51 protein-coding genes and 2 pseudogenes (2 of these 53 cut by a window edge) are annotated in these 57,671 nt (G+C 69.3%); 43 read left to right on the forward strand and 10 right to left on the reverse strand.

Going from position 1 to position 57,671, the window contains the following annotated elements:
• From aroC to aroB, 3 genes and pseudogenes are all read left to right on the forward strand, one after another.
• Positions 1–687 carry the 3' portion of a chorismate synthase gene (gene aroC, locus ACQI46_RS10735; protein WP_427094202.1) on the forward strand. It extends 528 nt beyond the left edge of the window, so only the last 687 of its 1,215 coding nucleotides appear in the window; its start codon lies off the left edge, out of view; it ends in the stop codon at positions 685–687.
• A pseudogene (locus tag ACQI46_RS10740) lies at positions 687–1,193 on the forward strand (shikimate kinase); the annotation flags it as partial. The gene aroC and the pseudogene ACQI46_RS10740, both read left to right, overlap by 1 nt.
• A gap of 146 nt (positions 1,194–1,339) precedes the next feature.
• Positions 1,340–2,419: a 3-dehydroquinate synthase gene (aroB, locus tag ACQI46_RS10745; RefSeq protein WP_427093982.1), complete on the forward strand. Its 1,080-nt coding sequence runs from the start codon at positions 1,340–1,342 to the stop codon at positions 2,417–2,419.
• On the opposite strand, the gene ACQI46_RS10750 is transcribed toward aroB, so the two are convergent.
• A complete protein-coding gene (locus ACQI46_RS10750) occupies positions 2,416–2,937 on the reverse strand; it encodes a B-4DMT family transporter (protein ID WP_427093983.1) in 522 nt (173 codons plus the stop codon). The genes aroB and ACQI46_RS10750 overlap by 4 nt on opposite strands.
• Before the next feature lie 33 nt (positions 2,938–2,970).
• Between ACQI46_RS10750 and ACQI46_RS10755 the strand changes: the two genes are divergently transcribed.
• The 4 genes from ACQI46_RS10755 to ACQI46_RS10770 are packed head-to-tail and all read left to right on the forward strand — an operon-like array spanning position 2,971 to position 5,655.
• Complete coding sequence (locus tag ACQI46_RS10755; RefSeq protein WP_427093984.1) at positions 2,971–4,056, forward strand: M24 family metallopeptidase; 1,086 nt, start codon at positions 2,971–2,973, stop codon at positions 4,054–4,056.
• Positions 4,057–4,077: 21 nt separating this feature from the next.
• Positions 4,078–4,641, forward strand: coding sequence for an elongation factor P (gene efp, locus ACQI46_RS10760; RefSeq protein WP_427093985.1), 564 nt, complete (start codon positions 4,078–4,080; stop codon positions 4,639–4,641).
• Positions 4,634–5,110, forward strand: a complete 477-nt coding sequence (gene nusB / locus ACQI46_RS10765) for a transcription antitermination factor NusB (protein WP_427093986.1) — start codon at positions 4,634–4,636, stop codon at positions 5,108–5,110. Before efp ends, nusB begins: the two co-directional genes overlap by 8 nt.
• The gene (locus ACQI46_RS10770; protein WP_427093987.1) at positions 5,110–5,655 is read left to right on the forward strand and encodes a hypothetical protein; all 546 of its coding nucleotides are present in this window, start codon (positions 5,110–5,112) and stop codon (positions 5,653–5,655) included. The genes nusB and ACQI46_RS10770 overlap by 1 nt, the downstream gene beginning before the upstream one ends.
• A gap of 2 nt (positions 5,656–5,657) precedes the next feature.
• Here the strand turns inward: ACQI46_RS10770 and ACQI46_RS10775 are convergent.
• Both ACQI46_RS10775 and ACQI46_RS10780 read right to left on the reverse strand, forming a co-directional pair.
• Positions 5,658–6,941: pseudogene (locus ACQI46_RS10775) on the reverse strand (HNH endonuclease).
• A gap of 36 nt (positions 6,942–6,977) precedes the next feature.
• Entirely contained in the window at positions 6,978–8,183 is a 1,206-nt protein-coding gene (locus tag ACQI46_RS10780; protein WP_427093988.1) for a serine hydrolase domain-containing protein, read from the reverse strand.
• Between the two features lie 119 nt (positions 8,184–8,302).
• Between ACQI46_RS10780 and pyrR the strand changes: the two genes are divergently transcribed.
• The 12 genes from pyrR to metK all read left to right on the forward strand — a co-directional run bounded on the left by pyrR (position 8,303) and on the right by metK (position 21,183).
• On the forward strand, positions 8,303–8,884 hold the full coding sequence (gene pyrR, locus ACQI46_RS10785) for a bifunctional pyr operon transcriptional regulator/uracil phosphoribosyltransferase PyrR (protein ID WP_427093989.1): 582 nt from the start codon (positions 8,303–8,305) through the stop codon (positions 8,882–8,884).
• Entirely contained in the window at positions 8,881–9,828 is a 948-nt protein-coding gene (locus tag ACQI46_RS10790) for an aspartate carbamoyltransferase catalytic subunit (RefSeq protein WP_427093990.1), read from the forward strand. Before pyrR ends, ACQI46_RS10790 begins: the two co-directional genes overlap by 4 nt.
• Positions 9,825–11,114 carry a dihydroorotase gene (locus tag ACQI46_RS10795; RefSeq protein ID WP_427093991.1) on the forward strand — a complete coding sequence of 430 codons (1,290 nt, stop codon included), beginning with the start codon at positions 9,825–9,827 and terminating at the stop codon, positions 11,112–11,114. Before ACQI46_RS10790 ends, ACQI46_RS10795 begins: the two co-directional genes overlap by 4 nt.
• Positions 11,111–11,614 (forward strand): transporter, encoded by a 504-nt coding sequence (locus tag ACQI46_RS10800; protein WP_427093992.1) that lies wholly within the window; start codon positions 11,111–11,113, stop codon positions 11,612–11,614. Before ACQI46_RS10795 ends, ACQI46_RS10800 begins: the two co-directional genes overlap by 4 nt.
• Positions 11,615–11,616: 2 nt before the next feature.
• Entirely contained in the window at positions 11,617–12,753 is a 1,137-nt protein-coding gene (carA, locus tag ACQI46_RS10805) for a glutamine-hydrolyzing carbamoyl-phosphate synthase small subunit (RefSeq protein WP_427094203.1), read from the forward strand.
• Positions 12,754–16,095 (forward strand): carbamoyl-phosphate synthase large subunit, encoded by a 3,342-nt coding sequence (carB, locus tag ACQI46_RS10810; protein WP_427093993.1) that lies wholly within the window; start codon positions 12,754–12,756, stop codon positions 16,093–16,095. It begins immediately after the preceding gene.
• Between the two features lie 3 nt (positions 16,096–16,098).
• On the forward strand, positions 16,099–16,908 hold the full coding sequence (gene pyrF / locus ACQI46_RS10815) for an orotidine-5'-phosphate decarboxylase (RefSeq protein WP_427093994.1): 810 nt from the start codon (positions 16,099–16,101) through the stop codon (positions 16,906–16,908).
• Positions 16,909–17,269: 361 nt separating this feature from the next.
• Positions 17,270–17,584, forward strand: coding sequence for an integration host factor, actinobacterial type (gene mihF / locus ACQI46_RS10820; protein WP_014815655.1), 315 nt, complete (start codon positions 17,270–17,272; stop codon positions 17,582–17,584).
• A gap of 7 nt (positions 17,585–17,591) precedes the next feature.
• Positions 17,592–18,209, forward strand: coding sequence for a guanylate kinase (gene gmk, locus ACQI46_RS10825; protein ID WP_427093995.1), 618 nt, complete (start codon positions 17,592–17,594; stop codon positions 18,207–18,209).
• 22 nt (positions 18,210–18,231) lie between these two features.
• Entirely contained in the window at positions 18,232–18,558 is a 327-nt protein-coding gene (rpoZ, locus tag ACQI46_RS10830; protein WP_427094204.1) for a DNA-directed RNA polymerase subunit omega, read from the forward strand.
• Between the two features lie 47 nt (positions 18,559–18,605).
• The gene (gene coaBC / locus ACQI46_RS10835) at positions 18,606–19,856 is read left to right on the forward strand and encodes a bifunctional phosphopantothenoylcysteine decarboxylase/phosphopantothenate--cysteine ligase CoaBC (RefSeq protein ID WP_427093996.1); all 1,251 of its coding nucleotides are present in this window, start codon (positions 18,606–18,608) and stop codon (positions 19,854–19,856) included.
• Positions 19,857–19,974: 118 nt separating this feature from the next.
• Complete coding sequence (gene metK, locus ACQI46_RS10840) at positions 19,975–21,183, forward strand: methionine adenosyltransferase (RefSeq protein WP_427093997.1); 1,209 nt, start codon at positions 19,975–19,977, stop codon at positions 21,181–21,183.
• Between the two features lie 68 nt (positions 21,184–21,251).
• Here the strand turns inward: metK and ACQI46_RS10845 are convergent, their stop codons facing one another.
• Both ACQI46_RS10845 and ACQI46_RS10850 read right to left on the reverse strand, forming a co-directional pair.
• Positions 21,252–22,736 (reverse strand): flavin-containing monooxygenase, encoded by a 1,485-nt coding sequence (locus tag ACQI46_RS10845; RefSeq protein WP_427093998.1) that lies wholly within the window; start codon positions 22,734–22,736, stop codon positions 21,252–21,254.
• A 13-nt stretch (positions 22,737–22,749) separates the two neighbouring features.
• The gene (locus ACQI46_RS10850) at positions 22,750–23,670 is read right to left on the reverse strand and encodes an alpha/beta hydrolase (protein ID WP_427093999.1); all 921 of its coding nucleotides are present in this window, start codon (positions 23,668–23,670) and stop codon (positions 22,750–22,752) included.
• A 78-nt stretch (positions 23,671–23,748) separates the two neighbouring features.
• On the opposite strand from ACQI46_RS10850, the gene ACQI46_RS10855 reads away from it, so the two are divergent.
• Positions 23,749–24,612, forward strand: a complete 864-nt coding sequence (locus ACQI46_RS10855; protein ID WP_427094000.1) for a sugar phosphate isomerase/epimerase family protein — start codon at positions 23,749–23,751, stop codon at positions 24,610–24,612.
• Between the two features lie 10 nt (positions 24,613–24,622).
• Here ACQI46_RS10855 and ACQI46_RS10860 read toward each other — a convergent pair whose 3' ends face one another.
• Positions 24,623–28,498: an AMP-binding protein gene (locus ACQI46_RS10860; protein WP_427094001.1), complete on the reverse strand. Its 3,876-nt coding sequence runs from the start codon at positions 28,496–28,498 to the stop codon at positions 24,623–24,625.
• 322 nt (positions 28,499–28,820) lie between these two features.
• On the opposite strand from ACQI46_RS10860, the gene ACQI46_RS10865 reads away from it, so the two are divergent.
• The 6 genes from ACQI46_RS10865 to ACQI46_RS10890 are packed head-to-tail and all read left to right on the forward strand — an operon-like array spanning position 28,821 to position 35,483.
• Positions 28,821–29,594, forward strand: coding sequence for a glycosyltransferase family 2 protein (locus ACQI46_RS10865; protein WP_427094205.1), 774 nt, complete (start codon positions 28,821–28,823; stop codon positions 29,592–29,594).
• Positions 29,595–29,631: 37 nt separating this feature from the next.
• Positions 29,632–30,573, forward strand: coding sequence for a glycosyltransferase family 2 protein (locus ACQI46_RS10870; protein ID WP_427094002.1), 942 nt, complete (start codon positions 29,632–29,634; stop codon positions 30,571–30,573).
• A gap of 2 nt (positions 30,574–30,575) precedes the next feature.
• Positions 30,576–31,211 carry a hypothetical protein gene (locus ACQI46_RS10875; RefSeq protein WP_427094206.1) on the forward strand — a complete coding sequence of 212 codons (636 nt, stop codon included), beginning with the start codon at positions 30,576–30,578 and terminating at the stop codon, positions 31,209–31,211.
• Positions 31,208–32,029: a glycoside hydrolase family 16 protein gene (locus ACQI46_RS10880; protein WP_427094003.1), complete on the forward strand. Its 822-nt coding sequence runs from the start codon at positions 31,208–31,210 to the stop codon at positions 32,027–32,029. The genes ACQI46_RS10875 and ACQI46_RS10880 overlap by 4 nt, the downstream gene beginning before the upstream one ends.
• The gene (locus ACQI46_RS10885; protein ID WP_427094004.1) at positions 32,026–33,291 is read left to right on the forward strand and encodes a glycosyltransferase family 2 protein; all 1,266 of its coding nucleotides are present in this window, start codon (positions 32,026–32,028) and stop codon (positions 33,289–33,291) included. The genes ACQI46_RS10880 and ACQI46_RS10885 overlap by 4 nt, the downstream gene beginning before the upstream one ends.
• On the forward strand, positions 33,288–35,483 hold the full coding sequence (locus ACQI46_RS10890; protein ID WP_427094005.1) for a hypothetical protein: 2,196 nt from the start codon (positions 33,288–33,290) through the stop codon (positions 35,481–35,483). Before ACQI46_RS10885 ends, ACQI46_RS10890 begins: the two co-directional genes overlap by 4 nt.
• A 2-nt stretch (positions 35,484–35,485) precedes the next feature.
• Here the strand turns inward: ACQI46_RS10890 and ACQI46_RS10895 are convergent, their stop codons facing one another.
• On the reverse strand, positions 35,486–36,739 hold the full coding sequence (locus ACQI46_RS10895) for a hypothetical protein (RefSeq protein WP_427094006.1): 1,254 nt from the start codon (positions 36,737–36,739) through the stop codon (positions 35,486–35,488).
• 32 nt (positions 36,740–36,771) lie between these two features.
• On the opposite strand from ACQI46_RS10895, the gene ACQI46_RS10900 reads away from it, so the two are divergent.
• The 9 genes from ACQI46_RS10900 (at position 36,772) to ACQI46_RS10940 (ending at position 46,114) form a co-directional block, all read left to right on the forward strand.
• The gene (locus tag ACQI46_RS10900) at positions 36,772–37,494 is read left to right on the forward strand and encodes a lysoplasmalogenase (protein ID WP_427094007.1); all 723 of its coding nucleotides are present in this window, start codon (positions 36,772–36,774) and stop codon (positions 37,492–37,494) included.
• Positions 37,491–39,491 carry a primosomal protein N' gene (locus ACQI46_RS10905; RefSeq protein ID WP_427094008.1) on the forward strand — a complete coding sequence of 667 codons (2,001 nt, stop codon included), beginning with the start codon at positions 37,491–37,493 and terminating at the stop codon, positions 39,489–39,491. The genes ACQI46_RS10900 and ACQI46_RS10905 overlap by 4 nt, the downstream gene beginning before the upstream one ends.
• Positions 39,492–39,496: 5 nt before the next feature.
• Positions 39,497–41,266, forward strand: coding sequence for a DUF2207 domain-containing protein (locus ACQI46_RS10910; protein ID WP_427094009.1), 1,770 nt, complete (start codon positions 39,497–39,499; stop codon positions 41,264–41,266).
• A complete protein-coding gene (locus ACQI46_RS10915) occupies positions 41,260–41,796 on the forward strand; it encodes a LemA family protein (protein WP_427094010.1) in 537 nt (178 codons plus the stop codon). Before ACQI46_RS10910 ends, ACQI46_RS10915 begins: the two co-directional genes overlap by 7 nt.
• Positions 41,797–41,823: 27 nt before the next feature.
• Entirely contained in the window at positions 41,824–42,756 is a 933-nt protein-coding gene (gene fmt, locus ACQI46_RS10920) for a methionyl-tRNA formyltransferase (protein WP_427094011.1), read from the forward strand.
• Positions 42,753–44,138 carry an RsmB/NOP family class I SAM-dependent RNA methyltransferase gene (locus ACQI46_RS10925; RefSeq protein WP_427094207.1) on the forward strand — a complete coding sequence of 462 codons (1,386 nt, stop codon included), beginning with the start codon at positions 42,753–42,755 and terminating at the stop codon, positions 44,136–44,138. The genes fmt and ACQI46_RS10925 overlap by 4 nt, the downstream gene beginning before the upstream one ends.
• A 10-nt stretch (positions 44,139–44,148) precedes the next feature.
• Positions 44,149–44,844, forward strand: coding sequence for a ribulose-phosphate 3-epimerase (rpe, locus tag ACQI46_RS10930; RefSeq protein ID WP_427094012.1), 696 nt, complete (start codon positions 44,149–44,151; stop codon positions 44,842–44,844).
• Positions 44,841–45,845 (forward strand): bifunctional diaminohydroxyphosphoribosylaminopyrimidine deaminase/5-amino-6-(5-phosphoribosylamino)uracil reductase RibD, encoded by a 1,005-nt coding sequence (gene ribD / locus ACQI46_RS10935; protein ID WP_427094013.1) that lies wholly within the window; start codon positions 44,841–44,843, stop codon positions 45,843–45,845. Before rpe ends, ribD begins: the two co-directional genes overlap by 4 nt.
• Positions 45,846–45,952: 107 nt before the next feature.
• The gene (locus ACQI46_RS10940; protein WP_427094014.1) at positions 45,953–46,114 is read left to right on the forward strand and encodes a hypothetical protein; all 162 of its coding nucleotides are present in this window, start codon (positions 45,953–45,955) and stop codon (positions 46,112–46,114) included.
• On the opposite strand, the gene ACQI46_RS10945 is transcribed toward ACQI46_RS10940, so the two are convergent.
• The gene (locus ACQI46_RS10945) at positions 46,081–47,649 is read right to left on the reverse strand and encodes an MFS transporter (RefSeq protein WP_427094015.1); all 1,569 of its coding nucleotides are present in this window, start codon (positions 47,647–47,649) and stop codon (positions 46,081–46,083) included. The two genes, ACQI46_RS10940 and ACQI46_RS10945, sit on opposite strands and share 34 nt — an antisense overlap.
• Complete coding sequence (locus ACQI46_RS10950; RefSeq protein WP_427094016.1) at positions 47,649–48,353, reverse strand: LppX_LprAFG lipoprotein; 705 nt, start codon at positions 48,351–48,353, stop codon at positions 47,649–47,651. Before ACQI46_RS10950 ends, ACQI46_RS10945 begins: the two co-directional genes overlap by 1 nt.
• A gap of 68 nt (positions 48,354–48,421) precedes the next feature.
• On the opposite strand from ACQI46_RS10950, the gene ACQI46_RS10955 reads away from it, so the two are divergent.
• The 5 genes from ACQI46_RS10955 to ACQI46_RS10975 all read left to right on the forward strand — a co-directional run bounded on the left by ACQI46_RS10955 (position 48,422) and on the right by ACQI46_RS10975 (position 52,237).
• Positions 48,422–49,033, forward strand: coding sequence for a riboflavin synthase (locus ACQI46_RS10955; protein ID WP_427094017.1), 612 nt, complete (start codon positions 48,422–48,424; stop codon positions 49,031–49,033).
• A gap of 73 nt (positions 49,034–49,106) precedes the next feature.
• Positions 49,107–49,919 carry an FkbM family methyltransferase gene (locus ACQI46_RS10960; protein WP_427094018.1) on the forward strand — a complete coding sequence of 271 codons (813 nt, stop codon included), beginning with the start codon at positions 49,107–49,109 and terminating at the stop codon, positions 49,917–49,919.
• A gap of 103 nt (positions 49,920–50,022) precedes the next feature.
• Positions 50,023–51,294, forward strand: a complete 1,272-nt coding sequence (locus ACQI46_RS10965) for a bifunctional 3,4-dihydroxy-2-butanone-4-phosphate synthase/GTP cyclohydrolase II (RefSeq protein ID WP_427094019.1) — start codon at positions 50,023–50,025, stop codon at positions 51,292–51,294.
• Positions 51,291–51,773 carry a 6,7-dimethyl-8-ribityllumazine synthase gene (gene ribH / locus ACQI46_RS10970; RefSeq protein ID WP_427094020.1) on the forward strand — a complete coding sequence of 161 codons (483 nt, stop codon included), beginning with the start codon at positions 51,291–51,293 and terminating at the stop codon, positions 51,771–51,773. Before ACQI46_RS10965 ends, ribH begins: the two co-directional genes overlap by 4 nt.
• Positions 51,770–52,237, forward strand: coding sequence for a PH domain-containing protein (locus tag ACQI46_RS10975; RefSeq protein WP_427094021.1), 468 nt, complete (start codon positions 51,770–51,772; stop codon positions 52,235–52,237). The genes ribH and ACQI46_RS10975 overlap by 4 nt, the downstream gene beginning before the upstream one ends.
• On the opposite strand, the gene ACQI46_RS10980 is transcribed toward ACQI46_RS10975, so the two are convergent.
• A complete protein-coding gene (locus ACQI46_RS10980) occupies positions 52,218–54,131 on the reverse strand; it encodes a gamma-glutamyltransferase family protein (RefSeq protein WP_427094022.1) in 1,914 nt (637 codons plus the stop codon). The two genes, ACQI46_RS10975 and ACQI46_RS10980, sit on opposite strands and share 20 nt — an antisense overlap.
• Positions 54,132–54,183: 52 nt before the next feature.
• Between ACQI46_RS10980 and uvrC the strand changes: the two genes are divergently transcribed.
• The 3 genes in view from uvrC to yvcK are tightly spaced (each overlapping or abutting the next) and all read left to right on the forward strand, a layout consistent with a single transcriptional unit that may run on beyond the window.
• A complete protein-coding gene (gene uvrC, locus ACQI46_RS10985; protein ID WP_427094023.1) occupies positions 54,184–56,175 on the forward strand; it encodes an excinuclease ABC subunit UvrC in 1,992 nt (663 codons plus the stop codon).
• Positions 56,172–57,113, forward strand: coding sequence for an RNase adapter RapZ (gene rapZ / locus ACQI46_RS10990; protein WP_427094024.1), 942 nt, complete (start codon positions 56,172–56,174; stop codon positions 57,111–57,113). The genes uvrC and rapZ overlap by 4 nt, the downstream gene beginning before the upstream one ends.
• On the forward strand, positions 57,110–57,671 hold the 5' portion of the coding sequence (yvcK, locus tag ACQI46_RS10995) for a uridine diphosphate-N-acetylglucosamine-binding protein YvcK (RefSeq protein WP_427094025.1). 464 nt of this gene lie beyond the right edge of the window; only the first 562 of its 1,026 coding nucleotides appear in the window; the start codon lies at positions 57,110–57,112; its stop codon lies off the right edge, out of view. The genes rapZ and yvcK overlap by 4 nt, the downstream gene beginning before the upstream one ends.

Here is a 57,671-nt window from a genome sequence, read left to right on the forward strand (position 1 = left end):
TACGACGGCCCGGTGCCGCAGCCCGCCGACCTGGACGCGATCGACGCCAGCCCGGTGCGGGCGTTCGACCAGGCCGCAGAGCGATCGATGATCGAGGAGATCGACGCCGCCAAACGTGATGGCGACACCCTCGGCGGGGTCGTCGAGGTGGTGGCCCACAACCTGCCCGTCGGCCTCGGGTCGTTCACCAGCGGTGACAACCGTCTGGACAGTCAACTCGCCGCGGCAGTCATGGGCATCCAAGCCATCAAGGGCGTCGAGATCGGCGATGGGTTCGAGACCGCGCGCCGGCGCGGCAGCGTCGCGCACGACGAGATGTACCCCGGCGCCGACGGCGTCACCCGCTCCACCAACCGCGCCGGCGGCCTGGAGGGCGGGATGACCAACGGCCTGCCGGTGCGGGTGCGCGCGGCGATGAAGCCGATCTCCACAGTGCCGCGCGCACTGGCCACAGTCGACATGACCACCGGTGACGAAGCGGTGGCCATCCACCAGCGCTCCGATGTGTGCGCGGTGCCGGCGGCGGGCGTCGTGGTGGAGACCATGGTGGCGCTGGTGCTCGCGCGCGCCGCCCTGCAGAAGTTCGGCGGCGACTCACTGACCGAGACACGGACCAACATCGAGGGCTATCTGCGCGCGGTCGCGCAGCGCGAGCCCCATCGCGGCGCGGCAAGGGCCTCGGGCTGATGGCCCCCAAGGCGGTGCTGATCGGACTGCCCGGCTCGGGCAAGTCCACGATCGGACGCCGGCTGGCCAAGGCGCTCGAGGTGCCGCTCCTCGACACCGACGCCGAGATCGAGAAGCGCACCGGCCGCGTCATCGCCGACATCTTCGCCGTCGACGGCGAACCCGAATTCCGCCGCATCGAGGAAGAAGTCATCCGCGACGCGCTGCAGACCCACGACGGCGTGTTGTCGCTCGGCGGCGGCGCGGTGACCACCGAGGGTGTGCGGGAAGCGCTGGCCGGGAACACCGTCATCTACCTCGAGATCAGCGCCGCCGAAGGAGTGCGTCGCACCGGGGGCTCCACCGCCCGCCCCCTGCTCGCCGGGCCCGACCGAGGTGAGAAGTTCAAAAAACTGATGGCGCAACGCGTTCCGTTGTACCGGCAGGTTGCCACGATGCGGGTCAACACCAACCACCGCAACCCGGGCGCCGTCGTGCGCTACATCACCGCGCGCCTGGAGAACCCCGAGGGGCACAAGCCCCGCCGCCGCCGGACATCCTGGCGACGGGCACCCTTGTCGCTGACGGCCTCTCCGTCTACCGACGCGCCGCCCAGCCCCGCCGCGATGGCGGCCAAGAAGGCCGGCGCCCCCTGCACACGAAAGGACACCCCGTGACCGAGCCGGTGACAGTCGAAGTGCGGACCAACCCGCCCTACCCGGTGATCATCGGCACCGGCCTGCTCGGTGACCTCGGCCGCGTGCTCGAGGGCCGGCACAAAGTGGCAGTCCTGCACCAGCCGGTGCTCGCCCAGACCGCAGAGGCGATCCGTGCACACCTGGCCGAGAGCGGCACCGACGCCCATCGCATAGAGATCCCCGACGCCGAGGCCGGCAAAGAGCTTCCGGTCGTCGGGTTCATCTGGGAAGTGTTGGGACGCATCGGCATCGGGCGCAAAGACGCGATCGTGAGCCTGGGCGGGGGAGCAGCCACCGACGTCGCCGGCTTCGCCGCGGCGACCTGGCTGCGCGGCGTGGACATCGTGCACGTCCCCACGACGCTGCTGGGCATGGTCGACGCCGCTGTGGGCGGAAAGACCGGCATCAACACCGACGCGGGCAAGAACCTCGTCGGGGCCTTCCACCAGCCGGCCGCCGTCCTGATCGACCTCGCCACGCTGGAGACACTGCCGCGCAACGAGATCATCGCCGGGATGGCCGAGATCGTGAAGGCCGGTTTCATCGCCGACCCGGTGATCCTCGACATGATCGAGGCCGATCCGCAGGCGTCGCTGGACCCCAGAGGTGACGTGCTGCCGGAACTGATCCGGCGCGCGGTGGCGGTCAAAGCCGAGGTGGTGGCCGCCGACGAGAGAGAATCACAGCTCCGCGAAATCCTGAACTACGGGCACACGTTGGCCCATGCCATCGAGCGCCGGGAGCGCTATCAGTGGCGCCACGGTGCCGCGGTGTCGGTCGGCTTGGTGTTCGCCGCCGAGCTGGGGCGCCTGGCGGGCCGGTTGGACGACGAGACCACAGAGCGGCACCGCCGCATCCTCAGCGCGCTCGGCCTGCCGGTGACCTACGACGCCGATGCGTTGCCGCAGTTGATGGAATCGATGGTGGGCGACAAGAAGACCCGGGCCGGGGTACTGCGGTTCGTGGTGCTCGACGGGCTGGCCAAGCCGGGACGCCTCGAAGGGCCTGACCCGTCGCTGCTGGCCGCCGCGTACGCCGAAGTGGCCCGCGTCTAACGGTTTTCGACCGGCTGGGTCTGGTCGTCGCGCACCGCGGCGAACACGTCGGTGTCGGCGCGGTCGTCGTCGGTCTCGCGGCGGCGCGGCTCGTCGGGCCGTTTCCGGTCGACCAACCAGCGGCCGAGCGCCACGCCGATGATGGCGCTGAGGAACACCAGCAGCGCGGTGAACGCCGCGAAGGTGGTGATCTCGTTGATCAGCCCCTCGACGTAGAGGTTCTTGTAGAACAGGCCGATCACCCAGGCCACGAGGCCGCTGACGACACCGGCGAACAGCCCGGCCAGCAGCCAGGTCATCGCGTAGTCGGCGCGGCGCTCCGGATCAGGGTTGCGGCGCGCGTCGCCGCGGCCGTCGACGTAGCCCCACACCAACGCGACCACCGCGTACAACGCCACCAGGATCGCGCTGATCAGTGCCGCTTTGGTTTCCCACGCGTTGATCATCGCCCCCTGGAGTAACCGGACGATCACCATCAGGGCGGCGAACACCAGTCCGCGCAGCAACCACTTACTCATGGGGCCACACCTTAGCGAGTAGCGTCGAGCATCGTGACCACTTCCGCGCGCCGCGACCGTTTGCGTCGTCTGCTGACCGAGTCGCACCTGGACGCCATCCTGGTATCCGACCTGGTCAACGTCCGGTATCTGTCCGGCTTCACCGGTTCCAACGCCGCGTTGCTGGTGTTCGCTGACCGGGAGATCCCGGTGCTGGCCACCGATGGGCGGTACCGCACCCAGGCCGCCGCGCAGGCGCCGGACGCCGAGGTGGTCATCGAGCGCGCCTGCGGGCCGCATCTGGCCGCGCGCGCGGCGGCCGACGGGGTACGCCGGCTGGGGTTCGAGAGCCATGTGGTGACCGTCGACGCCTTCACGCGCCTGACCGAGGCCGCCGGCGACGGCTGCGAGCTGGTGCGGGCGGCCGGCCTGGTCGAGCAGCTGCGGGAGATCAAGGACGCCGGTGAGATCGCACTGTTGCGACGGGCCTGCGAAGCCGCCGACGCCGCGCTGACCGATCTGATCGACCAGGGCGGCCTGCGGGCCGGCCGCACCGAAAAGCAGGTGCGCAACCAGTTGGAGGCGCTGATGCTCGACCACGGCGCCGACGGCGCGTCGTTCGAGACCATCGTGGCGACCGGTGCCAACTCCGCGATCCCGCACCACCGGCCCACCGACGCGCTGCTCGCCGAGGGCGACTTCGTCAAGATCGACTTCGGGGCGCTCGTGGCCGGGTATCACTCCGACATGACGCGCACCTTCGTGCTCGCGCCGATCGCGGATTGGCAGCGCGACGTCTACGACCTGGTTGCCGAGGCGCAGCGCGCCGGTCGGGAAGCGCTGGCGCCGGGTGTGGTGCTCAAGGACGTCGACGCGGCGTCTCGGCAGGTGATCGCCGAAGCCGGGTTCGCCGAGAACTTCGGCCACGGGCTCGGGCATGGCGTAGGCCTACAGATCCATGAAGCGCCGGGAATCAACGGCGCGGCCGCCGGTACACTGCTTGCTGGCTCCGCGGTGACCGTCGAGCCTGGTGTCTACCTTCCCGGCCGTGGTGGTGTCCGTATCGAGGACACGCTGGTGGTCGCCGAAGACGCCCCTGAACTGCTGACCGGGTTCCCGAAGGAACTGGTCATCCTCTAGACAGCTAGGAGTACACCCACTGTGGCATCCACCGCCGACTTCAAGAATGGGCTCGTCCTGGTGATCGACGGCCAGCTGTGGCAGATCATCGAGTTTCAGCACGTCAAGCCCGGTAAAGGCCCGGCCTTCGTGCGCACGAAGCTGAAGAATGTGGTGTCCGGCAAGACCGTCGACAAGACCTACAACGCCGGGGTGAAGGTCGAGACCGCGACCGTGGACCGCCGCGACGCCACCTACCTGTACCGGGACGGCTCGGACTTCGTGTTCATGGACTCCGAGGACTACGAGCAGCACCCGCTGCCCGAGTCGCTGGTGGGCCGTGCCGCCGGCTTCCTGCTCGAGAGCATGCCGGTGCAGATCGCGTTCCACAACGGCACACCGCTGTACCTCGAGCTGCCGGTGACCGTGGAGCTCGAGGTCACCCACACCGAGCCCGGACTGCAAGGTGATCGCTCCAGTGCCGGCACCAAACCGGCGACCATGGAGACCGGCGCCGAGATCCAGGTGCCGCTGTTCATCAACACCGGGGACAAGTTGAAGGTGGATTCGCGCGACGGCAGCTACCTGGGAAGGGTCAATGCCTGACCGACGCAGTCATCGTGGCCGCCACGCTGCGCGCAAACGGGCCGTCGACCTCCTCTTCGAAGCCGAGGCGCGGGGGATCACCCCGGCGGCCGTCGCCGAAGGACGTACCGAACTCGCGGACAAGGGGGACGTCAAGGCGCTCAACCCGTACACGGTGACCGTCGCCCGCGGCGTGACCGAGCATTCGGCGCACGTCGACGATCTGATCTCGGCACACCTGCAGGGCTGGACGCTGGATCGGCTGCCCGCCGTGGACCGCGCGATCCTGCGCGTCGCGGTGTGGGAGCTGCTGCACGCCGAGGATGTGCCCGAACCCGTCGCGGTGGATGAGGCCGTGGAATTGGCCAAGGAGCTGTCCACCGACGATTCACCGGGCTTCGTCAACGGGGTCCTGGGGCAGGTGATGCTGGTGACTCCGCAGATCCGGGCTGCCGCCGCCGCGGTGCAGGGTGGCCGCGAGGCCGAGTAATGGGCGCTCCGCAGGACTGGGCGCCGTACACGAGCCTCAACGACGCCGCGCGGGTGTACCTCCGCGATCCCGACCTGGCACTGGATCAGCTGCGCTCGGTCGTCGAGCCGTCAGCGGTCACGTCCTTCGTGATGTCTCGCGGCTTCACCGTGGAGTCCTGGGGTGAGGCGTTCTGGCAGGAGGTCATCGCCACCGACGGTCGCCGGCTGATCCTGTGGCGTGCCGACGACGATGCGTCGCCCGGCGCCGAGGACGATGAGCCGCGGCGGGTACTGCTGTCGTCGGTGCGCTCGATCCTGCTCTCCACGATCACCGACCACGTGTTGTCCACCGAGTACGAGGTGCTCGCCGACGGCACTCGTCGGCTCTCGGAGGTGAAGCTGCGCCTCTACACCCAACTGCTGACCCGCTCGCGCCAGAAGTCGGCCACCGAGACCGACATCTATTGCGAGTCCTTCCGTTTCGTGAAGTCGGTGGACCACGGCGGACTCGCGCAGATGCAGCGCCTGCTGCAGTTCGGCCGCGTGCTCTCCCGCGCGATGTAGCGTCAGGCGGCGTCGAAGGTGACCAGGTCGATGCTGAGTCGGCTCTCGAGGAGGCTGAGGCGTCGGCGGACCGGTGGTCCGGGCAGCGGCGGCGCGGTCGAGGAGTACACGGCCCCGGTCGGCGTCGTGAACTCCGCGACGTGCCGGCCGTTCGCATCCTCGGTGGTGACGGCCCAACCGGGGGCTTCTTTGGCGTAGTTGCAGGCTTCGCATTCCCCGAGCCCGTTGGCCGCGCTGGTCGCTCCGTGCTCGCGGGCCGGGGTGGCGTGGTCGTGGTGGCGGATCGGGGCATCGCAGTACGGGGTGCGGCAGGTCTGATCGCGCATCTCGAGGAACCGCGCCAGACCCTTGGGGAAGATCCGGGCTTTGGATTCCATGGCCACCAGCTGCCCGGAGGCCGGGTGGCGATACAGGCGCCGCAGGGTGGCTTTCGTGTCGGCATCCAGGGCGGCGTCACCGGTCAGCGCGCGGCAGAACCCGGCCGGGACCGGGCCGTAGCCGTCGAGCCAGCCCAGCTCGTCGTCGTCGCCGGCCAGCGTGGTGTCGGCCATCACCAGGTTCAGCGCCACCGGCACCGGCGCATCTGCCGCGCGCCCGGTCACGCGCTCGTAGACGGTGTCGGCCATGATCTGCCCGCGCGGGCGGTCATCGAAGGTGGTGTCGGCGGCCCGTTTACACGCCGCGTAGAGCCCGACCCCCTGGGTCAGCGGCAGCCGCACGGTGAAATACACCATGCCGTTGGGCCCGGGCCGTCAACTGACCGCGCAATCCGCGGCCGCCTTCTCCGACCGGTCCACCACCGCGGCGGCATCCAGCCGCGCGGTGAGGCGTTTGGCCTCGGCTTCGACCCGCTTGTTGCCCCACCCGGACAACCGCGACAGATCAGCACACAGTTCGAAATCCAACCGGCGACGGTCCTCGAGGCTCAGGCACGCCGACTCGCGCACGATCAGCGTGGCCCGCCACTCCGTCAGCACCCCGGCTTCCAACGCCGCCAACGTGTACGGCATCTCATGCACCAGCGCCCGAGCGAACCCCAGGTGCCGGTTGCCGGTCACCGGCGCCTCCCGCCGGGCCAACGCGACCTCCGAGCTCAACCCCTTGCCGCGCTTGGCTTTCGGCACCCCGTCGGCCTCCTCACGAGCATGCCGCTTGGCCGCCCACAACGCCGTCGCGCGCGCCTGCACCGCCGCTGCGTAGGCCTTGAGTTCTTCACAACGCTCGACCACCGCACGCAACTCAGCCTCGTCGGCAGCATCAGAGAACTCGCACACACGTTCGAACACAAACCTGACTGTACTCAGACAGTCCGACAAAAACCGTCAGACCTCCAGCGCCTGATATGTGCTGCGGACGAACTTCGGCTGGGCGGTCTGCAGCTTGGCCAACGAGGTGTTCCCTGCGATCGCAGCCGCCGCGTCCACCGACAGATTCGGCATGTTCTGGATCAGATAGATCAGGATCATGTCCGCCGCCGGGTCGGCCTGCCACCAGGTGCCGTACGCCCCGGGCCAGGAGAACGTGCCGGCTCCGCCCGGGCCGAACAGGGTGCGCGATTTCGCCGGGTCGGTGACCACCGACAGGTTCAGCCCGAAGCCGCGACCGATCCAGAACGGCGCTCCCAGGAAGTCGTGTCGTTTCTGCTCGTCGGTCAGGCGGTCGCGGCGCATGGACGCCACGGACTCCTCCGACAGCACGCGCACACCGTCGACGCTCCCGCCGGCCAACAGCATCCGAGCGAACCTCAGATAGTCGTCGACCGTCGACCACAGTCCCGCGCCGCCGGTGCAGAACGGCGGGTCGGTGATCGGGGCGGGGCCCATCACGTCGTCGCGCAGACCCTTCGTCGGATCCAGCGCATACATCGTCGCGGCGCGACTGCGCGCGGCGGCGCGGACGTGGAATCCGGTGTCGGTCATGCCCAACGGCTCGAAGATCCGCTCGGAGAGCACCTGGCTCAACGGCTTGCCCTCGATGCGTGACAGCGCGATCCCCAGGACATCGGTGGCGTGGCTGTAGGTGAGGCGCTCGCCGGGCTGGTGCACCAGCGGCAGCGCCGACAGCTCGGCGAGCCAGCGGTCCTGGTCCTGACGGGTGGGCAGCTTGCGGTAGGCATCGGAGAGGGGGCCGAGAACCGAGAACATGTACGCCAGCCCGCTGCGATGGGTCATCAGATCTTCGACGGTGATGTGTCGCTGCGCGGGTACGGTCCGGTCCAGCGGGCCCCGCGGCTCGGCCAGCACCCGCATGTCGGCGAGCTCGGGCAGCCAGGTGGCGACCCGGTCGGAGAGTGTGAGCTTGCCCTCCTCGATCAGGGACATCGCCGCGGCCACCGTGATCGGTTTGGTCATCGACGCGATGCGGAAGATGGTGTCGCGCTGCATCGGCAGACCGGCGTGCACGTCGCGGTGGCCAAGCTCGTTGACCTGCAGGACTTTTCCGGCCCGCCACACCAGGGTGACGGCCCCGGCCAGCAGCCCGGCGTCGATGGCCTCGGAGATGGACGCCTTGTTGCGGTCGAGATTCACCGGGCCGAGGCTACCCGCCGGATAGGTGAGCACACCGGCAGCGGTGCTAAGCTCGCCGCAGTTTCCGACATCCTTTAACGATCCGTCCCGTGAGGCGGAGAAGGAGGTCCGGCTCACTCGTGGGCGCACCCGACCACTCCGGTCACGACCGGGAGCTGATGTCCGCAGCGGACGTCAGCCGCACCATTGCCCGTATCGCTCACCAGATCATCGAGAAGACCGCACTCGACGGTGCCGATGCTCCGCGGGTGGTTCTGCTCGGAATCCCGACCCGCGGCGTCACCCTGGCCACCCGCTTGGCCCGCAACATCGCCGAGTTCAGCGGTGTCGACGTGGCCCACGGCGCGCTCGACATCACGCTCTACCGCGACGATCTGATGAGCAAGCCGCCGCGCGCGCTGGCGGCCACCTCCATTCCCGAAGGCGGGATCGACGGCGCATTGGTCATCCTCGTCGACGACGTCCTCTACTCCGGGCGGTCGGTGCGCTCGGCGCTGGACGCGCTGCGCGACCTCGGCCGCCCGAAGGCGGTGCAACTCGCGGTGCTCGTGGACCGGGGCCACCGCGAACTCCCGATCCGCGCCGACTACGTCGGCAAGAACGTGCCGACCTCGCGCGCCGAGAACGTCAAGGTCCGGCTCACCGAAAATGATGGAGTCGACGTCATCTCCATCGCACCGTATGGAGGGCCTGCCAGGTGAAGCACTTGTTGACCGCGGCAGACCTGAGCCGCGACGACGCCCTCGCGATCCTCGACAACGCCGACCACTTCCGCGAAGCGCTGCTCGGTCGCGAGGTCAAGAAGCTGCCGACACTGCGCGGCCGCACCATCATCACGATGTTCTACGAGAACTCGACCCGCACCCGGGTGTCGTTCGAGGTCGCCGGGAAGTGGATGAGCGCCGACGTGATCAACGTCAGCGCCTCGGGATCGTCGGTGGCCAAAGGCGAGTCGCTGCGCGACACCGCGCTGACCCTGCGCGCGGCCGGCGCCGATGCGGTGATCGTGCGTCACCCCGCGTCCGGGGCGGCGCAGCAGTTGGCCGAGTGGACTGCCGATGAGCACGGCGGTCCGTCTGTGGTCAACGCCGGCGACGGCACCCACGAACATCCGACCCAGGCGTTGCTCGATGCGCTGACCATCCGTCAGCGACTCGGCAGCATCGACGGCAAGCGCGTGGTGATCGTCGGTGACGTGCTGCACAGCAGGGTGGCCCGCTCCAACGTCGCGTTGTTGCACACCCTGGGCGCCGAGGTGGTCCTGGTCGCGCCGCCGACGCTGCTGCCCGTCGGTGTCGCCGGTTGGCCGGTGACGGTGTCGCACGAACTCGACGCCGAACTCCCGCTTGCCGACGCGGTCTTGATGCTGCGGGTACAGGCCGAACGGATGAACGGCGGCTTCTTCCCGTCGGCGCGTGAATACTCGGTGCGCTACGGGCTCAGCGAACAGCGCCAGGCGCAACTGGCCGACCACACCGTGGTGCTGCACCCCGGACCGATGCTGCGCGGCATGGAAATCGCGCACTCGGTCGCCGACTCGCCGCAATCGGCAGTGCTGCAACAGGTTTCCAACGGTGTGCACGTCCGGATGGCGGTGCTGTTCCATCTCCTCGTCGGAGCCGAGCAAGGGGCGATCAGCGCATGACCATTCTCATCACGTCGGTGCGCCGCTACGGCGAAGGCGATCCGGTGGATGTGCTGATCCGAGACGGGCAGATCGCCGAGATCGGGACCGGGCTGCCGGTACCTGACGACGCCGACGTCATCGACGGGGCGGGTCAGGTGCTGCTGCCGGGCTTCGTCGACCTGCACACCCACCTGCGCGAGCCGGGCCGCGAGTACGCCGAGGACATCGAAACCGGTTCGGCCGCAGCCGCGCTCGGCGGCTACACAGCTGTGTTCGCGATGGCCAACACCGATCCGGTGGCCGACAGCGTGGTGGTCACCGACCATGTGTGGCGGCGCGGCCAGCAGGTCGGGCTGGTCGACGTGCACCCCGTCGGGGCCGTCACCGTCGGGCTCCAGGGCAAGCAACTCACCGAGATGGGGCTGATGGCCGCCGGTGAGGCAGGCGTACGGATGTTCTCCGACGACGGGATCTGCGTCGACGACCCGCTGGTGATGCGACGGGCTCTCGAGTACGCGTCCGGGCTCGGGGTGCTCATCGCCCAGCACGCCGAAGAGCCGCGGCTGACCGTCGGCTCCGTGGCCCACGAGGGTCCCCACGCGGCGCGTCTCGGGTTGGCGGGATGGCCGCGCGCCGCCGAGGAGTCGATCGTCGCCCGCGACGCGCTGCTGGCCCGCGACGCCGGCGCCCGCGTGCACATCTGCCATGCCTCCACCGCGGGTACCGTGGAGCTCCTCAAATGGGCCAAGGAACAGGGAATCTCGATCACCGCGGAAGTCACCCCGCACCATCTGCTGCTCGACGACAGTCGGCTGACCACCTACGACGGGCGCAACCGCGTCAACCCGCCGCTGCGCGAGGCCACCGATGCGCAAGCTCTGCGTCAGGCGCTGGCCGACGGCATCGTCGACTGCGTGGCCACCGACCACGCGCCGCACGCGGCCCACGAGAAGATGTGTGAGTTCGCCAACGCCCGACCCGGCATGCTCGGCCTGCAGACCGCGCTGTCGGTCGTGGTGGAGACGATGGTCACCACGGGGCTGCTCAGCTGGCGCGACGTCGCGCGGGTGATGAGCGAGAACCCCGCCCGCATCGTCGGCCTGCCCGACCAGGGCCGTCCCCTCGAGGTCGGTGAACCGGCCAACCTCACGCTCGTCGACCCGGATGCCCGGTGGACGGTGCAGGGCCCCGCGCTGGCCAGTCGGTCGGACAACACCCCGTACGAGGACATGGAACTACCGGCCGTCGTGACCGCAACCCTGTTGCGCGGCAAGATCACCGCGCGCGACGGGAAGATCGCGTGAACACCCCGACTCTGGTCGCCACACTGATCATGGCCGCAGTCGTGGTGCTGGTGATCGCCGTGGTGATCCAGGCGATGATCCGCGGCTGGCGACGTCGCGGCGAGCGGCAGGCCCAGATCCTCGGCACCATGCCGCCGTTGCCCGACACCGTGGGGCCCACGCTGGTGGGGCCCACCAAGGGCCTCTACGTCGGCAGCACGCTGGTCCCGAACTGGAACGACCGGATCGTCGTCGGCGATCTCGGTTTCCGGGCCAAGGCGGTGCTGACCCGGTACCCCGAGGGAATCATGTTGCAGCGCACCGGCGCCGGACCGATCTGGATTCCCGACGACGTCATCGTCGCGATCCGCGCCGAGAAGAACCTGGTGGGCAAGGCGCTCACCCATGAAGGCATCCTGGCCGTCCGCTGGCGGTTACCGTCCGGCGCGGAGATCGACACCGGATTTCGCGCCGACGACCGCGGGGACTACGCCAAATGGCTGCCAGAGGAGGTCAAATGACCATGGACAAAGCTGTACTGGTGCTCGAGGACGGACGCGTCTTCACCGGGACCCCGTTCGGTGCGGTGGGTGAGACCCTCGGCGAAGCGGTGTTCTCGACCGGCATGTCCGGCTACCAGGAGACGCTGACCGATCCGAGCTACCACCGTCAGATCGTGGTGGCCACCGCACCTCAGATCGGCAACACCGGCTGGAACCACGAGGACAGCGAGAGCCGCGGCGACAAGATCTGGGTGGCCGGCTACGCCGTGCGCGACCCTTCACCGCGGGCGTCGAACTGGCGGGCCACCGGCAGCCTCGACGACGAACTGCAACGGCAGAACGTCGTGGGCGTGGCGGGTATCGACACCCGCGCCGTGGTGCGGCACCTGCGCAGCCGCGGCTCGATGAAAGCCGGCATCTTCAGCGGCGCCGCCGCAGAGGCGCCGGTCGAAGAACTCGTCGCCCGGGTGCGCGACCAGGAGTCGATGCTGGGCGCCGACCTCGCCGGTGAAGTCACCACCGATGCCGAGTACGTCGTCGAATCCGAAGGGCCGCAACGCTTCACCGTCGTCGCCTTGGACCTGGGCATCAAGACCAACACGCCACGCAACTTCGCGGCGCGCGGGATCCGGACGGTGGTGCTGCCGTCGTCGGCGACCTTCGACGAGATCACCGAGCTACGTCCCGACGGGGTGTTCCTGTCCAACGGTCCCGGGGATCCCGCGACCGCCGACCACGTCGTCGCGGTGACCCGGGAGGTCCTGGACGCACGGATCCCGTTGTTCGGCATCTGTTTCGGCAACCAGATCCTGGGTCGCGCGCTGGGCCGTTCGACCTACAAGATGGTGTTCGGCCACCGCGGCATCAACATCCCGGTGGTCGATCACACGACGGGACGCGTCGCGATCACGTCGCAGAACCACGGCTTCGCCTTGGAAGGTGAGGCCGGCGAGCAGTTCGACACCGACTTCGGCCGCGCCGAAGTCAGCCACACCTGCGCCAACGACGGTGTGGTGGAGGGCGTCCGGTTGGTCGACGGCCGCGCGTTCTCCGTCCAGTACCACCCCGAGGCCGCGGCCGGTCCCCGCGATGCCGGTTACCTGTTCGACCAGTTCATCGACCTCATGGGTGAGGTCAAGGCAGGGGAGGGCAAGTAGATGCCGCGCCGGGAAGACCTCAACCACATCCTGGTCATCGGATCGGGACCGATCCTGATCGGTCAGGCCGCCGAGTTCGACTACTCCGGCACCCAAGCGTGCCGCGTGCTGCGCTCCGAGGGCCTGCAGGTCACGCTGATCAACTCGAACCCGGCGACGATCATGACCGACCCGGAGTTCGCCGACCACACCTACGTCGAACCGATCACCGCCGACTTCGTCGAGAAGGTGATCGCCCAGCAGGCCGAGCGCGGCAACAAGATCGACGCGCTGCTGGCCACCCTCGGTGGGCAGACCGCGCTGAACACCGCCGTCGCGCTGTCGGAGAACGGCGTCCTCGACAAGTACGGCGTCGAACTCATCGGCGCCGACTTCGACGCCATCCAGCGTGGTGAGGACCGGCAGAAGTTCAAGGACATCGTCGCGAAGGTGGGCGGCGAATCCGCCCGCAGCCGCGTGTGTTTCACCATGGACGAGGTCCGCGAAACGGTCGCCGAGCTGGGGCTGCCCGTGGTGGTCCGGCCCAGCTTCACCATGGGTGGTCTGGGCTCGGGGATGGCGTACTCGACCGAGGACGTGGAGCGCATGGCAGGCGACGGCCTGGCCGCATCGCCGTCGGCCAACGTGCTCATCGAGGAGTCGATCTTCGGTTGGAAAGAGTACGAACTCGAGTTGATGCGCGACGGCCACGACAACGTCGTGGTGGTGTGCTCGATCGAGAACTTCGACCCCATGGGCGTGCACACCGGCGACTCGGTGACCGTCGCGCCGGCGATGACGTTGACCGACCGCGAGTACCAGACCATGCGCACCCTCGGCATCGAGATCCTGCGCGAGGTCGGCGTCGACACCGGTGGCTGCAACATCCAGTTCGCCGTCAACCCCGAGGACGGCCGCCTGATCGTCATCGAGATGAACCCGCGGGTGTCGCGGTCCTCTGCGCTGGCATCGAAGGCCACCGGTTTCCCGATCGCCAAGATCGCGGCCAAGCTGGCCATCGGCTACACGCTCGACGAGATCGTCAACGACATCACCAAGGAAACCCCGGCCTGCTTCGAACCGACCCTGGACTACGTGGTGGTCAAGGCCCCGCGTTTCGCGTTCGAGAAGTTCCCCGGCGCCGACGGCACGCTGACCACCACCATGAAGTCGGTCGGCGAGGCGATGTCGTTGGGCCGCAACTTCGTCGAGGCTCTCGGCAAGGTGATGCGCTCGCTGGAGACCGGCCGCGCCGGTTTCTGGACCGCCCCGGACGACGAGGCCGACGTCGAGCAGGTGCTGGAGCGGCTGCGCACGCCCACCGACGGCCGGCTCTACGACATCGAGTACGCGCTGCGGCTGGGCGCCTCCGTCGAAGAGGTCGCGAAAGCGTCCGGTGTCGATCCGTGGTTCGTCGAGCAGATCACCGGCCTGGTGGAGATGCGCGCCGAACTGGTCGACGCACCGGTGCTGGGGGCCGAACTGCTGCGTCGAGCCAAGAACTGCGGCCTGTCCGACCGGCAGATCGCTGCGCTGCGCCCGGAACTGGCCGGTGAGGTCGGGGTGCGCTCCCTGCGCCAGCGGCTCGGGATCCACCCGGTGTTCAAGACCGTCGACACCTGCGCCGCGGAGTTCGAGGCCAAGACCCCGTACCACTACAGCAGCTACGAGCTCGACCCCGCGGCCGAGAGCGAGGTGGCTCCGCAGGCGCAGCGGCCCAAGGTGCTCATCCTCGGCTCCGGTCCCAATCGCATCGGCCAGGGCATCGAGTTCGACTACAGCTGCGTGCATGCCGCGACCACCCTGTCGGAGGCCGGGTTCGAGACCGTGATGGTCAACTGCAACCCCGAGACGGTGTCGACGGACTACGACACCGCCGACCGCCTGTACTTCGAGCCGTTGACGTTCGAGGACGTGCTCGAGGTGTATTTCGCCGAACAGGCTTCCGGCGCCGGCGGACCCGGCGTGGTCGGTGTCATCGTCCAACTCGGCGGGCAGACGCCGCTCGGATTGGCCGAACGTCTGGAGAAGGCGGGCGTACCGATCGTCGGCACCCCGCCCGAAGCCATCGATCTGGCCGAGGACCGCGGACACTTCGGGGAGGTACTGACCGCCGCCGGCCTGCCCGCCCCGAAGTACGGCATGGCCACCAGCTTCGATCAGGCGCGCCGCATCGCCGCCGACATCGGCTACCCGGTGCTGGTGCGCCCCTCGTATGTGCTGGGCGGCCGCGGCATGGAGATCGTCTACGACGACGAGACCCTGCACGGCTACATCACTCGCGCCACCCAGCTGTCCCCGGAGCATCCGGTGCTGGTCGACCGGTTCCTCGAAGACGCCATCGAGATCGATGTGGACGCGCTCTGCGACGGCACCGAGGTCTACCTCGGTGGTGTGATGGAGCACATCGAGGAGGCGGGCATCCACTCCGGCGACTCGGCGTGTGCGTTGCCGCCGGTGACACTGGGCCGCAGTGACATCGAGGCGGTCCGGCGGGCCACCGAGGCCATCGCGTTCGGCATCGGTGTGGTCGGCCTGCTCAACGTGCAGTATGCGCTCAAAGACGATGTGCTCTACGTGCTGGAAGCCAACCCGCGGGCCAGCCGCACCGTTCCCTTCGTCTCCAAGGCCACCGCGGTGCCGCTGGCCAAGGCCTGCGCCCGGATCATGTTGGGCGCCACCATCGCGCAGCTGCGCGAGGAAGGGGTCCTGGCCCGCGAGGGAGATGGCGGGACGACCGCGCGCAATGCCCCGGTCGCGGTCAAGGAGGCCGTGCTGCCGTTCCACCGGTTCCGCAAATCCGACGGCTCGCAGATCGATTCGCTGCTCGGCCCGGAGATGAAGTCCACCGGTGAGGTGATGGGCATCGCGCACGACTTCGGCAGCGCGTTCGCCAAGAGTCAGACAGCCGCGTACGGCTCGCTGCCGACGCGGGGCACGGTGTTCGTGTCGGTGGCCAACCGTGACAAGCGGTCACTGGTGTTCCCGGTCAAACGGCTGGCCGACCTCGGATTCCAGGTACTCGCCACCGAAGGAACCGCGGAGATGCTGCGACGCAACGGGATTCCGTGTGAAGAGGTGCGCAAGCACTACGAGAATCCCAGCGGAGCCGACGACACACGGCTGTCGGCGGTCGACGCCATCCGCGCCGGTGAGGTCGACATGGTGATCAACACCCCGTACGGCAACTCGGGTCCGCGGGTCGACGGCTACGAGATCCGGTCGGCGGCGGTGTCGACGAGCATCCCGTGTGTGACCACGGTGCAGGGGGCGTCGGCGGCGGTGCAGGGCATCGAGGCGAGCATCCGCGGAGACATCGGCGTGATGTCACTGCAGGACCTGCACAGCTCGCTGGGTTCCTGACCGGTGAGCGGTTTCGGTGAGCGGCTGTCTGCGGCGATGGCACAGCGCGGGCCGCTGTGCGTGGGCATCGATCCGCATCCGGAGTTGATGCGGGCATGGGGCCTCGACGTCGACGTCGACGGGCTTGCACGGTTCAGCGACATCTGCGTGACCGCCTTCTCCGATGCCGCTGTCGTCAAACCTCAGGTCGCGTTCTTCGAGGCCTACGGATCGGCCGGATACGCGGTGCTCGAGCGCACCATCGCGGCGCTGCGCTCCGCCGGCGTGCTGGTGCTGGCCGACGCCAAGCGCGGTGACATCGGTTCCACCATGGCCGCCTACGCGGCCGCCTGGGCGGGGGACTCGCCGCTGGCTGCCGATGCGGTGACCGCGTCGCCGTATCTGGGGTTCGACTCGCTGCAGCCGCTGTTGGACACCGCACGCGACCATGGCCGCGGAGTGTTCGTACTGGCCGCCACCTCGAACCCGGAGGGCGCATCCGTGCAGCGGGCGCTGGCCGGCACCCGCAGCGTCGCCCAGACCATCGTCGACGCGGCCGCGGCCTGCAACACGGCTGCAGCGTTCGGCTCGGTCGGTGTCGTGGTCGGCGCCACGCTGACCGAGCCGCCCGATGTCAGCGCGCTCAACGGGCCGGTGCTGGTGCCCGGTGTCGGCGCCCAGGGGGGCCGTCCCGAGGCGCTGGGTGGCCTCGGAGGCGCCCGGCCCGGCCAACTGGTGCCGGCCGTCTCCCGGGACGTGCTGCGTGCCGGGCCGGACGTCGCGCAGCTACGTGCGGCCGCCGACCGCATGCGCGACGCGCTGGCCTACCTGTAGCCGCGACACGCCCGACACGGCCGACCAGCGAAATTTTCGTCGAAACCGCCGGTCGTGAGCCCCGCCGCGCGGCTCGCCGGGCCTCGGCGAACCCCCGTGGGGTCGGTTGTGCCATCGATACCGCCCGTATGCAGGTGGTTTGGCGTTCCCGACGATTTCGGCAACGGCGTAGCGTCACGGCGCCGCCCGCGGCCGCGTGGCCGTGACGCGCCCTACACGCTGGGCTTTTGACGGAAAAACCCGGGGGTGGGGTTAGCTTTCGTCAGGATGCGTGGGTACGGTCGTCCACGCTGGCTGGTTCTGACCAACCCCAACGACCGGCCGAGACAAATCAGATGATGGTGAGAGACGGAGGAACCCCGTGGCCCTTCCCCAGTTGACCGACGAGCAGCGCGCGGCAGCGTTGGAGAAGGCTGCCGCCGCACGTCGAGCGCGAGCCGAGTTGAAGGACCGGCTCAAGCGCGGCGGCACCAACCTCAAGCAGGTGCTCAAAGACGCCGAGACCGACGAGGTCTTGGGCAAGATGAAAGTTTCCGCGCTCCTCGAAGCCCTGCCGAAGGTCGGCAAGGTGAAGGCGCAGGAGATCATGACCGAACTCGAGATCGCCCCGACCCGCCGTCTGCGCGGACTGGGCGACCGTCAGCGCAAGGCTCTGCTGGAAAAGTTCGACCAGTAACGAGTCAGTGAGTGGAGGCGGGGGGCCGGACGACGCCGCGTGCGACAAAGCACCGGTAGTGGTGTTGTCCGGCCCGTCTGCCGTCGGTAAGTCCACCGTCGTGCGTTGCCTGCGTGAGCGCGTCCCGGACCTGTATTTCAGCGTCTCGGTGACCACTCGGGCACCGCGCCCGGGCGAAGTCGACGGCGTGGACTATTCGTTTGTGACAGCAGCCCGATTCCAGGAGCTCATCGACACCGGTGCGCTGCTCGAGTGGGCCGACATCCACGGCGGGTTGCACCGCTCCGGCACGCCCGCCGCGCCGGTGGCGGCCGCCACCGCGGCCGGCCGGCCCGTGCTCATCGAGGTCGACCTGGCCGGTGCGCGCGCGGTCAAAGCGGCGCTGCCCGAGGCGACTACGGTGTTTCTCGCACCGCCCAGCTGGGAGGTGCTCGAGAGCCGGTTGGTGGGCCGCGGCACCGAGACGCCGGAGGTGCGTGCCCGGCGGCTGCAGACGGCCCGCGAAGAACTCGCGGCCCAGGGCGACTTCGACGAGGTCGTCGTCAACGGTCAATTGGAGTCCGCTTGCGCGGAATTGGTATCCTTGCTGGTGGCCCACTCGCAGGTGCCGCGCGATCAGGTGTGATCGCCTTCGTCCTCAAAGTCTTATCCGATTTCGCCAGGAGAATTTCTCAGTGACCAGCCCGCAAGCCGTGCAGGACCTCGACCCGGCCGCCGCCAGCGCCTACGACACCCCGCTGGGTATCACCAATCCCCCCATCGACGAGCTGCTGGACCGCGCCTCGAGCAAGTACGCGCTGGTCATCTACGCCGCCAAGCGCGCACGGCAGATCAACGACTACTACAACCAGCTCGGCGACGGCATCCTCGAGTACGTCGGCCCGCTGGTCGAGCCCGGCCTGCAGGAGAAGCCCCTGTCGATCGCACTGCGTGAGATCCACGCGGACCTGCTCGAGCACACCGAGGGCGAGTAGAGAACGGCTCCCGCGGCGATGAGCCTGCGGGCCGAGAGCGGAAGCTGATGACCGAACGCAAGCGGATCATCGTCGGCGTGGCCGGTGGCATCGCCGCTTACAAGGCAGCCACCGTGGTCCGACAGCTCACCGAGGCCGGACATTCGGTCCGGGTGGTGCCGACGGAGTCCGCATTGCGGTTCGTCGGTGCCGCCACGTTCGAGGCGTTGTCCGGCAATCCCGTCCACACCGGCGTCTTCGAAGATGTCCACGAGGTTCCGCACGTGCGCATCGGGCAGGGCGCCGACCTCGTCGTCGTCGCGCCCGCCACCGCCGATCTGCTGGCGCGCGCGGCCGGTGGCCGCGCCGACGACCTGCTCACCGCGACGCTGCTGACCGTGCGATGTCCGGTGCTCTACGCGCCGGCGATGCACACCGAGATGTGGCAGCACCCCGCCACCATGGAGAACGTCGCCACGTTACGGCGACACGGCGCGGTGGTCATGGAACCCGCGTCAGGTCGGCTGACGGGTTCCGACAGCGGCCCGGGACGGCTGCCCGAGGCCGAAGAGATCAGCACGCTGGCCCAGCTGCTGCTCGCCCGCGGTGACGCCCTGCCCCACGACCTGGCCGGCGTCAAAGCCCTGGTCACCGCCGGCGGCACCCGCGAACCCATCGACCCGGTCCGCTTCATCGGCAACCGCAGCTCCGGCAAGCAGGGGTACGCCGTGGCGCGCGTGATGGCCCAGCGCGGCGCCGAGGTCACCCTGATCGCCGGAAACACCGCGGGTCTGGTCGATCCCGCTGGTGTCGACGTCATCAACATCGGCTCGGCCGCCCAGCTGGCCGACGCGGTGTCCAAGCACGCGCCGGACGCCAACGTCCTGGTGATGGCCGCCGCGGTCGCCGATTTCCGGCCCACCCACCAAGCCACGAGCAAGATCAAGAAGGGTCCGGCCGGCGAGGGCGAGCCCACCATCGAGCTGATCCGCAACGACGACGTGCTGGCCGGCGCTGTCCGCGCCCGCACCGACGGCCAGCTGCCCAACATGAAGGCCATCGTCGGGTTCGCGGCCGAGACCGGCGACGCGAACGGCGACGTGTTGTTCCACGCCCGCGCCAAACTGCAGCGCAAGGGCTGCGATCTGCTCGTGGTCAACGCGGTGGGGGAGAACCGGGCATTCGAGGTCGACCACAACGACGGCTGGCTGCTGTCGGCGGACGGAAATGAATCGGCGCTGGAGCACGGTTCGAAGACTGTGATCGCCAGCCGTATTGTGGACGCAATCGCGGCCTTCCTGCGCACCAGCGCGGGCTAGGCCCGAGCAAGTCAGCGTGCGTGTAAGGGTTGCGCGCAGTGGGGGGACACGCTTGGGTGCAGAAGGCGCCCGCAGCGGAGTCACTAACTACCTCAGGTGTGAGTGAAAGGGATCGGACGTGAGTGAAGCTCGGTTGTTTACCAGTGAGTCGGTGACGGAGGGGCATCCCGACAAGATCTGCGACGCCATCAGCGACTCGGTACTCGACGCGCTGCTCGCCGACGATCCGAAGTCCCGCGTTGCCGTCGAGACGCTGGTGACCACCGGCCAGGTGCACGTGGTGGGCGAGGTGACCACGGCGGCCAAGTCCGCGTTCGCCGACATCACCAACACCGTGCGCGAGCGCATCCTGGAGATCGGCTACGACCACTCGGACAAGGGTTTCGACGGGGAAACCTGCGGCGTCAACATCGGCATCGGCCGGCAGTCGCCGGACATCGCCCAGGGTGTCGACACCGCGCACGAGACCCGTGTCGAGGGCGCCGCCGACCCGCTGGACTCGCAGGGCGCCGGCGACCAGGGCCTGATGTTCGGCTACGCGATCGCCGACACCCCCGAGCTGATGCCGCTGCCGATCGCGCTGGCGCATCGCCTGTCGCGCAAGCTGACCGAGGTCCGCAAGAACGGCACGCTGGACTACCTGCGGCCCGACGGCAAGACGCAGGTCACCGTGCAGTACGACGGCACCACCCCGGTGCGGCTGGACACCGTGGTGCTGTCCACCCAGCACGCCGACGGCATCGAGCTGGAGAGCCAGCTGGCCCCCGAGATCCAGCAGCACGTCATCGACGCGGTACTCGCCGAGCTGGACCACCCGACGTTGGACACCTCGGCGCCGCGCATCCTGGTCAACCCGACCGGGAAGTTCGTGCTCGGTGGCCCGATGGGTGACGCCGGTCTGACCGGCCGCAAGATCATCGTCGACACCTACGGTGGCTGGGCACGCCACGGTGGCGGCGCGTTCTCCGGCAAGGATCCGTCCAAGGTCGACCGCTCGGCCGCGTACGCCATGCGCTGGGTGGCCAAGAACGTCGTCGCGGCGGGCCTGGCTCAACGCGTCGAGGTGCAGGTCGCTTACGCCATCGGCAAGGCCGCACCCGTCGGGCTGTTCGTCGAGACGTTCGGCTCGGAGACCGTCGACCCGGTGAAGATCGAGAAGGCCATCGGGGAGGTGTTCGACCTGCGGCCCGGCGCGATCGTCCGCGACCTGGACCTGCTGCGGCCGATCTATGCGCCGACGGCGGCCTACGGTCACTTCGGCCGCACCGACATCGACCTGCCGTGGGAGCAGCTCAACAAGGTCGATGACCTGAAGAGCGCTGTCTGACGACGATCAAGCGGCGAGGTACGAGCCGCGTTGAGGAGTCAGACCGAAACAGCCCCGTCTGACGACGATCAGGCGGCGAACTCGTAGTCGTCGATGGGGAAGCGGCGGCTTCGCCAGTACGCCTCGAGCGTGCTGGCGGGCCGCAGCGGAACGTCCCCGTTGACGTCGAAGTAGTAGCTGTTGGCCTGCCGACAGCTCTCCTGCCAGAAGATCTGCCGGTGTCGCTTGCGCATCATCTCGGCGAAGTAGCGGTCATTGGCGTCTTGGCGCACCTCCACCCGGCTCGCCCGCCGTCGCTGCGCCGTGCGCAGACAGCGCGCGATGTGATGGGTCTGGGCCTCGATGAGCGCGAAGTACGACGAGCCGACGTATCCGTAGGGGCCGAAGACGGTGAAGAAGTTCGGAAAACCCGGAACGCTGACGCCTTCGTAGGCCTGGAGTCGGTGCTGGGCCCAGAACTGTCCGAGGGACCGGCCGTCGCGGCCGTGGATCGGGAACGTCATGTTCTCGACGTCCATCACCTGGAATCCGGTCGCCAGGATCAGCACGTCGAGCTCGTGCAGGTCGCCGGCCGTGCGAACTCCCGCCCCGGTGACCGATTCGATCGGTTCGGTGACCAACGCGACGTTGTCACGGTTGAACGTGGACAGATAGGTGTTGTGGAATCCGGGGCGTTTGCATCCCACCGCGTAGCGCGGCGTCAGCTTGTCCCTGGTCTGCGGATCCTTCACCTCACGGCGCAGATAGGCGCGGCCGACCTCGGCCATCCGTTTGGCCATCGGGTTGACGGTGAAGTACTGCGCCGGCAGCGGGAAGGTCAGCTCGACGTAGAGCTGGCTGATCATCCGTTGCAGTGTGCGACCCAACGGTAGCCGCAGCAGCGTGCGAGCGGTCTTGCTCAGCGGCACATCGAATTTCGGGAAGCACCAGATCGGTGTGCGCTGAAACACCGTGAGGTGTTTGACGATCGGCGCGATTTCGGGGATCACCTGCACAGCCGAGGCGCCCGTGCCGATGATCCCGACCCTCTTCCCGCGCAGATCGAGGTGGTGATCCCAGCGCGCCGTGTGCACCACGGGCCCGGCGAATGAGTCCACCCCTGCGATGTCGGGGAGCTTGGGCACCGTCAATGCGCCGCTGGCGTTGACCAGAAACCGCGCGGTGATCGCTTCCCGCAGTTCGCCGGACTGCACGTGGAGCCGCCAAAGCTGTTCCTCTTGCACATATTCGGCGCGCAGGACGGTGGTGTCGAAGCGGATCTTGGGGCGTAGCCGGTATTTGTCGACGCAGTGCGCTGCGTAAGCGGCCAGTTCGTGACCGGGTGCGTAGGTGCGGGACCATTCGGTGCTCTGCTCGAACGAGAACTGGTAGGAGAATGACGGGATGTCCACGGCGATACCGGGATAGGTGTTCCAGTACCAGGTGCCGCCGACGTCGTCGCCGGCCTCGACGATGAGGTAGTCGGTGAGTCCCGACCGGTCGAGCGTGATCGCGGTGCCGATGCCGGAGAAACCGGCGCCGACGATCACGGTGTCATAGTCGGGATCCGCCATCTGTGCTCCTTCGTCAGGCCAGCGCGGCACGTAATGCGTGCAGGCCGCGTTCGGTCGCCTCGGTCGCCGCGGGTACCACCTCGGTGTAGGCGAGGTAGCCGTGCACGAGCGATTCGGCGTTGTCCAGGTGCGCGTGCACACCGGCTTCGGTGAGCAATTCGGCGTAGCGGATGCCGTCGTCACGCAGCGGGTCGTGCCCGGCCACGGCGACGTAAGCCGGCGCCAGGCCGGTCAGCTCGCCGCGCGCCGGGATGAGTGTGGCCGGTGGTGACGACAGCTCGCCGTCCCCGAGATACCAGCGGGTGAAACCCTTGCAGGCGTCCAGTGTGAGGATCGGCGCGGAGGCGTTCTCGGCGAACGACGGCAGCGAGGTGTCGAACGTCGTCGAGGGATACCAGAGCAGCTGCATACGCAGCGTGGCTCCGGCGTCGCGGGCGAGTTGGGCCACCACCGCGGCGAGGTTCCCGCCCGCCGAATCGCCTGCCACGGCAACGCGCTGCGGGTCGCCGCCCACTTCGCCGGCGTGCTCGAGCACCCACTGGGTGACCGCCCAGCTGTCCTCGACGGCAGCGGGGTACGGGTGCTCGGGTGCGAGGCGGTAGTCCACCGACACCACCACCGCTTCGGCGCCGACGGCATGGACGCGTGCGGTGCCGTCATAGGTGTCCAGGTCGCCCACCGACCATCCGCCGCCATGTAGGAAGACCACCACCGGCAACACGGACGCGTCGACCGGCGGGCGGTAGACCCGGACGGGGACGGGCCCGGCAGGGGAGTCCACGACGCGGTCTTCGGCGGTGACCTCGGGATGCAGCTCGCGGCGCGGAACTTCGCGGAAACGTTGCCGGGCGGACGCCGGACCGCCGTCGGTGGTCAGTTGGAAGGGAACGGCCTCGAGCACCTTCTGCAGAACAGGATCCAACTCAGCGGTCATGCCGCCACCGTACGCACGCGTCCCGACACCGGTCGAGGTAAACCCCCGTTGAGGCCTGAATTGGCCGACAATATCGGCATGCGACGCCGACCTTCTCCCGCCGCCCGGCCGCGCGCGGCGCGGCCCATCACCCTGGCCCCGCTGACGCTGCTGGAGCTCGACCCGGCCGAGTTCGTGACGTGCGCCGCGGAAGCCGGCTATGACGGGGTCGGGCTGCGGTTGATCCGGGCCACCGAGCAGGAGCCCCTGCGTCCGACGCTCGGCCAGACCCCACTGATCCGAGAGACCCGCAGACGTCTCGACGACACCGGGCTCTTCGTCCTCGATGTCGAGGTGCTCCGGCTGAGGCCGCAGACCCGCGTGCGTGACGAGTTCGGCCCTGTTCTGGAGACTGCTGCCTATTTGGGGGCGACCCAGGCGTTGGTGACGGGCAATGATGGGGACCATTCCCGCCTGGCCGACAATCTGGCGGAACTCGGTGCGTTCGCAGCCGATTTCGGTGTGACACCCAACCTGGAGCCGATGCCGTGGACCGAGGTTGCCGACCTCGACGAAGGGGCCGCGATCCTGCGGCGCTGTGGCAGCGAGCGCGTCGGGCTGTTGGTCGACGCGCTGCACTACGACCGCGCCGGCACCACCCCCGCGACGCTGGCGGCGTTGCCCGATCACTGGTTCGGCTATGTCCAGATCTGCGACGGGACGTGGCCGCGCCCGACCACGATCGACGAACTGCGTTTCCAGGGCCGCAACGCCCGCCTTTTCCCCGGCGAGGGGTGCATCGGTCTGGTGGCGATGCTGCGCGCGCTGCCTCCCGTGCCGGTCAGTATCGAGGCCCCCGTGCAGTGGCGGGCCCCGGCCGGAGTGCGGGCACGTGCGGCACTGCGCGCCGCCCGCGCTGTCATGGTGCTCGCCGAGAGCGAGTCCCTGGCGTTGTCCGCCTGAGTTTTTCGGCTCAGCACTGGGCGCGGGCTGCTTCGAGCAGCTCCGCGACCCGGGCGACGTGTGGCTCCCGGATGATCGAGTCGTGGTCGCAGCGCACCCGCTCGATCTGCAGATCTCCGGTCAGCACTTCAGGCCAGGCTCGAACGTCGTCGAGGTTGAACTCGCTGAGCACCAGCAGGGTGCGCCCGTCGTACCGGCGCGGGCGGTGTAGTCGGCCGACTCGCACACCGACCTCACGCATCGCATCCACCCTCTGTTCGACGGTGCCGCCCAGGATTCCGGCCAGCGGCAGGTGCAGCCGGTTGCGCCACAGCGTCGTGCGGTCGGCCGGCTGCTGCGCCAACAACGTCGACGCGACGTCGGGTACCGTCGCGCGCGCGGCCCGCACCGTCCTCGGCGGCAGGAACGGGTCGAGCATCGCGACCAGGGCGACGTCGTGGCCCAACGCTGTCAGGCGGTGGGCCACATCGATGGCGATGAAGGCACCGAGGGAATGCCCGACCAGTGTGTACGGACCGGCCGGCTGAATCTCGAGCAGGTCTTTGACGTAGCGCCGGCCCGCGCGGCCCACGGTCCAGTCCGGGAACGCCCGATTCTCCAGGCCGTGCGGTTGGAACGTGACCACCGCGGTGTCTGTCGGTAGCCGGTCGGCCAGCGGCACGAACGACAACGCCGAGGCTCCGGCTCCGGCGAAGCAGAACAGCGTCTCGCGGGTGTCCTCGCCGGGTGCGCGCAGCAGCACCGTGGTGGGTGCGAGCCGGCGGTCGTCGGTTCTCGCCTGTCCGCCGCGTCGCGCCTCGACCACCGCGGTGAACTGCGCGACCGTAGGGGCGGATGCCAGGTCAGACGGGGTCAGGGCGACGCCGTGTGCCGCGGCCACGGCTGTGACCATCTGTTGCACGTTGAGCGAATCCCCGCCCAGCGCATAGAAATTCTCGGTGCGTCCGACCGCGTCCAGACGCAGGATCTGCGCCCAGGTCGTCGCGATCTGGGATTCCAGGCCGGGTGCCGGAGGCTCTATCGGCCCGCGGACCGGCGCAGGCAGTGCGCGGCGGTCGACCTTGCCACGCTCGTTGCGCGGCAGCGATTCCAGCATCACGACATGTGCCGGCACCATCCACGCCGGCAGTCGGGTGTGCAACTGCGCGCGCACCTCCGCGATCGCCGGCGTCCTGACTCCCGGTGTCGGGGTGACGTAGGCGGTCAGGGTCGGGGTGTCCTCGGAGTGGTCGGCCAGGACCAGGGCCTCGCGGATTCCCGGGCAGTCCAGCAGTGCCGCTTCGACTTCGGCCGGTTCCACGAGATAGCCGCGGATCTTCACCGCGGCATCCATGCGGCCGAGCACGACCAGGACACCGTCAGCGGTGATACGGGCACGGTCGTTGGTGACGAATGTGGTTGTGCCGTCGGAGTTCTCGACGAAGACGGTGGAAGCCGAGTCCGGCTTGAGGTATCCGGCCGCCAGATGGCGCGACGTGACGGTCAGCCGTCCGTGATCGTCGATGGCGAGCAACTTGTGCGGAACGGCCACCCCCGCCGGGATGACCCCGGTCGGAATGTCGTCGTCCGGCCAGATGTCGTAGTGGGCGATACCCAGCGTTTCGGAGGATCCGGCCCAGTTGGTCAGCACCGCGCCGGGCGCCAACACGCGGGCATCGCGGAAAACGCTGCTGTACACCGGCTCCCCGGTGGTCACGATGCGCTCGACAGCCTCGATGCGACGACCGTCGGCCGACTCGCCGAGCGACTGAAGCAGAGAGGGCGTACACATCACGATGTCGACCTGGGCCAACCGGTCGAGCATTCCCTCGGGCGTGTGGGTGCGTGGGTCGACGGCGACGATCTCCGCACCCGAGAGCAGCGCGCCGACCGCGACGTTGAGGCCGGCGGCGAAGCTGACGGGCATGCACAACGCGACCTTCCGGCCCTCTGTGATGCCGAAGCGGTCGCGGTGCAGGATCCAGTCACTGAGCCAGGTGCCGTGGGTGTGCAGCACCGCCTTCGGTTCGCCCGAAGAGCCCGAGGTGAATTGGATGCTGGTGACCGTCTTCACCTCGGGCAGGGGCGGCAACGCGGCGGCCGGGTCGACGCTCGGGCGGTGCCCGGCCGGCCATACCGTGCAGTGGTCGAGAAGGTCGGTGACCGGGGTGGCCGCGACGTCGCCGACCACGACCGTGTCGATCGGATAACCCTGTTCGACCAGTGCGTCGACGATCCGCAGCATCCGGTCCTGGGGCAGACCGGTGTCCAACGGCACCAACGGAGCGCCCGCGGCGAAGCTTCCGAGGATGACCGCGGCGGTGTCCGGGCTCAGGTTCCCGATCAGCACCACCGGCGCGTCGGGGCGGGGGCGGGCCCGCAGCGCGCGCGCCCAGTCAGCTGCGGCGGCGTCCAAGTCACCGTAAGTGACCGACCCGACGTCGGTGTGCAGGGCGGGCAGGGCGCCGCGTTGCGCGGCGATCTCGGTGAACCGCTCGGTCACCGAGGAGTACCCGATCGGACTGTCCGGCGAGGCAACCTTGCGCACAGGGATTTTGGTCGGCTTCTCAGCGGACGCGGCGGCATCTGATTCGTCGTCCAGCGACTGTCCCCGGGGCGTGGCGGCCACTTTGCGCAGCAGCAGGACTGCCGGTCCCAGCACGATGAGCGTCGTGAGCAGCTCGGCGGCGAGGTACGTGTAGGCCACCGCGTCGATACCCCAGATCGGTGTCGTGACGACCACGCCGGTCACCACCACGATGCCGAGCACCAGTTGAGCTGTGACGGCGAGGCGCAACCGCCGCTGCAGCCGGGCCAGCGCCGTGTAGATCGTCACCAGTGCCACAGACGGCAATGTCAATGCCATGATGCGGATCAGCGTGGTGCCTTGCTCGGCGTAGTCCGGACCGAGGATGCCGAGGATCACCGGTGCGGCGATCTGCAGCGCCACGCAGCCACCCAGCGCCGCACCGCCGCACAGCATTACGAAGCGCTTCGTGCACGCCCGCAGGTCCGCGTCCGGAGTCGAGGCGGTCGCGATGAACGGCGCGGCCGTGGCGCCGATCAGCACCCCCACGGTGTTGACCACCAGCCAGCACATCGAGAAGTACGCGTTCATCTCGGTGCCGAGTTGAGCGACGACGACCAACGGCACCAGCAGCGGAACGGTCACCGCGACAGCGTTGATCAGATAGGAGCTGGCGAAGAACTCGACGAGTTGGCGGCGACCCGGCAATGTCGAGGTGCCACGGTGGCGCGCAGCCTCCTTGCGGATCACGATGAATGCGATGGCTGCAGTGATCACAGCTGCGGGAAGTACCCAGGACCACACGATCGCTGCTCCGGTGGCCAGCGGGATCAGCGCGGCCACCGCGATCAGCTTCGCAGTGGACTGGGTGATGTTCTTGGTCGCGATCGTGCGGGCGCGTCCCAGCCCGATCAGTACTTGATCCTGCAGCGCGTAGACCGCCAACACGGCGACGAACAACGGAAAAGCCACCGCCTCGGTGACATTCGGAAACAGTTGCGCCCGCGGCCCGACGAACACGAACACCACGCCGAACATCAGTGCCGCGCACACCACGAACACGGTCCCGTTGCGCACCAGGCGCTGGGTGTGCCGACCCGCCAACGGCAGGAAGCGTTCGTAGAGGCTGCCGAGGCTGAAATTCGCCAGAATCGCGATCAGACTGGCCGACGAGATGATCGCCGAAGCGCGCCCGACCTCGGCGGTGGAGTACCCGCGTGCCGCGACCGTCCAAAACACAAAGCCCAGTAGGCCGGTGGCCGCGCTGGAGGTCATCACGGCCACGATGTCGATACCGAGCCCCTGACCATTGCGGTGACGTAGGGCGGTCGGCGCCGCAGGAATGATGCGCGCAGCGCCGGGAACTCCTGTGGTCGGCATTGAATCGAATCCTCGTGAAAAGTGCTGGGGCGTCGGCCACCGGCGGTGGGGCAGGCCGTATCGGCCGCAGGGTGACGATACTAAAGTCCATGAGCTTTGCTTAGGCTACCCAAAGCTGTGATGCTCGCCATAGTCGAGGTGGTGGCAGGCTGCAGCGGGCGTCAATTTATTAGGGTTCGTTCTCGACCGATTGTCTGCTGTTCTCGCAATCGGCGTACTTCTTTGCGTTCCGGAGCTGACCGCAACGAAAATAAAACTGCCTCAAGGAGTTTGAGACGTGACAGAGATTGCACCCGGTTCTCAGGTGCAGGTCGAAGCAAACATCGGCGACTTCTTGTACGACATCGAGGAGACTCCGGCGGACGCGCACAGCCCCACCGTCTCGGTGGTTCTGCCCACCCGCAACGAGGCCCGGAACCTGCCCTACGTCGCCGAGCGGATGCCGCCCGTCGACGAGATCATCGTCATCGACGGTGGATCCGAGGACGGCACCGCCGACGTGGCACGGACGCTGTGGCCACAGGCTGTGGTCATCGAGCAGACCCGCAGCGGCAAGGGAAATGCGTTGGCGTGCGGCTTTCGGGCCGCGACCGGTGACATCATCGTGATGATCGACGGCGACGGATCCACCGACCCGGCCGAAATCCCGCTGTTCGTCGCGGCTTTGACCGAAGGTGCCGATCTGGCCAAGGGCAGCAGGTTCGCCGGCGGTGGCGGCAGCGACGACATCACGCACATCCGGCGGCTCGGCAACAAGGGCCTGAACTGGTTGGTCAACCGGATCTTCGGTACCGAATTCAGCGACCTGTGCTACGGGTACAACGCTTTCTGGCGTCGTAACCTCGGATGTCTGGACCTGCCCCCGGTGGATGCCGTCACGCCGCAGTGGGGTGACGGGTTCGAGATCGAGACCGTGATCAACGTGCGCGCCGCACGCAGCGGCTGGCTGATCCGCGAGGTGGGCAGCTTCGAAGGCAAGCGAATCTACGGGCGCAGCAACCTCAATGCGGTGACCGACGGTATGCGCGTGCTGCGCACGATCCGTCGGGAACGTCGCGAGCACCGCGCGGTGCGCGCAGTCGTCGCGACCGGCTGAATCCGTGGTCGCACACCTTGGGCCACTGGCGAGTCCAGTGGCCACTCAAATATGCGTCAGCGTCGTCGTCTGCTGCTACACCATGCGACGCCGACAGGTGCTGGGTGGCGCGGTCGACGCCGCACTCGGCCAACTCGAGCCCGCCGACGAGTTGATCGTGGTCGTCGACGGGGACGACGATGAGCGCGCCGACGAGCTGTACCGTGACCTGTCGGTCACCTACTCGGATCGAATCATGCTGGTGCGCAACGAGTTCGCGCGCGGCCTCTCGGGCGCCCGAAACACCGGGCTGCAGGCGGCCATCGGAGACGTCGTGGTGTTCCTCGACGACGACGCGGTATTGCACAGCGGAGGACTCGATGCCGTCCGGACCGCATTCGTCGACCCGGCCGTCACCGCCCTCGGCGGCGCGGTACACCCGGACTGGTACGGTGGTACCGCTCCTACCTGGTTCCCGCCCGAATTCGGTTGGGTCGTCGGGTGCGACTATCGCGGCCTGCCGGCCGACGGCGCCCCGATCCGCAACCCCATCGGCGCCGCGATGGCTGTGCGCCGGGCTCCACTCGACGAGATCGGCGGCTTCTCCTCGGCGCTCGGACGTGTCGGCACAGTCCCGACCGGTTGCGAGGAAACCCTGATGGGCATCGCGCTCGCGCAACGGGACCCGCGCGCCCGCATTCTCAGGAACACCGACTTCGCGGTCTCGCACCTGGTGACACCCGACCGCGCCACCGTGTCGTACTTTGTCAGCCGGTGTTTCCACGAGGGTCGCAGCAAGGCGGTGCTGACCTCGCTGTGCGGACAGCGCTCGTCACTGCGCAGCGAACGGACCTACACCACCAGGACGCTGCCATCCGGGATGTGGCACGCCCGCGCGGATGTGAGCCGGATGGCGGCCATGGTGGCGGGGCTGATCGTCACGACGATCGGCTACCTGGTGGGCCGGCTCGACCTCCGGCGCCGAAAGGATCTGCGGTGAAAATGATCTCGGTATGGCTGCGTGACCCGCGAGTCACCGGCTGGGTGTCGTTGACCACCGTGATCTACCTGGCGGCCGAGTGGATCGTCTCCGCCTCGTGGCGCGGCTACTACGGCTACCGCGACGACCCGGTCGGGCCGCTGGGCGTCGCGTTCTGCGGTCCGCAGGGCAACTGGCCGTGCAGCGACCTGTACCGGGTCATGAACGTCGCCCTGGTCCTCACGGGTCTGGCGATCGCGTTCGTGGCGGTGAGTCTGTTGATGCAGCGTGTCGTGGACCGCGGGCCCGCCATCACCCTCGGTGTCGGCGGTGTCGCACTGGCCGCGGCCGGGGTGATCACCCAGCACGTCAGTTACGTGTGGAACTCCACGCTGCTCGCGGTGTTCATGACACTGTGCTCGGTGGGCGCGGTGTTCCTGGCCACCAGCGGCGCGGCACGCCTGTCCGGTGAGCGCCGGTTCGCAGCCGTTGTCGCCGGAACATTCGGCGTCGTCGGTTATTTCATGTTCGTCGGGGGACATCTCGTCTTCGGACTGGGGGGAGCGCAACGCATGGCGATCTACGGTGTGTTGGCGGCGGTGATCGCCGTCGGAACCGCTGGAATGCGGACGAAAACCGCGGTGGGGGTGTCCCAGTGAGCCGGGTGCACTCGACGCGATGGCGAGCGGCGGCGGTGGCCGCCGTCTTGGCGTTGTGCGGGTGCGCCGCACCGACGACGGTCGGACATGCCGAACCGGCCGGACCGCACACCCTCTTCTTCGACGACTTCGACGGACCGGGCGGCTCGGCGCCGTCGCCGCAGTGGCGCCACGACGTCGGCGGAGGCGGTTGGGGCAACAACGAGATGCAGGTCTACACCGACCATCCCGACAACGTCAGCCTGGACGGACACGGGCATCTGGCCATCACCGCGCGCGGTGACAGCCAGAACCGGATCACTTCTGCACGCGTGAACACCAAGGGGACGTTCGACTTCACCTTCGGGCGCGCCGAGGCGAGGATCGCGCTGCCGGCGGGGCGGGGACTGCACCCGGCCTTCTGGCTACTGGGTTCCGATGCCGACCAGGTCGGGTGGCCCGAATGCGGGGAGATCGACGTCATCGAAACCCTCAACGACGCCTGGGAATATCACACCGGCGTGCACGCACCGCGCAGCGGTCTCGCACGCGGACAGGAGATCTCGGCCGCCGCGCCGGCGCCGTTCCCGCTCGCCGGCCAGTTCCACACCTACTGGGTGGAACGCACGCCCGGCCGCATCGTCACCGGCATCGACGACAGGACGTTGCTCACGGTCACCCCGGCCGACCTCGCCGAGGGCGGCCGCTGGGTCTTCGACGCCCCGTTCTTCCTGCTGCTGAATCTCGCCGTGGGTGGCGACTGGCCCGGACCGCCGGACCACTCGACGCCGAATCCGTCCACGATGCTCGTTGACTGGGTGCGGGTGGTGGCGCTGTGACGCGACGCATCGTCGAACCTGCCATGCCGCCGCAGGGCGGTCCGGAGTGGTCGAAGGCACGCTGGGTCGGTCTGATCGACTTGGACGACTGGGAAGTCGCTGCGTCCGGCACGCTCGAATTCGAGGCCGGTCACTGCGAGGGCTACCGCACGGCTCGGGTGCTGCTGCGGTCGGGATTGCAACCCGTCGCCTTCGTCGAGGCGCCGCTGGTCGACGGGGTGGCGCGAATCGCGGTGCCGGAGAGGCCCCCAGCCGTCGACCCGGACATGTCCGAGCTGCCGCCCATCTCGGTGGTGGTGTGCACCCGGGAGCGTCCCGACCAGTTGGCCGATGCGCTGCAATCGATTCTGGCGCTCGACTATCCGTGCTTCGAGGTGGTGGTTGTCGACAACGCGGCGCGCACCGATGCCACCGCCCGTGTCGTGCACGGTATCGCCGACCCACGCGTACGGTACGTCGAGGAGCCTGTCGCCGGGCTGTCGACCGCCCGCAACACGGGTCTGCGCGCGGCCCGCCACAATCTGGTGGCCTACACCGACGACGACGTCTACGTCGACCGGTACTGGCTGCGCGCCATCACCGGCGGGTTCGCCCGCTCACCGCGGGTGTCGTGTGTGTCCGGACTGGTGCCCAGCGGTGAATTGCGCACGGCCGCACAGGGCTACTTCGATCAGCGGGTGTCCTGGTCGGGGTCGCTGCAGCCGCAGCTGTTCACACTGGACAACCCGCCGCCCGATCAGCCGCTGTTCCCGTTCCAGGTCGGCCGGTTCGGCACCGGCGCGAACTTCGCGGTCCGGCGGGACCGGGTGCTCGAACTGGGCGGCTTCGACGAGGCGCTCGGCGCCGGCACCGCCGCGCAGGGCGGTGAAGATCTCGACCTGTTCTTCCGAATCCTGACCGGGGGCGACGCGCTGGCCACCGAGCCGTCGGCGATCGTGTGGCACCGCCACCGCAGCGACAACGACGCGCTGCTGGCCCAGGCACGCGGTTACGGTCTGGGCCTGGGGGCCTGGCTGACCAAGGTGGGGCTCGACCCGTCGCACCGGCGCCTGCTGGCCACGGTCGTCCGACGCCGGTTCCGCTACTCGGTGCGCGCCGGCGCCGAGTACGGCGCGATCATCGCGCCGCCGCTGGACTTCCGGCAGGACGTGCCGTCCTCCGTCGGCCGGATCGAGGTGCTGGCCGTGCTCGGTGGTCCGCGCGCGCTGTGGCAGGGCAGACGGCGCCGTGCCCGGGACGTGCCGACGGCGGGGCGGTCATGACCGCGACGCTGGAATCTGCTGTGGCAGCGGAGGTCACGTCGGTTCCGGTGCCACGGGTCCGGTCGCGTCGTCCGGTCATCCGGGTGCGCCAGGCAGATGTGGCCGCGCTCGGTGCTCTGGCCGGCGCGGTCGCACTGACAGGTCTGCCGGCGCCGGTCCGCGCGGCCGCGTTGACGCTGTTCGTCGTGCTCGGCCCGGGGGCGGCGGTGCTCACCTGGGTGCCCATCCCGCGACGTGCGCTGCCGGCGACGGTGCCGACGCTCGGAATGGCGATCTGCACCCTCACGGCAATCGTGGCCATGTGGTCGTATCGCTGGACGCCCCACGACATCCTGTGGACGCAGGTGGTCGCCGTCGCTGCCAGCAGCGCGCTGTGGTACTACCGCACCGGCAGCACGCCGCTGGCCGCGACGAGGTCGTGGCAGTGGCGCAGCGTCGTCCGCCCGGCCAGAGAATCGATTGGGCGACAGTATTTTTCACTGGTGCTGAGCGCATCGGCGATCGTGTTGTGGGCGGTCGCGGTACCCGGGCTGCCCGGACTCGACGCCGGCTACTACGGTCTGCTGTTCTCCGGGACCGGACCGCTACTGGCGATCTGTATCGCGTTGTGCACCTGGGCGCTGCTGGTCGCGGTGCGCAACCGGCAGCTGGTGCCCGCGGTGGTCTCGGTGGGCGCGGCCATCGTGGTGTCGCGGGTCACGACGTTCGTCGCCACGGAGGTCCCGCTCTACGACTGGACCTACAAGCATCTCGCCGTGGTCGACTACATCCAGGTGCACGGCAAGTTGGCTCCCGATGGCACCGACATCTACGCGCAGTGGTCGGCGTTCTTTGCGGTGTGGGCCTGGTTCTGCGACGTCACCGGCTTCCCGGCGATGTCGGTCGCGCACGTGTTCGCACCGTTCATCCACGTGCTGCTGGCGTTGACGGTGTACAGCGCCGCCCGGGTCCTCGGACAGAGTCGGCGCACAGCGGTGACAGCCGCGTTCGTCGTCGAGATCGCGAATTGGGTGGGACAGGACTATTTCTCGCCGCAGGCATGGTCTCTGGTGCTGGCGTTCGGCACGTTGACGCTGCTGCTGGCCTCGCCACGCAGTCCCGCGTGCGGGGTCCTGAGCATCGTGCTGTTCGCCGCGATGGTGCCCACCCACCAGCTGACGCCGTTCTGGGTGGTGGCCGTCGCGTTCGCGCTGTGTCTGTTCAAGCGTGCCCGTCCGCGGTGGGTCGCGGTCGCGATGGCGGGGATCGTCCTGCTGTACCTGCTCCTCAACCTCGAGGCGGTGCTGCCCTACGGGCTGTTGTCCGGCGGCAGCCCGATCTCCAATGCCGCCAGCAACGTGCTGACCTCCGGGCTGCCGGCCAAGGACTTCACGTCCGCTGTGGTGCGTTCGGTGTCGATCCTGGTGCTGCTGAGCGCGGCTGCTTGCGCCCTCTGGCGCTGGCGGCGTCGGCACCCGGCGTTCGTGCTCGCCATCCTGGCGTTCAGCCCGTTCGGTCTGTTGTTCGGACAGAGCTACGGCGGTGAGGCCATCTTCCGGGTCTACCTGTACTCACTGCTGGGATGTGCCCTGTTGATCGCTCCGGCGATCGTGGCGGCGGTCGACCGGCGCCGCAACGCTTCGCGACGCACACGGATGGTCAACGGCACCGCGGCCATGCTCGGCCTGACGACTGCGGCGGTGGCCGGTCTGCACGGTTACGTCGCGCTGTGGCCGCTGGTGTACGAAACCCGCGCCCAAGTCGACCTGATGGACCGCATCACCGACGGCGCCGACGTTCGGACGCGCCTGGTGATGCTGCGACTGGCCGGTATGCCGACGCGGCTGAACGCCAGCTATGCCGAGGTCACACTGCACAACCACTACTTCGACCAGACGATCGGTTATGACCTGTGGGACGGGCGCGACCCGCGATTACCGGAACTGAAGGCCGCGTTCCCCACGCCGCAGGACATCAAGACCCTCGACGATTACGCACAGTACGACGCGTTCCGCGCCTACGTGATGTTCAGCCCGCAGTCGAACAGGGCGGTGCGCTACTACGGCGACTTCCGTCCCGAGGCGATCGAGATCATCCAGCAGGCGCTGCGAGAGTCGAAGAACTGGACGGTTTTTCACGAGGACGGCGAGGTGCTGGTGTTCCGCACCGCCCACGACTGGGATGTCCCACCGCAGCTGACCGCGGCCCGCTGAGTTCACCGCCCGCGTGGCGTCAGCAACGCTCGGGCACGTGCGGGCACGGTCGCCAAGGCCGCTCCGATGCGCTCGGGGTCGAAGACTGCGTCGTGGAACTCAGCGGTCAGCCATGCCGTACCCAACACCGACGATGTGGTGACCGTGACCCCGCACGGACCGGCGGGGTCGCTGGCCACCAGCACCCGGGCGTGCGCGGGATCGGAGAACGACCACGCCGACCGAGGAACCTCACCCACGCTGGAGTGCAGCAGACGCATGCGCGGGCGGGCCGGTGCGGTCCGCACCGGTTGCGCTCCGGAGCGCAACGCCACATGGGCCTTGACCGTGCCGGCCACCAGGTTGGCGACCGGGCGGGCGATGCGGGTGGCGTCGGTCATCGCGTCGTGCAGGTGCCGCGGGTCGGCATGCTCGACCGGGAAGCTCAGTCCAGCCGAGAATGATCCCAACGTCCCGCGCCCCTGCGGCAGGTAGCGCCGCACGTCGACCGGCACCGTCACCTCGGGCTCGATGTCGAATCCCTCGTCGGCGAACGCCGCGTGCAGCGCGCAGGTGTACGCGGCGAACAGGCTGACCCCCGGCAGATGCGAATCACGTTGTACCCGAATATCGTTCACGTCATGTTCGGGGATCCGCAGCACGCGGGTCGATGTCGACGATGCGACGGTGGTCGAGCTCGGCGGATCGGATGTGCTGACGGTGCCGGCGTGGCGGCGGTGCTGTCGCCACAGCGGGAGCAGACGGTGCGGGGACAACCCGATCGCGCGGGCCGCGGCGCTGACCAGCGGGGGTGTGGTGTGCCGGTAGGGCTTCCACAATGTGTCATCGGCCGGGTCCACGACGCCCAGCAGCACCGCGATCAGCAGGTCCAGCAGCGGAATCTCGCCGAGTCCGTGACTGAAATCGAGGGCGAGGTAGTCGTCGGCGGCGAGCACCCGCAGGCTCGTCGGCGGCAGCCGACGCAGGTGGGCCACCAGTTCGGTCGGCTCGGACTGCGGTGCGCGGCTGATGGTGTGGACGGCGCCGGCCACCGATTCGGGCGCGAAACGCCAGCGGGTGCTGGTGGTCGACGGGATCAGCCCCACCCGGGCCTCGGGACCGGCATGCGCCATCGCGAGCAGTCGCTGGGTGAGCAGATCGGCCGACGGCAGTTCGAAAGGACCGAGTACGACCGCCGAACGACGGTAGCTGTGCTGAACGTCGAGGGCAGCCACCCTGACCGTGTCCGGTTGCCGGTCGCGTGGTCTGCGGGCCATCACGGGGCAACCTATCAAGTAGGTTCTGTCGCATGACCAGCACCCGCGAACTACCTGCCGCCCGGTTGCTGTGGTGCGCGGCTGCGGTGGTGGCGGCAGGCTACGGCCTGTTCCTGATCGTCACGACGACCCGGGTCGGGGTCGGCGCGGAACTCACGGGTCAGTTCACCGGCCAGCCTGCGGCGAAGGCGCTGGCCGCTGTGCTCCTGGCCGGGGCGGCTGCACTGCACGCCGTGGCGCGGGAACGCCGGTGGCTCGTCGCCGCGCTGCTGTTCTCGGCCGTGGGCGACTATCTGCTGGCAACGCCTTGGTGGGAACCGTCATTCGTGCTCGGACTGGCCGCGTTTCTGGTCGCGCACCTGTGCTTTCTTGCGGCACTGGTCCCGATGGCGGTGCTGTCGGTGGCGCGGGTGGTCTGCGCGGCACTGGTGGTGGTCGCCTGTGCGGCGTTGCTGGTGTGGTTCTGGCCGCGCCTGGTCGAGCAGGGGATGACGGTCCCGGTCACGCTGTACATCGCGGTGCTCGGCGCGATGGTCTGCGCCGCGTTGCTCGCCGATCTGCCGACACCGTGGACCGCGGTCGGTGCGCTGTGCTTCGCGGTATCGGATGCCATGATCGGGATCAACGTGTTCGTCCTGGAGTCGGAGACGCTGGCGGTTCCGATCTGGTGGGTCTACGCCGGCTCGTTGCTGCTCATCACCGCCGGTTTGCTCTTCGGCCGGACGTCTGTGCCGTCTGTTAGACCTGCGGTGTGACCACGACCAGGCGGCCCGCCGAGCACGAACCGGTCGCACGAGTGCTCCCCATGCTCACCGTGCCGCACCTCGACCGCGAGTTCGACTACCTGGTCGCCGACGAGCAGTCCAACGACGCGCAACCCGGGGTGCGGGTCAAGGTGCGGTTCAATGGCCGCCTGATCGACGGGTTCCTCCTCGAAAGGCGTTCGGAGACCGACCATGTCGGCAACCTCGGATATCTGGAGAAGGTGGTCTCGCCCGAAGCGGTGCTGACCCACGACGTGCGACGGCTGGTGGACGCGGTGGCCGCACGGTACGCAGGGACCCGCGCCGACGTCCTGCGCCTGGCCATACCGCCGCGCCACGCGACCGTCGAGAAGCGGCCGGCCGAGCGTCCGGGACCGTGCACGCCCCGCCCGGTGGACACCACCGAGTGGGCGTCCTACAGCGGCGGACCGCAGTTCATCGCAGCACTCGCCGAGGGCCGCGCCGCGCGGGCGGTGTGGCAGGCGCTGCCCGGGGAGACGTGGGCGGACCGGCTGGCCGAGGCTGCGACGGTCACGGTCGGTGCCGGGCGCCGCGTGCTCGCCGTGGTGCCCGATCAGCGCGACGTCGACGCGCTGCACGCCGCGGTGACCCAGCGTGTCGAGGCACCCCATGTCGTGGCGTTGTCGGCGGGGCTGGGCCCGTCCCAGCGGTATCGGCGGTGGCTGTCGGTGCTGCGCGGCGACGCCCGGGTGGTGATCGGTACGCGCAGCGCGGTTTTCGCTCCTGTCGCCGACCTCGGCCTGGTGCTGCTCTGGGACGACGGCGACGACTCGCTGGCCGAACCCCGCTCGCCGTACCCGCACGCCCGCGAGGTCGCGATGTTGCGTGCACACCAGGCGCGGTGCGCCGCGGTGCTCGGCGGATACGCCCGCACCGCCGAGGCGCAGGCCCTGGTGCGCAGTGGCTGGGCCCACGACCTGACCGCCGGCCGCCAGACGGTGCGGGCGCGGGCACCACGCGTGGTCGCGCTGGAGGACAGCGCATACGCCCAGGAACGGGATCCCGCCGCGCGCACCGCGCGCCTGCCGACGGTCGCGCTCGACGCAGCCCGCGCGGCATTGAAAGCCGGTGCGCCGGTGCTTGTTCAGGTACCCCGGCGGGGGTATGTGCCGGCTCTGGCCTGCGCCAGATGCCGGACGGTGGCGCGGTGCCGGCACTGCACCGGTCCGCTGTCGTTGCCGGGCCGCGACGCCCCGGGCGCGGTGTGCCGGTGGTGCGGCCGCGACGACGTGACGCTGCGTTGCGCGCGCTGCGGCAGCGACGCCGTGCGCGCAGTCGTCGTCGGTGCCCGCCGCACCGCTGAAGAACTCGGGCGCGCGTTCCCCGGGACCCCGGTGGTGACCTCCGGTGGCGACAGCGTCGTGGCCGCCGTGCCGCAGCGGCCGACGGTCGTCGTCGCGACACCCGGGGTCGAACCCGTCGCCGAAGGCGGGTATGGCGCGGCGCTGCTGTTGGACTGCTGGGCACTGCTGGGGCGCCAGGATCTGCGGGCCGCCGAGGACACCCTGCGACGCTGGATGGCCGCGGTGGCGTTGGTGCGCAGCCGCACCGACGGCGGCGTCGCGGTGGTGGTCGCCGAGTCGGCGATACCGACCGTGCAGGCGCTGATCCGCTGGGATCCCGTCGGCCACGCCGAAGCCGAACTCGATGCACGCGGCGAGGTCGGATTGCCGCCGGCGGTACACATGGCAGCCATCGACGGCACCACCGACGCCGTCCACGCCCTGCTCGACGCCGCGGAGTTGCCGGACCGGTCCGAGCCGCTCGGGCCCGTCGAGTTGCCGTTCAACGCGCGCAGGCCCGCCGGCCTGGCACCCGATGAACCCGTCAGCAGAATGCTGGTGCGCACACCGCGCGACGGCGGCCTGGCGTTGGCGGCGGCCCTGCGCAAGGCGGCCGCGGTGGCCAGCGCCCGCCACGACACCGAGCCGGTTCGCATCCAGATCGACCCGCTGCACATAGGCTGATGCCCATGTCGGTCTGGCGGCTGGTCAAGGTGCTGATCCCGCTGTTGTTGATCGCCGCCGGAATGTTGTGGCCCTTGGCGTTTCGCGGCGACTCAAGTGGCGGAGCGCCAGCGGCCGACCCGGTGGTGCTCACCCGATACGACGTCGACATCCGTGTCGACGCCGCCGGCGACCTGACCGCGGTGGAGACCATCACCGGTCAGTTCCCCGGCGACCGCCACGGCATCTTCCGCTATTGGGATGTGGCCAACCAGAATTCGCCACGAGTCCGGCAGGTGCCTGAGGTCACGTCCATCCTCATGGACGGTCGACCCGCGCCCTACCAGATGCTCTCCGAAGGCGGGGGACGGTTCGTCGTCGCCAAGATCGGCGACCCCGACCGTTACCTGAGCTACGGCACACACGTCTTCGAGATCCGGTACACCATCCCAGGAGTCCTCGATCCGAGTGAGGACGACCCCGACTCGGTCTTCTTCTGGAACGTCATCGCCCCCGCCTGGAACAACGAGATCCGCCGCGCGAACGTCTCCGTCACACTGCCGAGTGCGGTCGATGGCGCGCAGTGCTGGGTCGGGTTCGGTGCCGGAACCCCGTGCCTGGACCTGGCGGTGCGGGACAACCGGGTCACGTTCTCCGCGGCGGACCTCGCGCCACGCACCCCGGTCACTGTGCGCGCCGGCGTGGAGCTCCCGCCGCCACCGCGCGCCGAAGTGCCCTGGCCCTATTACTGGGACCGCATTCTCGGACAGTCCCCGACGGGCGTGGCCTGGATCCTCGGGGTGACGGTCTTGGCGGGGCTGGCCGCGCTGCTGTGGCTGCGGACCATCGTCGAGAAGCCGCCGGGCTTCCCGCTGCAGTACGCGCCCCCGGACGGCCTGGGGCCGGTGCAGACGGAGTACATCCGCACCGAGTCGGTGCCGAAAACCGGTCTTACCGCGACGCTGTTCCACCTCGCCGAACGCGGACTCGTCGAACTACGCCAGGTCGACGACACCCAGTGGAACGTAGAAGGAATCGCCGAACCCGCCCGGTGGCGTGACGTCGACCCGGTCAGCGCGGCAGTGGCCGCCGCGCTCAAAGTCGACCGGCGCGGCAAGCCGTTCCAGGCCGAGAAAACCGCTGCCGCGGGAAAGAAGCTGTCGCAAGCCAGAAGCGAGATGACCACGGCGGTCAAGAAGTGGGCGGTGGAGTCGGGATACATGGTCACCCGCAAGCGGGAGCTGTGGCTGCGCGCGGCCAACGCCGCCGCGTTCGTGGCGATGGTGTGCGCGTTCTTCCGCTGGGGATTCCCCACCACGATGTCGGCGCTGCCCTTCGCGGCGTTCTTCCTGTTCTCGACAGTGTCCTGGCGCGACGGCGTCGGCACCCGCCGAACCAGGGCCGGCCGCGAACTCTGGTCGCGCGCTGGGGGTTTCCACCGCGTGCTGAGCACCGACTCCGCGGAGTCGCGGTTCGACTTCGCCGCCCGCAGAGACCTCTACACCGCCTACGTGCCGTACGCGGTCGCGGCCGGAGTCGCGGCGCTGTGGGCCAAGAAGTACCACGCCGAAACCGGGCTGGCCGCACCGCAACCGGAGTGGTACGGCGCCTCGGTCACCTCGCACAGCAGTGCGGACACCGCAGCGGGCGGGGCAGACGCGGATTTCGACAGCTTCGAGTCGGCATTGGCATCGTCGATCGGCGCCTACACCGCGTCGCAGGCCTCGTCGTCGAGCGGTTCGAGCAGCAGCTTCGGTGGCGGTGGCGGTGGCGGTGGAGGAGGCGGATCGTGGTGACAGTCGCATTGGCCGTAGCCCTGGTGGTGGCGGTGCTCGTCGGAACCTGCTTCGTCGTCGGACACAACAAGATCCGCTCGGCCGACGTCCGGGTCAGCGAAGCGCTGTCCGGCATCGACGTCGAGCTGACCCGCCGCGCCGCGCTGATCCCCGCGCTGGTGCACACGGTGTCGAGCTTCGCCGCGCACGAGAAGGCCGTCCTGGACCGGGTGACCGACGCGCAGTCGGCGCTGACGTCGGCCACCGGCAGCGCGTCGGTGACACGGCGCAGCACCGCCGAAGAGCAATTCGACACCGCACTGGCCCCGCTCTTGGCGCTCGGGCAGCGTTACCCGCAGCTGAACTCCTCGCACAACTTCGCCGACCTGCAGCACAACCTCGCCGACACCGAGGACAAGCTGGCTTTCGCCCGGCAGTACTACAACGACGCCGTGGCCGGATTGAACCGGCTGCTCACCACCATCCCGTGGATGTTCGTCGCCCCGCTGACCGGGGTCACGGAAAGGGAGTACTACCGGGCCCCTCGGTAGCGCCGGGGCCGTCCCTAGACTGGCGCGGTGCGACTCGTCTTCGCCGGCACACCGGAACCGGCCCTGCCCTCCCTGCGCCGGCTCATCGACTCGCCCCGCCACGAGGTGGTCGCGGTGCTCACCCGCCCCGACGCGCCGGTGGGGCGGCGCGGCCGACCGACCCCGTCGCCGGTGGCGCAACTGGCGGCCGAACACGACATCCCGGTGTTGCGACCGCCCCGACCGAACGCCGCGGAGTTCGTCGCCGAGCTCGCGGAGATCGGGCCCGACTGCTGCCCCGTGGTGGCGTTCGGGGCCCTGCTGCGCGACGAACTGCTCGCCGTTCCGCGGCACGGTTGGGTCAACCTGCACTTCTCGGTCCTGCCGGCGTGGCGGGGCGCCGCGCCGGTCCAGGCAGCGCTGGCCGCCGGCGACACCGTCACCGGCGCCACCACCTTCCAGATCGAACCGGACCTGGATTCGGGACCGGTGTTCGGTGTCGTCACCGAAACCATTCGCCCCAGCGACACCGCCGGCGACCTGCTCGACCGGTTGGCGGTCTCCGGGGCCGAACTGCTCGAGGCCACCCTCGACGGCATCGCCGCCGGCACCCTGACCGCGGTGCCGCAACCCGCCGACGGCGTGAGCATCGCCCCCAAGATCACCGTCGACGACGCACGTATCCGCTGGGACCTGCCGGCCCACGTCGTCGACCGCCGCATCCGTGCGGTCACCCCCAACCCGGGTGCCTGGACGATGATCGGCGACCTGCGCGTCAAGGTCGGCCCCGTCGCTCTGTCCTCCGACGCCGCGGAAACCCTTGCGCCCGGCGAGATCTCGGTCGGCAAGAAGACGGTGCGCGTCGGCACCGGCTCGGTCCCGGTGGAGCTGTCCACGGTGCAACCGCCGGGCAAGAAGGCGATGAACGCCGCCGACTGGGCGCGCGGCGCGCGCCTCGAGGACCTCGGGTGGGCGCGGTGACCGGGCCCGGCCGCAGACGGCCCCAGAAGCGACGACCGCTCGATCCGGCCCGGCGCGCGGCGTTCGACGTGCTGCGCGCGGTCTCGGACAAGGACGCCTACGCCAACCTCGCGTTGCCGGCGATTCTGCGCGACCGCGGACTCAGCGGCCGCGACGCGGCGTTCGCCACCGAACTGGCCTACGGTGCGTGTCGCAGCCGCGGGCTGCTCGACGCCGTCATCGCCGCGGCGGCCGGCCGGCCGGTCGACCGCATCGACCCGGTCCTGCTCGACCTGCTGCGCCTCGGCGCCTATCAGTTGCTGCGCACGCGCGTCGAAGATCACGCCGCGGTGGCTACCACCGTGGAACAGGCCGGCATCGAATTCGACACCGCCCGTGCGGGATTCGTCAACGGGGTGCTTCGCACGATCGCTCGCCGCGACGAGGCGTCCTGGGTCGACGAACTGGCCCCGCCGAAGTCCGAAGACCCGATCGGGCATCTCGCGTTCGTCCACGCACATCCCCGCTGGATCGCGCAGGCGTTCGCCGACGCGCTGGGAGCGCGCGCCGACGAGCTCGCGGCCCTGCTCGCCAACGACGACGCCCGCCCGACGGTGCACCTGGCCGCACGCCCCGGCGACCTCACGGCGCAGGAACTGGCCGAGCAGGTCGGCGGTACCGTCGGGCCCTACTCGCCGTACGCGGTCCACCTCACCGAAGGTGACCCGGGCCAGTTGGCGGCCCTGCGCGAGGGCCACGCCCTCGTGCAGGACGAGGGCAGCCAACTGGTCGCTCGAGCGCTGACCCTGGCGCCGCTGGAGGGGCAGGACACCGGTCGCTGGCTCGACCTGTGCGCCGGCCCGGGCGGCAAGACCGCTCTGCTGGCGGCACTGGGCCGCGACGCCGGTGCCACCGTCACAGCGGTCGAACCCGCGCCGCGACGTGCCGAACTCGTCGAACAGAACACCGCCGGCCTACCGGTGACGGTGCACCGCGTCGACGGCCGCCAATCCGGTCTGGGACCCGGGTTCGACCGGGTGCTGGTCGACGCGCCCTGCACCGGACTCGGAGCGCTGCGCCGTCGTCCCGAGGCGCGCTGGCGGCGCCAACCCGGCGACGTCGCCCCGCTGGCCAAGCTGCAGCGCGAACTGCTGGCCGCGGCGATCGGCCTCACCAGACCCGGCGGCGTGGTGCTGTACGCGACGTGCTCTCCACACCTGGCCGAAACCACCGGCGTCGTCGCCGACGCGCTGCGCCGGCACCCGGTGACGGCGCTGGACACCCGCGAATTGTTCGTGCCGGCCACCGACGTCGGTGACGCGACGTCGGTCCAGTTGTGGCCGCACCGGCACGGCACCGATGCGATGTTCGCCGCTGCATTGCGCGTGACCGGTCCCCGTTAGGCTCGGGTCCATGGCCGCACCACACGCTTCCTCCGCACCGTTGATCGCGCCGTCGATCCTGTCGGCGGACTTTGCCCGCCTGGCCGACGAGGTGGCCGCGGTCGAGGGCGCCGACTGGCTCCACGTCGACGTGATGGACAACCACTTCGTGCCCAACCTCACCCTCGGCCTGCCCGTGGTGGAATCGCTGTTGGCGGTCACCGACATCCCGATGGACTGCCACCTGATGATCGAACGCCCCGACAAGTGGGCACCGCCCTACGCCGAAGTCGGCGCGCACAACGTGACCTTCCACGCCGAAGCCACCGACAACCCGAGTGCGGTGGCCCGCGACATCCGGGCCGCGGGTGCGAAAGCCGGCCTGGCGATCAAACCGGGCACTTCGATCGAGCCGTACCTGGAGATCCTGCGCGATTTCGACACGCTGCTGGTGATGTCGGTCGAGCCGGGCTTCGGCGGCCAGAAGTTCATCTCCGAAGTGCTGCCCAAGGTCGGAACCGCCCGCCGCCTGGTCGACGCCGGTGAACTGACGATCCTCATCGAGATCGACGGCGGCATCAACGCCGACACCATCGAAGCGGCCGCAGAAGCCGGGGTGGACTGTTTCGTCGCCGGCTCTGCGGTCTACAGCGCCGACGACCCCGCCGCGGCGGTGCGTTCCCTGCGGCAGCAGGCCGCTGCGGCAGCCCCGCATCTGACGCTGTGAACCTCGACGCGGCGATGGCCGCGGCGCTCGAACAGGGGGAGCGGGTCAAGGGGAGGACCTACCCGAATCCCCCTGTGGGAGCGGTCATCCTGGATCGCGACGGCCAGATCGTCGGTGTCGGTGCCACGGCCCCGACCGGTGGGCCGCACGCCGAGGTGGTGGCATTGCGCCGCGCGGGGGAGCGGGCCGCCGGCGGTACCGCGGTGGTCACCCTCGAGCCGTGCAACCACACCGGCCGCACGCCGCCGTGCGTCGAGGCACTGCTGGCCGCCGGCGTCGCCGAGGTGGCGTTCGCCGTCAGCGATCCCAACCCGATCGCCGCGGGCGGCGCCGCCCGCCTGGCCGCGTCCGGGGTGCGCGTCACCGCCGGGGTGCTCTCGACGGCGGTAGCCGGCGGCCCGCTGCGCGAATGGCTGCACAAGCAGCGCACCGGATCACCGCATGTGACGTGGAAGTTCGCGATGAGCGTGGACGGCCGCAGCGCCGCCGCCGACGGCACCAGCCAGTGGATCACCAGCGAAGCAGCGCGCGCGGACGTCCATCGGCGCCGCGCCGCCGCGGACGCGATCGTGGTCGGAACCGGCACCGTGTTGACCGATGACCCGACGTTGACCGCGCGGCTGCCCGACGGCGCTCTGGCCGATCACCAGCCGCTGCGGGTCGTGGTGGGGACTCGCGAAATATCGCCGGACGCAAGGGCTCTCAACGAAGACTCGCACACCATGGTGATCCGCACCCGCGACCCGCACGAGGTGATGCGCGCGCTGTCCGACCGCACCGACGTGATGCTCGAAGGCGGACCCACCCTGGCCGGCGCGTTCGTGCGGGCCGGTCTGGTGAACCGGATCCTGGCCTACGTCGCGCCCATTCTGCTCGGCGGACCCGTCACCGCCGTCGACGACGTCGGAGTGCGCAGTATCACAGGCGCGCACCGGTGGCGCTTCGACGCCGTGGAACCGCTGGGACCCGACATGCTGCTCAGTCTCGTGCCACCGCTGTAGCGCCTGCGACGACTACACTCGACTGCAACGCCGGGCGCCGGTCCGGCGGGAATATCGCGCTTTCAGAGACGAGTTGCGCATGAGAGCACGAGAAAAAGGATTTCACCATGACCGCAGTGCAGAATTGGCTTCCCGTTGATCTGGTCGCACCGGCGATCGTCCGCAACGTCATCCGCGACGTGCTGCGTGATCTGCAGAAAATGACCCAACGCGACGCCTCACCGGCGCCCGGGTTTCAGTTGATGGTCCCCGGCGTCGAACGCTGCTGAGCGACAGGTCCTGACTCCGGTTCCTCGGCGTACTCGTCGCGCGCGCTGATCAGCAGACCCAGGACCGCGCCCACCACGCAGACCAGCGCGGTGATCGTGAAGATCTCGGAGTACTGAAGCACGTAGGCCTCCCGCACCCGGTTGGCCTCGGCGGCCAGCCGCTCGGCCAGCGTGTTTCCGCCGGTACTGGCCGGGAGCCCGGCCAGATGCTGGTTGAACCGGTACAGACCCCATGCACTCAGCGCCGCGATGCCGATCAGCATCCCGATCATGCGTGACACCACCACCGCTGCCGAGGCGATGCCGTGCTGCGCCGACGGCACCACCCGCAGCGTCGCGGAGGTCAGCGGTCCGATCACCAGACCCAGACCGAACCCGGCCACCGCCAGGTCGGTGTCGAGCATCGGAAGGCTGAACAGCACCAGGTCGTGGCGGGCGGCCAGCACGTCGACCGGCCACCGGGCGATCAGCAGGTAGCCGCCCGCGGCGATCAACAGACCGGTGAACGCCACGATGCGGTCGCCGATCCGGGTGGCCGCCCAGCCGCCGAGCAGCGCACCGACCGGCAACGCGGCCAGGAACCACAACAGCAGGAACGCGGCCTCGATCTGGTCCTTGCCCAGGACACCCTGTGCGAACAACTCGACGTTGACCAGCGTCACCATCAGCGCCGCGCCTGTGGCCAGGGACGCGCCCAGCGCGGCCAGGAACGGCCGGAAGTGCACGCCGGCAGGTTCCAGCAGCCGGGTCTTGGCGAACTTCTCCCACCCGAAGAACGCGGCGGCGGCCACCGCCGCGGCGATCAGTACCGGCGGACCCCAGCTCGGCAGCACCTCCTTGCCGTCGGGCGCCGGGTTGTACAGGCCGATCACCGCCAAGCCGAGCGCCACCGCCAGCAGCAGCCCGCCGACCACGTCGACCTTCTGCGGGTTCTCGCTGTCGACCCGGCCCGGCAGGCTGAAGTGGATCATCACCATCGCCAGCGCCGCCAACGGCACGTTGACCCAGAACACCGACTGCCAGTGACCGAACAGCCACACCAGCGTGATGCCGTAGATCGGGCCGAGCACGCTGCCGAACTCCTGCGCTGCGCCGACACCGCCGAGGACCGCGGCGCGGTTGCGCGCCGCCCACAGATCGGCGGCCAGCGCCAGCGTCACCGGCAGCAGCGCACCGCTGGCGGTGCCCTGGATGACACGGCCGAGGACCAGGATCGTCAGGTCCGTCGACAGCGCGGTCACCACCGAGCCCAGCGCGAAGCCGGCCAGGCTGACCTGGATCAACATCTTGCGGCCGAACCGGTCGGACGCGCGGCCCAGCAGCGGCATCGCCGCGATGTAGCCCAGCAGATAGCCGGTGATGATCGGGGTGACGCGCTGGATCTGATTGATGCCGATCCCGACGTCCCGCATGATGTCGGTCATGATCGTCACGACGACATAGGTGTCCAGCGCGCCGAGGATCACCGCGAGACTGCCCGCGCTGATCGCGATGCGCCGGTTGGTCGACGCGACGAGCGGAGGCGAAGCGCCCATCAGGCGGCGGGCTTGTCGATCGTCACAGGCTGACCCCACTTGGTCAGCGTCATGGTCACGCTGTTGCCCGGGCTGGGCTCCAGGCGTGCCTGCATCAGCTCGTGCTCACCCTCCTCGGCGACCCACGCGGTTCCGGGCACCGGGCCGGTCGCAGCGATCTGCGGAGCGATCTTGTTCACCGCGTCGGCGCTGACGCTGCCGGTGATGCGGACCGTGCCGACCCCGTCGATGGTCTCGCGGCCGTCGGAGGTGGCATCGGAGAAGTTGGCCAGCACGTTGGCCAGGCCGAGATTGGGGTCCAGGATCGCCGCGACGTCGTAGACGTCGGAGGCCGGACCGAAGTTCGACAGGTTCCCGCCGGAGGTCAGCGCGGCGTAGAGGTCTCCGTCGGAGACGACGAAATCGACGCCCTGGAGGCGCTGGCCCATGAACACGATGTCGGCGGTGCCCTTCGCGGCGACACTGGGCGACTGCGTCAGGTCACCCTCGAGGGACTCCACGGGCAGATCGGCGAGCTGCCCCTGCACCGACAGTGTCAGATGGGCGCTGGTCTGCCCCTTGGTGGTCTGGCTGGACTCGCTCAACAGGGTCGCGGCGTCGGGCAGGTCCGCGCCGGAATCCTCCGATGAGGAACTCGAGCAGCCTGCGACAACGACGAGGGCAGCGGTCAGGGCGGCGAAGATCGCCAACAGGCGGGTCTGCATGCCTGCATCGTAAAGGGTGCGGACTGATGGTCGTGGTTGTCGAACCCCCACACCTCTAGGCTTGGCGTGTGTTCACCGGAATCGTCGAAGAGTTGGGCGAGGTCATCGGCAAGGAGTCGCTCGGTGATTCCGCGCGTCTGATGATCCGCGGATCGGTGGTGACTTCGGATGCCGGCCACGGTGATTCGATCGCGGTCAACGGGGTGTGCCTGACCGTCGTCGACCTCCTCGCCGACGGGTCCTTCACCGCGGATGTGATGAACGAGACACTGAACCGCTCGAGTCTGCGGGGCATCGACGTCGGCGCGCGCGTGAACCTCGAACGCGCGGCGGCGCTGAACAGCCGGCTGGGCGGGCACATCGTGCAGGGCCATGTCGACGGCACCGGCCACATCCTCAGCCGGGAGCCGTCGGAACACTGGACCGTGGTGCGCATCGCGCTGCCCGCGGCGCTGGCCCGCTACGTGGTGCAGAAGGGGTCGATCACCGTCGACGGTGTCTCGCTGACGGTGTCGGGGCTCGGTCACGACTGGTTCGAGGTGTCGCTGATCCCGACCACCCTGGAGATGACGACGCTGGGTCGCGCCGAGGTCGGCGCGCACGTCAACCTCGAGGTCGACGTGATCGCCAAGTACGTCGAGCGGCTGCTCGGGCAGCAGGACGACCAGCGCGACGCCTGACGGAGCCATTGCGCGGGCTCGAGCCCTCTGTTAGACAACGGAACGTTCGCGGGGGGTCGTGAGCAGGAGGTTCGTGATCGGTACCGCTCGTGAGCACGTCGGGCACACGTTGGCGTTGACGCGGAGCATCGGCGCCCCGGCGGCAGTCAATCTGGTGGCCCGCCGCCTGCTGGGCCGCCGTCGCCCGGTCACGGTCCCGTGCGGGCCGCACCGCCTCTGGGTGCGTCCCACCGACAGCGATTCCTATGTCCTGGCACAGATCTTCACCGCGGGGGAATACGCCGCGTCACCGTTCTGGATGACCCGGCTGAACGCGGTGGCGGCCGATCTCCGCGCAGCCGGACGGGTGCCGCTGATCGTCGACGCGGGTGCCAACGTCGGGTACTCGGCGTTGTATCTGGCCGAGCGGTTCCCCGACGCCGTGGTGATCGCCGTCGAACCCGACGCCGACTGTGTCGAACTTCTCAGCCGCAACTGCGAAGTGAATTCGCGCATCCGTCCGGTGCACGCCGCGCTGTGGAGTCACGACCGCGGCGTCGACCTGGTCAACCGCGAGCACGGGTCGTGGGCCAACCGGGTGGCTGACGGCGGTGTGACTCCATCGGTCACCCTCGAGCAGCTGATCGCGCAGGTGCCCGACGCGGCCCCGTTGATCGTGAAACTCGACATCGAGGGGGCAGAGACCGAGGTCTGCGCGGCCTCGCCGGAGGCTGTCGCATCGTTCGCCTGCATCATGATCGAGCCGCACGACTGGATGCTGCCGGGCTCCGGCGGTCTGTCCCCGCTGTACGAGGCGGTGGCCGGCAAGAAGATGGACACACTGATCTGTGACGAGACGATGATGCTCTTCGACTGCGCGGCGTTGGCGGCCGCGGCGTCCCGCTGAGCGCTGCCGGGCAATGGCCGCGCCGTCCGCGTGGTTCATACTGAAGGAGCACTCCACAACGGACTGCACGAGGTTCCGCCCGGAACCGGCGAAGGTGGTGAGGATGACGAGGCTGGATTCGGTCGAACGTGCGGTGGCCGACATCGCCGCAGGTAAGGCCGTGGTCGTCATCGACGACGAGGACCGCGAGAACGAAGGCGACCTGATTTTCGCCGCCGAGAAGGCCACGCCCGAACTCGTGGCGTTCATGGTCCGCTACACCTCCGGCTATCTGTGCGTCCCGCTCGACGGCGACATCTGCGACCGGCTCGGTCTGTTGCCGATGTACGCGGTCAACCAGGACAAGCACGGTACCGCCTACACCGTCACTGTCGATGCGAAAATCGGTGTCGGAACCGGCATTTCGGCATCCGACCGCGCCACGACCATGCGTCTGCTCGCTGATCCGCAGGCGGTGGCCGACGACTTCACCAAACCCGGCCACGTTGTGCCGTTGCGCGCCAAGGACGGCGGCGTCCTGCGCCGCCCCGGCCACACCGAGGCCGCTGTCGACCTGGCCCGGCTGGCCGGGTTGCAGCCGGCCGGCGCCATCTGCGAGATCGTCAGCCAGAAGGACGAAGGCGCGATGGCCCAGACCGACGAGCTGCGCATCTTCGCCGACGAACACGACCTCGCGTTGATCTCGATTGCCGACCTCATCGAGTGGCGGCGCAAGCACGAGAAGCACATCGAACGCGTCGCCGAGGCGCGGATCCCGACCCGGCACGGGGAATTCCGCGCGGTCGGCTACACCAGCATCTACGACGAGGTCGAGCACGTCGCGCTGGTCAAGGGCGATATCGCGGGTCCGGACAGCGACGGCCATGACGTGCTCGTGCGCGTGCACTCCGAATGCCTGACCGGCGATGTGTTCGGATCCCGACGCTGCGACTGTGGGCCCCAACTGGACGCGGCGCTGGCGATGGTCGCGCGCGAGGGGCGCGGTGTGGTGCTCTACATGCGCGGCCACGAGGGCCGCGGCATCGGCCTGATGCACAAGCTGCAGGCCTACCAACTGCAGGACGCCGGCGACGACACCGTCGACGCGAACCTCAAGCTCGGCTTGCCCGCCGATGCCCGCGACTACGGCATCGGCGCGCAGATCCTCGTCGACCTCGGGGTGCGCTCGATGCGGCTGCTGACGAACAACCCGGCCAAACGCGTCGGGCTGGACGGCTACGGGCTGCACATCATCGAGCGCGTGCCGCTGCCGGTGCGCGCCAACGCCGAGAACATCCGCTACCTGATGACCAAGCGCGACCGCATGGGCCACGACCTGACCGGCCTCGACGATTTCGACGAGGCGCTGCCGGGCGAGTTCGGGGGAGCGGTATGAGTCCCGCCGCCGGGGTCCCGGACCTGCCGCCGCTCGACGCCGCCGACGTGACCCTCGGCATCGTGGCCAGCACCTGGCACGAGACCATCTGTGACGCGCTGCTCGACGGCGCGCGCAAGACCGCCGCCGACGCCGGCGTCGACAACCCGACCGTGGTCCGGGTCCTGGGCGCCATCGAAATCCCCGTCGTGGCACAGGCATTGGCCGCGACCCACGACGCCGTGATCGCGCTCGGCGTGGTGATCCGCGGTGAGACACCGCATTTCGACTACGTGTGTGACGCCGTCACGCAGGGTCTCACCCGGGTGTCGCTGGACGCGTCGACGCCGGTGGCCAACGGTGTGCTGACCACCAACACCGAGGCGCAGGCACTGGCCCGGGCCGGCCTGCCCGGCTCCACCGAGGACAAGGGCGCCCAAGCGGCCGCTGCGGCGTTGTCGACTGCGCTGACATTGCGGGCGCTACGGTCCGGTTCATGACGGCCGAGCAGTGGGACGCCGAGGTCAAACCGGTTCTCACGCCGCGGTTCGCCTACGGTGCCGCCGTGCTCATCGCGGGCGCGCACATCGTGGTCGGTGCACTGCTGAAGTCCTCGTCGACCGGTGTGTACTTCACCACCGCCGACCAGATCGCGATCGCTGCGCTCGGCGTGGTGATCGCCGCGTTCGTGTGTCTGTTCGCCCGACCGCGGCTGCGGGTCGGACCGGCCGGGGTGGCGGTGCGGAACCTGTTCGGGTACCGCATCGTTCCGTGGGCCGATGTGCGTGGCATCTCGTTCCATCCTGGTGCGCGGTGGGCCCGGCTGGACCTGCCCGACGACGAGTACATCCCCGTGATGGCGATCCAGGCGGTCGACAAAGCACACGCCGTGGAGGCGATGGACACCACCCGCGCGCTGGTGCAGCGCTACCGCGGCGGGGATGTCACGGGTAATCGCCGGTAACGGCGCCCTCGCGGCGCGGATCGGCGCCACCGGACCAGCCCGGGTCGTCGCGCACGATCACCGACAGACCGCTGGACTGATCGGCCACGTCGACCTGGTGCCCGAGCTCGCGCAGGCCGGTGACCAGTGGGTCGTGCGCGCCGTCGTCGCGTGTGTCGATCACGGGGTGCTCGCCGCCGACGTTGGTTTCCGGTGAGTTCGCGGCGCCGAAGTTCACCAGCGACACCGCCTGCTGCGCGTCGAGACCCCAATCGAGCAGACCCACAACCGTTTTCACGACGAACTGAATGATGGTCGAACCGCCCGGTGAGCCGGCGACCGCATAGAGCCGACCGCGTGAGCCGTTCGGGGCGCTGTCGAAGATCAGGGTGGGGGCCATGGTGCTGCGCGGCCGCTTGCCCGGCTGCACCCGGTTGGCCACGGGTACGCCGTCCGGGCCGGTCGGTTCGGCGGAGAAGTCGGTCAGCTGATTGTTGAGCAGGAACCCGTCGACCATGTGAAAGGAGCCGAACGCCGACTCCACCGTCGTCGTCAACGACGCGGCATTGCCCTGCGCATCGACCACGCTGATGTGGCTGGTGCCGTGCTCCCGGGGTTGCGGGACCGGCGCCGCGGCCGGACCGAACTCACCCGGCTCGGCGGTGCCCATGCTGCGCTCCGGGGAGATCAGCGCCGCCCGGCCGGTCAGATACGCGCTGTTGATCAAGGTGTCCGGTGACCCGCCCGGCAGCGCGACGAAATCGGTGTCGGCCACGTAGCGGTCGCGATCGGCGTAGGCCAGCCGCTGCGCCTCGGCGATCAGGTGCACACCTTCCACCGTGGGTCGCCCGCCATTGAGGTCCACATCGGTGGGGCGGTGCTCGGCCATCGGGAACCGTTCGAGCATGCCCAGCGTGGCCGCCACGGCGATCCCACCCGACGACGGCGGCGGCATCCCGCAGACGTGCTTGCCGCGGTAGCCGACGCACAACGGTTCTCGAACCCTGGTGGTATATGCCGACAGGTCTTCGAGGGTCAACGCCCCCGGGGTGCGGCCGCCGGACGTGTCGGCCACGGCGTCGACGATGCCGCGGGCGATGTCGCCGGTGTAGAACGACCTCGGATCAGCGGCGATGGCGCCCAGTGTCTTTGCGTACGCCGGGTTGGTTAGTCGGGTCTGTGCCGCCTTCGGGGAGCCGTCGTTCTCGAGGAAGTACCCCGCGGCCTCGGGGTCGCGGCGCAGATCCGGTGCCGCGTCGGCGATTGCGGCGGCCAAGCGGTCGCTGATGTCGAACCCGTCGTCGGCCAGGCGCACCGCCGGGGTGAACAGGTCGCGCCACGGGGTCGCGCCGTGCGCACGGTGCGCGTCGGCCAGCAGCGCGACGATTCCGGGCACGCCGACCGAGCGTCCCGACGAGCGTGCATCGGGTCGCGGTTCGGTCCGGTCGGTCTCGGAGATCCACCGCAGATAGTTCTCGGTGGCGGCCGCCGGCGCGGTCTCGCGGCCGTCATACGCCTGCACCGTGCCGGTCGCGGCGTCGTAGTACAACAGGAATCCGCCACCGCCGATACCCGAGGACTGCGGCTCGACCAGGCCCAGCACCGCCTGCGCGGTCACCAACGCATCAGCTGCGGTACCGCCGTCCCGCAGCACTTCGCACGCCGCCTGGCTGGCCAACGGATTGGCGGTGGCCACCGAGTAACCGATGGTGTGCACCGCAGACATGTCGCTGCGGTAGCCCGTCGCGGTCTCGGGTGCGGACTCGTCGTCCCGTGACTGGGACTTGTCCACGAATGTGCCGTTGGCCACGATCGCGCACGGGCCCGCCGGCGCTGGCGGGGACTCCGGCGCACCGCCGCAACCTGCGGCCAGCACCACGATGGCCACCAGAGACCCCACCCGGCTGGACCGCATCCCCGAACGGTAGTCGATCAGCGGCGTCAGGACTGCGCAGTAACCTGGGTCCGTGCCCGATCCATCGACGTACCGACCGGCCCCCGGGTCGATCCCCGTCGAACCGGGCGTCTACCGCTTCCGCGACCCGCGCGGACGGGTCATCTACGTCGGCAAGGCCAAGAGCCTGCGCAGCCGGCTGAACTCCTACTTCGCCGACATCTCGGGCCTGGCGCCGCGCACCCGCCAGATGGTGACGACCGCGTCGGCCGTCGAATGGACCGTCGTCACCACCGAGGTCGAGGCGCTGCAGCTCGAGTACAACTGGATCAAGGAGTTCGACCCGCGGTTCAACATCCGCTACCGCGACGACAAGTCCTACCCGGTGTTGGCCGTCACACTCAACGAGGAGTACCCGCGCCTGAAGGTCTACCGCGGACCGCGCCGCAAGGGCGTGCGGTACTTCGGCCCCTACTCGCACGCCTGGGCCATCCGCGAGACGCTCGACCTACTGACCCGGGTCTTCCCCGCGCGCACCTGCTCGAACGGAGTGTTCAAGCGGCACAGCCAGATCGGGCGCCCCTGTCTTCTCGGCTACATCGACAAGTGCTCGGCGCCGTGTGTGGGCCGCGTGTCGGCCGAGGAACACCGGCAGATCGTGCTGGATTTCTGCGACTTCCTCGCCGGCAAGACCGACCGGCTGATCCGCGAGATGGAGCAGCAGATGAACGCCGCGGCGGCCGAACTCGACTTCGAGCGGGCCGCACGGCTGCGCGACAACATCGGCGCGATGCGTCGTGCTCTGGAGAAGCAGGCCGTGGTGTTCGGCGACGGCACCGACGCCGACGTGGTGGCGTTCGCCGACGACGAGCTCGAAGCCGCCGTCCAGGTGTTCCACGTGCGCGGTGGACGGGTCCGCGGCCAGCGCGGCTGGATCATCGAAAAATCCGGCGAGCCAGGGGAATCCACGCAGGAATACCTCGTCGAGCAGTTCCTGACCCAGTTCTACGGCGACCAGGCTGCGCTCGGCGGCGCCAGCGACGCCGGCGGCGACGAGGCCACCAACCCGGTGCCCAAGGAGGTGCTGGTGCCCGTGCTGCCGGACACCGCGCAGGAATTGGAGACGTGGCTGTGTCAGCTGCGCGGATCGCGCGTGAAGCTGCGGGTGGCTCAACGCGGCGACAAACGTGCGCTGGCCGAGACGGTCAAACGCAACGCCGAGCAGGCGCTCAACCAGCACAAACTCAAACGGGCCGGGGACTTCACCGCGAGAAGCGCTGCGTTGCAGAGCATTCAGGAAGCGCTCGGGTTGGCCGAAGCTCCGCTGCGCATCGAGTGTGTCGACATCAGCCACGTACAGGGCACCGACGTGGTGGCCTCGCTGGTGGTCTTCGAAGACGGCCTGCCGCGCAAGTCGGACTACCGGCACTACGCCATCCGGGAAGCAGCCGGCGACGGCCGCTCCGACGACGTCGCCTCGATCGCCGAGGTGACGCGCCGCCGCTTCTACCGGCATCTGCGCGAGGTCGCCGAGACCGACCAGCCCGCCGAGGACCGGCCCAAGCGGTTCGCCTACCCGCCCAACCTGTTCGTCGTCGACGGCGGTGCGCCGCAGGTCAACGCCGCAGCTGCGGTACTCGAAGAACTCGGCATCACCGACATCGCGGTGATCGGACTGGCCAAGCGACTCGAGGAGGTCTGGGTGGCCTCCGAGCCCGACCCGGTGATCCTTCCACGCAACAGCGACGGCCTGTACCTGCTGCAGCGGATCCGCGACGAAGCCCACCGGTTCGCCATCAGCTATCACCGCAGCAAGCGGTCCAAGCGGATGACGGCCTCGGCGCTGGATTCGGTGCGCGGACTCGGTGAGCACCGCCGTAAGGCACTGGTCACGCATTTCGGTTCGCTGGCACGCATCAAACAAGCCAGCGTCGAAGAGATCACCGCGGTGCCGGGGATCGGGGCGGCAACGGCGCGTGCAGTACTGGAGGCGTTGGGCGGCTCGCCCGAATCCGAAGCGCCTGCACCGCACATGGACGATGATCAGAGCAGAGTATCGGGATGACAGAGCAGGGCATGCACGAAGACTTGCGTGGGGGAGCCGGCACCGCCGGCAGCGAGAACGACCGTGAATCGCCGGACAGCGGTATCGACGTGGTGTTGGTCACCGGCCTGTCGGGTGCCGGGCGCGGTACGGCCGCCAAGGTGCTCGAAGACCTCGGCTGGTATGTCGCCGACAACCTGCCGCCGGAACTGATCGCCCGCATGGTCGAGTTCGGTCTGGCCGCCGGGTCGCGGATCACCCAGCTGGCCGTGGTGATGGACGTACGTTCGCGCGGTTTCACCGGCGATCTCGACTTCGTGCGCAGCGAGCTGGCCACCCGCGACATCGCACCCCGGGTGCTGTTCCTGGAGGCGTCCGACGACATCCTGGTGCGCCGCTACGAGCAGAACCGCCGCAGCCATCCGCTGCAGGGCAACCAGACGCTGGCCGAGGGCATCGCCGCCGAGCGTGCACTGCTGGCGCCGGTGCGCGCGTCGGCGGATCTGGTGATCGACACGTCGTCGCTGTCGGTGCACGGACTGCGGGAGAGCATCGAACGCGCCTTCGCCGGTGAGGCCATCGCGCACACCAGCGTCACCGTCGAGTCGTTCGGCTACAAGTACGGCCTGCCGATGGACGCCGACACCGTGATGGACGTGCGGTTTCTGCCCAACCCGCACTGGGTGGACAGTCTGCGCCGGCACACCGGCCAGCATCCCGAGGTCCGCGACTACGTCCTCGGGCAACCCGGCGCGGTCGAGTTCCTGGACTCCTACCATCAGCTGTTGGACGTCGTGATCGACGGATACCGGCGGGAGGGGAAGCGCTACATGACGGTCGCGATCGGATGCACCGGCGGCAAGCACCGCAGCGTCGCGATGGCCGAAGCGCTCGCCGAGCGGTTGCACGACACCGACCTCACGGTGCGCGTGCTGCACCGGGATCTGGGCCGCGAATGAGCATGCGGATCGTCGCCCTTGGCGGTGGCCACGGGCTGTATGCCACCCTGTCGGCGGCTCGGCGGCTGACGCCGCACGTCACCGCGGTCGTCACCGTCGCCGACGACGGCGGATCCTCCGGCCGGTTGCGCAGCGAACTCGACGTGGTGCCCCCCGGAGATCTGCGAATGGCGTTGGCGGCCTTGGCTTCTGACAGTCCGCACGGGCGGCTGTGGGCGACCATCATCCAGCACCGGTTCGGTGGCAGCGGTGCCCTGGCGGGCCACCCGATCGGCAACCTGATCCTGGCCGGCCTCAACGAAGTGCTGGCCGACCCGGTGGCGGCTCTCGACGAGCTCGGCCGGATCCTGGGCGTCAAAGGCCGGGTGCTGCCGATGTGCCCGGTCGGTCTGGGCATCGAGGCCGATGTCGTCGGCCTCGAGTCCGACCCGCGGCTCAGCCGCGCGATCCGCGGCCAGGTCGCGATCGCGACCACCGTCGGCAAGGTGCGCCGGGTGCGGCTGCTGCCCAGCAACCCGCCGGCCACCCGGCAGGCGATCGATGCGATCCTCAACGCCG

Source organism: Mycobacterium sp. SMC-4 (assembly GCF_050205565.1).
Taxonomy (GTDB): domain Bacteria; phylum Actinomycetota; class Actinomycetes; order Mycobacteriales; family Mycobacteriaceae; genus Mycobacterium.

Coding starts and splice junctions, on each gene's coding strand:
- ACQI46_RS10750 (WP_427093983.1), bottom strand. CDS start 2,937: ATGAGTAAGTGGTTGCTGCGCGGACTGGTGTTCGCCGCCCTGATGGTG.
- rapZ (WP_427094024.1), top strand. CDS start 56,172: ATGACAGAGCAGGGCATGCACGAAGACTTGCGTGGGGGAGCCGGCACC.
- ACQI46_RS10875 (WP_427094206.1), top strand. CDS start 30,576: ATGATCTCGGTATGGCTGCGTGACCCGCGAGTCACCGGCTGGGTGTCG.
- ACQI46_RS10900 (WP_427094007.1), top strand. CDS start 36,772: ATGACCAGCACCCGCGAACTACCTGCCGCCCGGTTGCTGTGGTGCGCG.
- ACQI46_RS10845 (WP_427093998.1), bottom strand. CDS start 22,736: ATGGCGGATCCCGACTATGACACCGTGATCGTCGGCGCCGGTTTCTCC.
- rpe (WP_427094012.1), top strand. CDS start 44,149: ATGGCCGCACCACACGCTTCCTCCGCACCGTTGATCGCGCCGTCGATC.
- ACQI46_RS10945 (WP_427094015.1), bottom strand. CDS start 47,649: ATGGGCGCTTCGCCTCCGCTCGTCGCGTCGACCAACCGGCGCATCGCG.
- carB (WP_427093993.1), top strand. CDS start 12,754: ATGCCGCGCCGGGAAGACCTCAACCACATCCTGGTCATCGGATCGGGA.
- ACQI46_RS10860 (WP_427094001.1), bottom strand. CDS start 28,498: ATGCCGACCACAGGAGTTCCCGGCGCTGCGCGCATCATTCCTGCGGCG.
- coaBC (WP_427093996.1), top strand. CDS start 18,606: ATGACCGAACGCAAGCGGATCATCGTCGGCGTGGCCGGTGGCATCGCC.
- ACQI46_RS10795 (WP_427093991.1), top strand. CDS start 9,825: ATGACCATTCTCATCACGTCGGTGCGCCGCTACGGCGAAGGCGATCCG.
- ACQI46_RS10855 (WP_427094000.1), top strand. CDS start 23,749: ATGCGACGCCGACCTTCTCCCGCCGCCCGGCCGCGCGCGGCGCGGCCC.
- ACQI46_RS10890 (WP_427094005.1), top strand. CDS start 33,288: ATGACCGCGACGCTGGAATCTGCTGTGGCAGCGGAGGTCACGTCGGTT.
- carA (WP_427094203.1), top strand. CDS start 11,617: ATGGACAAAGCTGTACTGGTGCTCGAGGACGGACGCGTCTTCACCGGG.
- ACQI46_RS10940 (WP_427094014.1), top strand. CDS start 45,953: ATGACCGCAGTGCAGAATTGGCTTCCCGTTGATCTGGTCGCACCGGCG.
- ACQI46_RS10950 (WP_427094016.1), bottom strand. CDS start 48,353: ATGCAGACCCGCCTGTTGGCGATCTTCGCCGCCCTGACCGCTGCCCTC.
- ACQI46_RS10975 (WP_427094021.1), top strand. CDS start 51,770: ATGACGGCCGAGCAGTGGGACGCCGAGGTCAAACCGGTTCTCACGCCG.
- ACQI46_RS10965 (WP_427094019.1), top strand. CDS start 50,023: ATGACGAGGCTGGATTCGGTCGAACGTGCGGTGGCCGACATCGCCGCA.
- nusB (WP_427093986.1), top strand. CDS start 4,634: ATGCCTGACCGACGCAGTCATCGTGGCCGCCACGCTGCGCGCAAACGG.
- ACQI46_RS10850 (WP_427093999.1), bottom strand. CDS start 23,670: ATGACCGCTGAGTTGGATCCTGTTCTGCAGAAGGTGCTCGAGGCCGTT.
- ACQI46_RS10770 (WP_427093987.1), top strand. CDS start 5,110: ATGGGCGCTCCGCAGGACTGGGCGCCGTACACGAGCCTCAACGACGCC.
- ribH (WP_427094020.1), top strand. CDS start 51,291: ATGAGTCCCGCCGCCGGGGTCCCGGACCTGCCGCCGCTCGACGCCGCC.
- ACQI46_RS10980 (WP_427094022.1), bottom strand. CDS start 54,131: ATGCGGTCCAGCCGGGTGGGGTCTCTGGTGGCCATCGTGGTGCTGGCC.
- ACQI46_RS10895 (WP_427094006.1), bottom strand. CDS start 36,739: ATGGCCCGCAGACCACGCGACCGGCAACCGGACACGGTCAGGGTGGCT.
- ACQI46_RS10910 (WP_427094009.1), top strand. CDS start 39,497: ATGTCGGTCTGGCGGCTGGTCAAGGTGCTGATCCCGCTGTTGTTGATC.